Here is a 57671-nt window from a genome sequence, read left to right as displayed (position 1 = left end):
CCTCGGCGCTGGCATTCTTCACGAGAAGCTTGACGTCGATCGCGCCGGACAGGGCTGCGACCTTCTTCTGCTCGTCGGGAAGCTGCGCGAGCTGCGGATCGAGGTTGCCCATGGCGAGGTCGAGTTCGGACTGGTGGATTTCCAGATCGCCGACCTTGGCGACAACCTTGTCTTCCTGTGCAAAAGCCGGAAGCTGGAGGCCGAGCGTGGCCACAATCACCGCAGCCGCAATTTTATTATAGCGCAACATTTTGAACCTTTCGGGGACAATGCCGGCTCCAGACATGGTTTCCGGCTCTGAAAAAACTTCCAAACACCGGATTGTGGCCATTCTGTAACGGGCAGAACCGTTGACATCATTTGCCCCCCCTCTTATCTGTCACGCAACCTCGCGTCCAGATACGTTGAAGGGCGAAGTCCGTCATTTGTTGCTGAAATCGGCATGACGGAGAAAAGCGCCCGTGAAAACGGAATTTCAGAAAGGGCCAGTAAGATGGTCAGTCTCGGCGGAATAGCCCGCAAGTTGTTCGGTTCGGCAAATGAACGCCGCGTCCGCTCCTATAAAAGCAAGATCGCAGCCATCAATGCGCTGGAAGAGGCCACCAAGGCTTTGTCCAACGAAGCGCTTGCGGCAAAGACGGCGGAGTTCCGCCAGCAGCTTGCCGATGGCAAGACGCTGGACGATCTCCTGATCCCGGCTTTCGCCGTCGCCCGTGAGGCGTCACGCCGCGTTCTGCACATGCGCCCCTTCGACGTGCAGCTGACCGGCGCCATGATCCTGCATGGCGGCGCCATCGCCGAAATGAAGACCGGTGAAGGCAAGACGCTGGTGGCGACCCTTGCGGTCTACCTCAACGCGCTGGCCGGCAAGGGCGTGCATGTCGTTACCGTCAACGACTATCTCGCCAAGCGCGATGCCGCCACGATGAGCAGGCTCTATGGCTTCCTCGGGCTGACGACCGGCGTCATCGTGCACGGGCTGGATGACGACCAGCGCCGCGAGGCCTATGCCTGCGACATCACCTACGCGACGAATAACGAGCTCGGCTTCGATTATCTGCGCGACAACATGAAATACGACCGCGCCCAGATGGTGCAGCGTAGCCACAATTACGCGATCGTCGACGAAGTCGATTCGATCCTTGTCGATGAGGCGCGCACGCCGCTGATCATTTCCGGCCCGCTGGACGACCGCTCCGATCTCTACAACACCATCGACGCGTTCATTCCGCTTCTGTCGCCGGAAGATTACGAAATCGATGAAAAGCAGCGCTCGGCCAACTTCTCCGAAGACGGCACCGAGAAGCTCGAGAACCTGCTGCGGCAGGCGGGCCTCCTCAAGGGCGAATCACTTTACGACATCGAAAACGTCGCCATCGTTCACCACATCAACAATGCGCTGAAGGCCCACAAGCTTTTCACCCGCGACAAGGACTACATCGTCCGTAACGACGAAATCGTCATCATCGACGAATTCACCGGCCGCATGATGCCCGGCCGCCGTTATTCCGAAGGCCAGCACCAGGCGCTGGAAGCCAAGGAAAAGGTGCAGATCCAGCCGGAAAATCAGACGCTTTCTTCCGTCACCTTCCAGAATTATTTCCGCATGTACGCAAAGCTCGCCGGCATGACCGGTACGGCTTCGACGGAAGCGGAAGAGTTCGGCAACATCTACGGCCTCGACGTCATCGAAGTGCCGACCAACCTGCCGATCCAGCGTATCGACGAGGACGACGAAGTCTATCGTACCGGCGAGGAGAAGTTCCTGGCCATCATCACCGAAATCAAGGCGGCGCATGAGCGCGGCCAGCCGGTTCTGGTGGGCACGACCTCGATCGAAAAGTCGGAGCTTCTGGCCCATATGCTGCGCCAGTCAGGCTTCACCGATTTCCAGGTTCTGAACGCCCGTTACCACGAGCAGGAAGCCTATATCGTTTCGCAGGCCGGTGTTCCCGGCGCCGTCACCATCGCCACCAACATGGCCGGTCGCGGTACCGACATCCAGCTCGGCGGCAACGTCGACATGCGCCTCGAGCGCGAGCTGGAAGGCATGGAGCCCGGTCCGGAGCTTGATGCAAAGGAAGAGGCAATCCGCGCCGAAATCAAGGTGCTGAAGGAAAAGGCGCTCGCCGCCGGCGGTCTCTACGTCATCGCCACCGAGCGCCACGAAAGCCGCCGTATCGATAACCAGCTGCGCGGCCGTTCCGGCCGTCAGGGTGACCCGGGCCGCTCGAAATTCTATCTGTCGCTCCAGGACGACCTGATGCGCATCTTCGGCTCCGAGCGCATGGACTCGATGCTGCAGAAGCTCGGCCTGAAGGAAGGCGAGGCAATCGTCCATCCGTGGATCAACAAGGCACTGGAACGCGCCCAGAAGAAGGTCGAAGCCCGCAACTTCGAGACCCGCAAGAACCTTCTGAAATATGACGACGTGCTGAACGACCAGCGCAAGGTGATCTTCGAGCAGCGCCTTGAGCTGATGGAGGCCGACAATATCGGCGAAACCGCAGCTGACATGCGCAACGAAGTGATCGAAGCGCTCGTCACCAAGCATGTTCCGGAAAATGCCTATGCCGAACAGTGGGATATTGCCGGCCTGAAGGCTGGTATCGCCCAGTTCCTGAACCTCGACCTGCCGGTGGAGGAATGGGCCAAGGAAGAAGGCATCGCCGAGGACGACATTCTTCAGCGCGTTACCGAGGCCGCCGACAAATACGCTGCCGAGCGTGCGGAACGTTTTGGTCCTGAGATCATGACCTATGTGGAACGTTCGGTCATTCTCCAGACAATCGACCATCTGTGGCGCGAACATATCGTCAACCTCGACCACCTTCGCTCCGTCGTCGGTTTCCGCGGTTACGCCCAGCGTGATCCGTTGCAGGAATACAAGGCGGAAGCCTTCGAACTGTTCCAGTCGCTGCTTACCAATCTGCGCGAAGGCGTCACCGCCCAGCTGATGCGCGTGGAACTGGTGCAGCAGGAACCGCAGCAGCCGGAACTGCCGGAAATGACCGCCCATCATCTCGACCCCGTCACCGGCGAAGACGAGATGTCGTATAGCGCACCCGTCGCTTTGGTGCCGGCCGAAGAGCGCGATCCGAACAATCCCTCCAGCTGGGGCCGTATCGGGCGCAATGAAATGTGCCCCTGCGGCTCGGGCAAAAAATACAAGCACTGCCACGGCGTTTACGAACAGGCGTAAACCTGAGGCCCATTTTTGATAGCAATCGCCCGTAACCCCGTGTTGCGGGCGATTTTCTTTGCGCCCGTTCATTGCTGTTGACGGATATCAGCGATTTCCAATATGGGAGCCTGATCATCTTCCGGAAAACGCTTTCATAAGCGCATCCGGCTAGATGGAAGCGTCGGACGGGCTCACGATCTTTGTTTTTGCGCATTCTCCGGACGTAAAACCGCTAAACAATTTTGACGGAAATGCTCCATGGCCCCTCGCGATCTCGCCGCCTATATTTTTCTCGCGCTCGCATGGGGAATGTCTTTCCTGCTGCTACTGCATGTCGTCGCGGCCTTCGGCTGGATTGGTGCCGTCACGCTTCGTTCGCTTGTCACCGCCGTCACCCTCTTTCTCATCGCGCGGGCCGCGCGCCGCAAGCTGGCATTTTCCGCCAGCTGGCGTACTTTCACCGTCGTTGGAGCGACAACGGTTGCCGGACAGCTGATCGGCCTTTCCTACGCAACACCGCTGGTCGGCACCGCCATGGCCGCCATTCTGGTGGCGACAATTCCGCTTTTTTCCATGCTCATCTCGCAGATGTGGGGGCTTGAGCGGCTGACGCGGCAGGGTGTTGCCGGCCTCGTCATCGGCTTTGCCGGCATCGTCCTGCTCGTCGGTTTTCCCGCCGTTCCCGTCACAACCGGTTTCATCATCGGCTGCGCCGCCGCTGTCGCCGCCTGTATCTGCGCCGCCTATGGTAGCAACTATGCCAGCCACCACCTCAAAGGCGTTGGCTCCTGGGAAATCACCATCGGCTCCTTTCTGGCGGGCGGCCTGATGACCCTGCCGCTTCTTCTGGCCGTGCCATTGCCCGGAACGCCGGCTCTCATCGACTACGTTTACCTGCTGATACAGGCGGTGGTCATGAGCGGCCTCACTTACATCACCTATTTCCGGCTCGTCTCCACCATCGGTGCAACGAAGACGATCAGCGTTGAATTTGCCGTCACTGTCGTGGCGGTTCTTATCGGCGCTCTGGTGCTGGACGAACCCCTGTCACTTCCCCAGCTTTTGGGCGCGGGCATCATCATTTTGGGCTGCGCACTCGTGCTCGATCTTCTGCCCAAGAAAAAAGCGCCGCCCACGCCCTCCGGCGCATGAAGGGTTTATTAGCGTTTTCCACTAATAGTCGTGGCGGCTATCGCTGATCACGCGTGATCGCGTTTGCGACGCGAGGGGAAAATGCAAACGGGCAAGTCAGATTATGAGCATTATTGGGACCCGTTGCGGGCTCTCCTCATGCTGCTCGGCATTCCCTATCACGCCTCCCTGCTCTACAGCCACGCCCTGCCTTGGGATATCAAGGATTTTGAGACCAGCCCGGTCCTGACAGCACTTGGCGCGGCGCTCGTCACGTTCCGCATGCCGGCGTTTTTTCTGGTGGCCGGTTATTTTTCAGCCATGGTCGTCGGCAAGAAGGGCAAGATGCCTTGGTTGAGGCAGCGTTTTCTGCGCCTTGGCCTGCCCTTCATCGTGGCCTTGCTCCTGCTCGGGCCTCTGCAACTTTTCCTGCTGCAACTGGCCGGCGTCGCCAAGGGCGATATCCCCGCCGACCGGCTGATGCAGAGCCTGCCGGGTCTATTGCGTCCAAGCGAACAATGGATCATGCATCTGTGGTTCCTGCCCGCCCTCATTGCCTATTCCGTCCTGCTTGCAGGCCTGCTGTTCCTCGCAGAACGCCCACCATTGGCCTATGCCAGAGACTGGTTTGGCAGGGCGCGGGCACGTTATCCGGCCCTGTTTTTTGTCGCGCTCTGCGCCTTGCCTGTTGTGTGGGAACTGATGGTCTACGGCTCAGGCCTGCTTGCGGGCAAAACCGGAAATGGCCTGTTTATCCTCTACGAACGGGCCTCCGATCCCTATGCGCGCTATCTGCCGTTCTTTCTCATCGGGGCGCTGTTAAACCGTGACCGGGTGCTCTTTCACCGCTTTCGCCAGACGGGACCCCTTACAGGTATTATCACCTTCGGCGCTATAACAACCGCCGTGACGCTACGGCTGCAAAATCCCTTTTCCAGTTCGGCCATGCTCGTGCTGGTTTCGGCGATTGCGGCGGTGGCGGCAAGCCGCCTGCTGATCGACCTCGCCTGCCGCTATTTCGACAGGCCAAGCCGGATTGCCGGACGGATGACGGATGCCTCCTTCACCATCTACCTGTTTCATCACCCGCTGATTTACGCTTTCGGCACGCTTTTCATTCTGATCTCGCTGCCGCCCATCCTCGAATTCACGATCATCGTCGCGGCGACGACCTTTACGGCCTATCTGCTGCACCAGATGATACGCCGCAGTCCGCTTGCACTTTTTCTTCTCAACGGCACCCGCAAGCCGCGGGCGGCAAACGACATCGGGACAGGCGCCGCCACCTCCCAAACCCTTCGTTAAGGATAAGGCGGTTACAATCCGGCTGCCTATTTAACTGGAAATGATGGCGTGTGGATCATGGCTATCCTCAACACGGCGGAAAAAGCGTTACCCGCAGGCCTGCGCGCGAAGCTCTCGCCGCTGGGAGCGAAAATCGCCGTCCTCGTTTCCGCAAGGGATGATGTCTCCCGCGCCCAGCGCATGGCGTTGGTTGCCTTTGCGGTGCGCATCGTCAGCGCCGGCATCGCCTTCATCTCCCAGATCATCCTGGCGCGCCTCATGGGCGAGTTCGAATACGGCCTCTTCGCCTTTGTCTGGGTTCTGGTGATCCTGTTCGGCAATCTGTCCTGCCTCGGTTTCCACACCACTGTCATCCGCTTTTTACCCGGCTACCGGCTTGAGGACGCCCATGACAAGATCATGGGGCTGACATCGACGGCACGCATCTTTGCCATGCTGTCCGCCAGCACGCTGGCGCTTTGCGGCTTTGTTTTCCTGTATTTCTTCGGTGAGCGTATCGCCGCCTATTATCTCATTCCCGTTGCACTGGCGCTTTTCACCCTGCCGATGGTGGCGCTTGGTGATGTGCTGAACGGCACTGCGCGCGCCAATGGCTGGGCAATATCAGCCCTCAGCCCCACCTATATCGTTCGCCCGGTGCTGATATTGCTGTTCATGCTGGTGGCGATCGGGCTTGGCGCGGAAAAAACCGCGACAACGGCGATGCTCACCGCGCTTCTCGCCACCTATGTCACCACGCTGTTCCATTTCGCTTTCCTCAACCGACGGCTTAACCGGAATTTCCGCAGCGTCGCCCGGCGGATCCATTTCAGCCACTGGATGCGGTTTGCCTTTCCCGTGTTCCTGATTGACGGTATCGGCTTCCTGATGACCAATTCGGATGTGGTGATCGTCGGTCTCTATCTGCCACCGGATCAGGTCGGCATTTATTTTGCGGCGGCGAAAACCATCGTGTTGATGCAATTCGTATTTTTCTCCGTGCAGGCGGCCGCAGCCCCGCGTCTGGCCGCCCTGATTTCCGCCAATGACCGGCAAGAGCTGGCCGGTTTCGCCAGCCAGGCGGCGCGCTGGGCCTTCTGGCCGTCGCTTGCCGTCGGTTGCGTCGTGCTTCTGGCCGGCCCATTCCTGCTCTCTCTGTTCGGCCCCGGTTTCGTTCAGGGTTATCAGCTGATGTTCTTCCTCTTTGCCGGTTTTCTCGCCAAAGCACTGATCGGTCCGGGGGAAACGCTGCTCAACATGGCCGGCAAACAAAAATTGTGCGTGGCACTTTATATTATCATCTTCGGTTGTAATATTGCACTCAACATGTTGCTCATTCCGGTCTATGGTCTGGCAGGGGCTGCGGCAGCGGTTGCAATAGCCATGTGCATAGAAGCTGTGTTACTGCATGTAGCCATTCGCCGCACACTCGGGATCGTCCTTTTTGCCTTCAACGATCCCCGGGCGGGTCAAGACACTGGGAAGGCGGTGTAACGATAAGCATGTCCAGCGACCCAAAAAATCCGGATTTTCAGGACCCGCGCATCGCGGCGCTGATGGCGTCGGCGGAGCGTGACCGTCCCGTGGCGGACAGCAGCCGGCGCGTGGGACGCGACGGCCGTGAATTTTGCATTTATCCGGGCCAGCTCGGTTATGACATGCAGGAGGAACTCGACTTCCTGTCCAACCGCGTCATGGAGGCGAATGTCTTCTTCACCGGTCGGCTCCTTGCTCCCGCCATGCCGCGCATCGACGACAAGTCCGTGCGTTTCGCCCTCATCCGCGATGAGAACGGCGCCAGAAGCCGCATGCGCTTTCTGATGCCCTTTACCGTTGAAAAGCCGGGCTTTTCCATCGGGCCTTCCATTCTGCGCGGATGGGCCAATCCGTTCGGTCCGCTCGGCACGCCGCTGGTCGATACCGAGGGGGCTGCGGAAACGCTCGACAATCTTTTCGACGCGCTTTCCGACCGGGAAATGCGGCTGCCGAATGTGCTCGTGCTGCCGGATGTGCGGCTTGAAGGACCTTTCGCCCGCATGTTCAGGGCGATCGCGCTCAGCCGCAACCTGCCGGTGACGACGACGGGCAATTACCAGCGGCCGATGCTGGAAAGCCTCCTGGATGGCGAGGCCTATCTGCGCAATTCGCTTGCGCCGCACCATCAGCGGGAAATGCGCCGCCAATGGCGTCAGCTCGAAAAACTTGGGGCCATCTCCTACACCGTGACCCGCCAGCCGAAGGACATACGTTACCGGATGGAGGAATTCCTGGCGCTTGAGGCAAGCGGCTGGAAAGGCCGCAAGCGCACGGCGCTGGTGAACGACCGTTACCGTGCCGCCTTTGCCCGCGAGGCGATCACCAATCTGGCCGAAGCGGATGCCGTGCGTATCCACACCATCGATCTCAACGGCGCGGCGATCGCATCCATGATCGTTTTCTTGACGGCCGGCGAGGCCTATACGTGGAAGACAGCCTTTGACGAGAATTATGCGCAGTTTTCGCCCGGCAAATTGCTGGTGCAGAAACTGACCGACTGGCATTTGGACGATGCCAACATTCTACGCAGCGACAGCTGTGCGGTGCCCGATCATCCGATCATGAGCCGTTTCTGGCAGGAACGGCAGGAAATGGGCACATTGGTTGTCGGGCTGACACATAACAGCGACCGGGACGTACGGCAGGTTTCCACGCAGGTGGATATGTACCGTAACACCCGCAACCTCGCCCGCAGCCTGCGTCAGAAAATCCTCTCCTTCGGACGCAAGGGCAATTAATCGCGAAGGACGCCGAGGGCGTCCTTCGGATTACTGTCGTGGCAAGACCTGCGTCAGCGTGACGCCGTCCTGATCATCTTGCACAATTGCGTCAGCGCGGCATCATATCCGCCGCCCAGAATATCGGCGCAACGGCGGGCGAGCCTGATCTGCTCGGTTCGCGACATGTCATTATAGGCCTGAACGGCGTTGCGCATCGCGCCAGGTGACATCGTGCCCGGGTTGCCGGGATTGGACGGATTTCCCGGGCTTCCAGGATTTCCCGGATTTCCGGTGGAACCCGAACCGCCAATACCGACACCAACCCCAAGGCCAAGACCACTCGATCCGCCTACATTGGCCCCGACATTGGCATTGATGCCGTTGGAGCCGCCAACCGAAGCGTCTACACCGGCGCTGACGCCGCTGGAACCACCGACGGATGCGTTGACATCCGCATTGACCCCGTTGCTACCGCCGACAGACGCATTGACATCCGCGCCCAAACCGCCGCCGCTTCGACCGCCAACGTCGGCACTGGCATTGACACCATTGCTGCCGCCAACGGAAGCATCGACACCAAGCCCACCGCTGCCATTGCCGCCGACACTGGCATTCACCCCGTTTTCGCCGCCGATCCCGATATCCAGCGCATGTGCGTTGACGGGCAAGATAAGGCATGCAGACAGTAATAAATTGCGAGAAAGCGCCCTCATAATTTCCTCCCTATGAGTTCTGGCTATTCCCGCCCCGCGTGGAAATTCCACGCTGGCATCATAATTCAATTAGTAATTGCGTATATTCTAATTTGTTAGAGGTATCTAATATTACGTTAATGCTGCAACCGCAGGTGTATCAATACGGGACCCACGAACCCCTCCCTTCCTTCACTACCGGGCCAGAACAGGAAGGAAATAGCCGCCACAAACACGCGCAAATAAGAAGGATAAATCAGCTTTGGGGTTGCACGCATGGCCTTGGCCGTGATAGACGCCGTGGCATTACCACCGTTGCCCCAATGGCGGAATTGGTAGACGCGCCGCACTCAAAATGCGGTTCCGCAAGGAGTGCTGGTTCGATCCCGGCTTGGGGTACCATTTCCAAAATCGGCATTGATTTTATTCTTTTTTATCCGGGATTTCCCGATATCCCTTCGACCATGGCATGGCGGCCCGCATCCTCACGAAACTTTGCTTGTCCGCCCCGGGTTTATTAGCAGGCTTTCATTTGCCAGACGCTTCGGACTGAATTAGACGAATCCCGTAACACACCGTTGAGCGGCGACTTAATTTCGCCATCACGCCCGCCTTTTTGAAAGCCCGTCCGGGATATCTGCTTCTTCGCGAAGTTTGGGGAAAACATCATGGCCAATGCGACCACCGCCGACAACAGCCGCACGCTCGCCGCTCTCGGCGTCACGGCGGGAATGATCTTCACCGTCGGCTCCGCCCTCGGTTTCCAGCATATTGGCGGTTATACACCGTGCGCCTTGTGCCTGCTGCAGCGCGACCCCTATTATTACGCCATTCCGCTGGGCATATTGGCCGTTGCGACCAGCGTCTTCAAACTGCCGGTTCAGATCACGCGGCTGCTTCTTGCCTTGATCGGCGTGGCGATGCTGATCGGCACCGGGCTTGGTGTTTATCATGCCGGTGTGGAATGGGGTTTCTGGGAAGGCCCGATCACCTGCGCCACCGGCGCGCCGTCCATCACCACCAATGCCGGCGATCTTTTGGGCAACCTGAACGCCATCAAGGCGCCTTCCTGCAATGACGCCGCACTTCGGGTGCTCGGTCTTTCTTTCGCGGGCTGGAACGTCATCGCAAGCATTGCGCTTGCGGCCATCGCCTTTTTTGGCGCGAGTCGTAAAAGCCGGTAAGCGGAAAACCGCGTGCAGTCCTGATGATCAGGGCTGCAGCTCGGTATCCCAGTAAAGATAGTCCATCCAGCTTTCGTGCAGATAGTTGGGCGGGAACAACCGCCCATTATTGTGCAAATCCTGAACTGTCGGCTGGAAGGGCTTCTGCGCCGGGAACATGCCCGCCTGTTTGGGAAGCTTGCTGCCTTTTCTAAGATTACAGGGAGAGCACGCCGCCACGACATTGTGCCACGTGGTTTCACCGCCATGCGCGCGGGGGATCACGTGGTCGAAGGTCAATTCGTCCCGCGTGCCGCAATATTGGCATTCGAACTTGTCCCGAAGGAAAACGTTGAAGCGCGTGAAGGCGGGGTTGCGGGTGGGCTGCACATAGGTCTTGAGGCTGACGACGCTCGGCAGCCGCATGGAAAAGCTGGGGGACGATACCGCGTGATCATATTCCGCGATGATGTTCACACGGTCTAGAAAGACAGCCTTGATCGCGTCCTGCCAGGACCACAACGACAAGGGGTAATAACTCAGTGGCCTGTAGTCTGCGTTCAGAACGAGCGCCGGCAGGGCCTGTGGTGAAACTGCAATCGTCAAGGGCTTCTCCTGAGCGATTCGGCATCTGCACATGTATATTAGGTCCGTTGTTACAGGATTGTGAAGCCTATAAATGCAGCGGAGAAGAGCTTAATTTTTCAGCGGGAAAAAGGCTCTTTTATGTTCCTGAAGACCGGGCGACAGTCCGCCCGACGGCTTGCCGCCTGACAACCGCGTGAACAGCGATTCGCCGCTCCCGGTCACAAATCGGTCTCACGCTTGTTGCGCCATTGGTGATATGATTATCGCGATCGAGAAAGCGGCGCGCACATCCCGTTCGGACACCTATCGGTCGCTCCACCAGCAGGAGGAAAGCGCATGGTCTCGCGCAGGCATCATCCACCGGCAGCGTTGCGAACCGGACTGGCAACCGGCCTGTTTGTCCTTACGATCAGTCTGGCCGCATTGGCCCATGCGCAGCAATATCAGAATTTCGAAGTCACCCCGGATGGTCGCGGTGGTGCGCAGGGCACGATCGGCGGCCGCAATTTTGAAATCGAACGCAACTATGACCGGCCGCCGACAAACCGCCGCTCATCATCAGACGCGCGGCGCGACTATAGAAGCCCCGCGCCGCAACAAACATGCCTTACAGACACCGAGGGCAGAACCCGCTGCAATTGAACGCCACTGCGCCGATCTTCCGGTCGGCTTCCTCCACCGGCAACAAAATTCGATTTCACTAAAAAGCAATCTATCGACTTAAACGGCCTGCAAGAAAGGGCCGGTATGTTCAGGCACAGATAAAACAACTGTGCAGGGGCAGGGGCAGGGACATGGCGAAGAGAACAGGCCGTCTTGTAAAGACTTTGGCAGTCGCCGTCGGCATGGCGGCAAGCATCGCGACGGCGGCATCGGCCGTTCAGCTTGGTGGTCTCGCCAAGAACCCGGTTACAGCGCGGCCCGGCCAGTTCATGTCAACAAGCCGTCCCACCATCGCGCCCATCGCCTTTGCCAAATTCTGCGACAATGCCGCCGACCAGTGCGTCCGCATTGGCGATCGTGATACGATCGAGCTGACGAAACAGAAGCGCACGGAACTGCAGCGCATCAACTCCGAGATCAACACCGCGATCGTCTATGTCGGCGAGCTGGAGGGGCAAGATGAGTGGAAGCTCAATCCGGCAAGCGGCGACTGCGACGACTACGCCGTGACCAAGCGACAACGCCTGCTGCGGGCGGGCTGGCCATCGGGTGCGCTTCGCATCGCCACAGCCCGCACCCCGAACGGTATCGGCCATGCGGTTCTGGTCGTCAGCACGACCCAGGGTGATCTGGTGCTGGACAACCGCACCAATGTCGTCAAGCCGTGGAAAGCGGTGGATCTGAAATGGATCAAGATACAGTCGCACGAAAACCCGCGCGTCTGGCTGAAGCTCTAGAACGTCTTCAGCAAAACTGCGCGTCCCCTCGTTTCGCGAGACCAGACGCGCGCTCGACCGGCAATTTAAGGCGTCATATCTTTCGAATCTGAAAGAGGCTATGCTGTCCTCTCATATCGAAGCGTCCTCGACTGGAAAAACGCCACCGACACGGCGCTTCAGAGGACCATTTACAGAGACCTGAACCTCCTAACGGCCTAGCCTCAGGAGGCCGTACGGCCGCCACAGTCAACACGCTTGACCTTGTAGCGGAGAGACAGTATCGGCAGCTATGCCCAAGGTGCTCAACTGGATTCGCGGTCGTAAACAGCCAGCCCCCCGTGACGACCGGAGGCGCCGCAGGCTGGACCTTGGCGACAAGCCCGCCTCCTTTCCGATCTATGCCATTGGTGATGTGCACGGTTGTCTCAACCTGCTTTTACAGGCGGAACAGAAAATCCTTGCGGATCTGGCTCCTGACCCCTCTCCCGCTCTGGTCGTTCTCGTCGGGGACTATGTCGACCGCGGACAGAATTCCTGTGGTGTCATAGACCATCTTCTGCAGCCGCCGCCGGCGCCACTGCGCCGTATCGCGCTCTGTGGCAATCACGAGCAGCTGTTCAGCGACTTTCTCGAAAACCCGCAGGACAACATGCACTGGCTGGATTTCGGCGGCCGGCAGACACTGTTGTCCTATGGCGTCGATATCGATTATTTCATGCACAAGGGCCGCTTGCGGCTTCAGCCTTTCAGGGATGCATTGATCGGCGCGATTCCGCTGACCCACCGCCAGCTTTTATCCAGCCTGCCGGTCTATGCCCGCATCGGACCTTATATTTTCGTGCATGCCGGCTTCCGGCCGGGACTGCCACTGGATACGCAGACCGATGAGGACATGTTGTGGATCAGGGAGCCGTTCCTGTCGCAGGGAGCCGGTCTCGACCTCCTTGTCATTCATGGCCACACGCCTGCCCCGGAACCGCAGACCGGCCCGCAACGGATCGGTATCGACACCGGCGCCTTCACGACGGGCAAGCTAACGATCCTGAAGCTTTCAGATGCCGGCCCGCAATTGATTGTCTGACTCGGTCACCGGCAGACCATAAATCAACGGGCCTCAAAATCTCGATCTTCGGCCTTTCGAGCAATCAATCCCGTTTGAAGTCCAGAATATTGCCAAGCGCCGCCATTTGCTGGCGTTTCCATTCAACGGCGTCGCTGAACGCCCTGTCTCCCAGTTCCCATCGCTGCTGCTGGCTGGAGGCAAGCAACAGGACCGCATTGGCAAAACCCTGATGGTCATCATCATCGACGACGATCACGCCGTTGCGATAGTGCTCCGAAAGGCCCCTCGCGCCTGTTTGGGTGCTCACCGTTGGAACACCTGCCGCCAGAGCGTCGAGCAGTTTTATGTTGATGCCCGTGCCCAGCGTAATCGGATTGATCGACAGCGGCGCGCGCGAAAAAGCATCTTTCAGATTATCGACACGACCAAGCTTGAGAACGCCTTCCCTGTCTTCGATCCTGTTGCATATGCTGCCCGCCAAAACCAGCCGGATATCCGGCCGCGCAGCCCTGATCAAAGGCAAGACATTCTGAAGGAAGCCGTTGAGGGAAATGGCATTGGCATCATTGCCGGAACCGAGAAATAGAAAATCGTCCGACGTAAAGTCTTCCACTCGTTGATTGAGATCGAGAATATGGCTGACGGTCGTAACGGTCGGCCTTTCATTTCCGAGCAGCTGCCTGAATATCCGCTCTTCTTCTTCCTGGATGGAAAGAACGACATCGGCGCGACGAAAGGCCTTGCGTTCCGCCTTCGGCGGAACCGAGAACCAGTATCCATATTTGTTGGCGGTCTTAACGAACGCCCTGTGACGATCAGCAAAGGAGTCGTGCGTATCGAGAATGCGAAGCACATTCGCCGGCAGCCCCCTGAACGCCCGTGAATGAAATGCATATTCCACGATGACCGCATCGACCCCCAGCCGGCGCTGAACATCCCGTATCTGCCGGCCTATTTCCGGATAATAAAATTCATCGAGGTAATTGTAGAACCCTCTGTCGCGGCCAAGTACTCGGTAAATCTTCCGAACCGCCCGAAATACGGTCAATCCAACTTCGAAAGCCGGGTCCTCGGCAAACCGCTCATTCAGGCTGTCCCGCTTTCGGGACACAAAATGCAGATGGCCGGACCCGAATTCAACCTCATGAGCGGCGGGATCGAAATCGTCTATTATCGGAGTATCGATATAAACGAAATGCACGTCATGGCCGAGCGACCGCACCGCGCGGGTGAGTTGCAATATCCTGCTGCGATTGCCGGCATTTGCAGGTACAGCGGGAATGGCTGAGACGAAAGCGACCCTCATATCGATATCTCAAGGTCGACCGGAGAATACGTCAAACAGCTGGAAGTTCTTTTGCGAAAGCGCAAGAACTTCTGGCAGTTTCCTCTTCACCTTTTCACCGACGTCATCCACTCGGTCGACAAAATCGATCAAGGCGCGCTTGATGCCGTCTTCAGTGTAAAAGGCAGCCGGCGAAAGAAGATCGTCTACTGGCAGATCAAAATGCTGATACAGCCCCTCGAACTTTCCCTGATAAGCGATACATATGACAGGGACACCTTTGCCGAGTGCGGCAATTGCAAGATGCATGCGGCCACTGACGAGGCCGTCAAGTTGCCCCGCAACACCCTTCAGAAACGGCGCAGCCCATTCGCCATCCAGATATCGAACCCTGTCACCCAGTGCTGCGGGCATAAGCCCGGCAATGGCCTTCAGGCATACCTGATCGCCGAAGCCCTCGCGGTAATCATGCGGGATAAGCAGCCAGCATACCGGCCTTTCATCGGCAACAGATTGCAGGGCTTCCGCCCCGCGCCTGACGATTGTCTCAATCTGTAAGCGATCGGCATTTTTGAACAGCATGGGATGCAGATTGAAACCCATCACCCTGTATCCTTCGGCACGCTTTCGCGCGATCCATGAACTTGTGCTCTCATCAGGCTCGGATGGGACGAGGCTGAACGCGGAATCGGCAACGAGTGCCGCATTGGTCTTTGCAAAGGACTTCAGGCGATCAAGAGAAACGGCATCGCGCACATTGAGCGAAACTGCCGGGTGAAGAGAGCGATAAAACATGGCCAGAGCGGGATGCGGCTTGTCATTGAAACTGAAACCAAGGATCACGCTGCTGATCCCGGCGGCGGCAGCGAGGTCAGCGCTGGCAAGAAGTTTTGCACTCATCAGCGGTTGATAGTACCCGTCCATGACATCAGCGCCGATGACGACAACGCAATCATAGTTTCGTGCCGAGAACTGCTCCACCAAGGCCCCTATGAAATCGGCCCTGCCGAAGATATCGACAGGAGAAAAACCCCGCTGAAAAACGGGACCGATGAATTCGGATCCTTCGACAAGAATATCCACTTCCACATTCGGATTGCTTGAACGCGCTTGTTGCAGCGTGGCCGTGATCATCGCGTCATCACCAACCGAACCTAAAACGGTCACGGGGTCTCCGGTCACGATCAGAAGCCGTTTCGGCCGATCGCCGGCGTTGACAGGCCTTATCCGGCGCTTTTGTTCCTGCAGGTCGTTAAAGAATTGCCGAAGCGCAATATCCCTGTTGCGCCGCTCATTATACGCCACCAGCCTTTGACGCAGCGGGGTCGGCAGCAGTCTTTTTATCAGCTTGCGCATTTGCCTTCCTTTCGAGAGAAGATTTTGCCCGTGACAAGCCTGACGACACGCCTGGCCTCATTCCTTGCGGTCAGGGCCATGAGCAGAAGATATGCAAGGGCGAATATGGACCCGAGGAGCATTCCCGATATGAACTCCCCCGCCCCCAGAGCTTTGACTTCAGGGCGCATCCACTGCACCAGAAGAAAGCAGAAGGCGCAGGAGGCAAAGCTGGGCAGAAGCAGGAGAAATATCTTGAGAAGCCGAACCCCAAGCTCACGTGCGACATAAAAAAACGTGAACGGCGTGGAGGTCAGCTGCCCGAAAACATAAAGAATGACCATTGCCCCGATACTGTCCGCAGGGACCAACAGAATGAGGAGAATGGTCGAAATCGCCTTCACGCTTCCGGCAATCAACACCCTGTCCGGTCTTCCCCGCGCGGAGAGAAAAGGCCCGTTCTGAAACTGAACGCATTGCAATGCGCCGAGGAGAAGAAGCGGCTGCGCAACCTCGTCCGCCCCCTGCCAGCGGGCGCCAAACAATACGCTGCATATTTCCGGCGCCAATGCTGCCGAAAGCACGAAGATGGGAGTCGAAACAATCGCCGATATCGTGATCGACTGTTTATATAGTTCCGCCATGCGCTCTCGCTCATGCGATATGCGCGAAAGGACCGTCAACGAGACGTCATAAAGTGCCGCCTGAAGCAACTGCATCAGAAGCTGATAGAGGCGGCTGCCAACGGTATAGAGCCCGAAGAGAGCCACGCCGTAATGTCCGAGGATCATGACATCGATCAGACGGGTGGAGCCAAAGTCAACGATGCGCAGACCCAGAGCGGATGAACCGAACCGAAGCAGCTGGATAAATGTGTCGGGCTTCAGCGTCGTTCCTGGAAGCCAGTAGGGTTTTCGCCAGAGCCAGATCAACGTGACGATGGTTGCAACATAACCCTGAACGACGAGGCTCCAGACACCAAGCCCCGCGATCGCGAATATAATCGCTGCGCCGCCACCGAGAATGTTGGAAATGAAAGTCCTGATCGCCAGAGGCTTGAAGGCAAGCGCCCGCCGATAATTTAATTCCTGAAAGAGGGAAGCCGTGTTTAACGGCAGCAACAGGCAAACCGCAATGATGATCGGCGCGAGCCCCTCAACCTCGAACCAGCTTTCCAGCCTCGGAGACAGCAGCCAGACAGCAACCACAAACACCGTCGCGACGGCCACCGACACGTAAAATGGCAGGTTGATGTCACTCGGCTCAAGATTGCGCTTCTGCACGATGGCGTCGGCAAATCCGAATTCGGAGACCAGCTGAATCAACATCAGAACCAGCCCTGCCGCCGCAACCATGCCGTAATCGGTGGGACTAAGAAAACGGGCAAGAACAATGAAAAGAACCGAGGTAAAGAGCTTTCCACCCCAGTTCTGGACGATGGACCAAAAAATACCTCTGATAGCGGCGCTGCCTATGGAATTGGATTCCGACATCAGTTGACCACCAGTTTCAAAGCTGGCCGCGACCAAACGGCCTTCATCAGGATCAGAAAACGATCGGAGCTCCAGATGAGAAGACGGGCTTTACCCATACTGTCTTCCGCCACCGTTTTCCTCGAAGAGTATCTGGCGGCGGACAAATCCATTGCCCGCCTGTAATCCGCGTTCCCGGCAATTCACCAGAACCCCAGTGTTGAGGTTTCAGGCTCTCCTGAATTGCCGTTTCCAAGTGTCGATTGCCTCCACCGGCAACTTTATCGGCGGTGGCTCGCTGCCGGCAATCCAGTTCGACATGCTGTCGAAATCCTTGCGGTCCATGGTCGGCAGACCGGTATCCTTGGAAATTTCCGTAGCTCGATTATCGACTTTGACGATCAGGGCGCGGCGGAATTTCTGCATTGCGCGGATACCACCATGCAGGCGCGTCCCGACGAAATCCACATCCTCATTGTCAAGAAAGTGGTTATAGGCGGCGAGCGTCGGATCGATAAACTTCAGCCCGGAAATATTCATGGAAGCCAGATAGGCCGCATCTTCACGCTGCTGCGGCCAGAAATAGACGGTGTCGTAACGATCCTTCAGAATTTCAATCATCTTTTTGTCCTCCTCCTGGCGATTGAGGTAGAAGGTCAGCGTTGTAACAACGGAAGAGGCCTTGGCAGTGGGAATGGACTTGCAATGGTCCGGATCAAGCCCCCACATGGTCGGGCAAGAGGTGTTCAGAACCTTTTTGCCGAGGGACCTGAGTTTTTCGGCGGTGTAATTGTCGCGCACCGCATGCGTGAATTCATCCGACAGAATTTTTTTCAGAATCCAGCGCGAATAGGCGTTCGGCTGTTTCATGTAGTTCATCCAGCCGCAGCCGAGCAGAACAGTCTCCCGGAAGGCGAAGGCATCCCACGGCAGCAACTTCCACAACACGCGGGCCTCCATGTTCGATGCGAGAATATTGGTGCCGGCAACAAAGGCAGCTTCGCTCTTGCGCAGCAGCGACTTCGAGACGTTCGTCATATATTCATGGGTCGCCACATGATAGGGATAAGCTTGAGGAACAACCTCAAGCAGCACATCCTTGACGGCATCGAGAATGATCTGATCGCCGAGATTGTCCGAGGCTACGGTTGTATCGAGAATGGTAATCGTCTTCATTGGAACCTCGTCCTGAAATTAAGTCGTTCTGCAATTTCATTTTCGTGAAAAAAGCGCCCTGGCCTCTTTGAGCACCCCCCTTATGTCCCCGGGCATCGTGACAAAAAGCAGAGCCGGATAGATCACCGCCCCTGCCGAGACCAGCAGGCATAGTGTTACCGGTTTGGAGAAACGTTCGCCCATCATCCAGTAGAGACCGCTAACCAGAACAGCCATGGTGAAGGCCGCGATGAGCGGCAACATGCAGGTGCGAAGCGTACCGCCTATCGAAATGCCGGCGCTGTTTCGGACGCTGACCAAAGCGACCGGCCACGTCAGATAGGCCCTTACGACATGAGCAAGAGTAACCGGCAGCAAGCCGAAAGGCGCAGCGGCAAGACCGAGCCCACAGCCGATAACGACCTGCAGAAACGACAGATACAGGGTTTTACCGCCCTGCCGGATGGCGGTCAGAAGCGGCCAGACGAAGGAATTAGCGACAAACGGCAGAGCCGTCAGACATAATAATTGCGTGACCGGTGCGGCGGCGGCCCAGTTTTCGCCGAAGGTAACGGGAATAAGAACCGGCGCCGTGGCCGCAAGGCCAAGGAAACACGGGAAAGCAATGATGCCCGACAGCCGGATAAAGCCGAAATAGGCATTTTCGAGGGATTTGTTCTCGGCATTGATGCGTGCATAACTCGTCAACGCTACCGATGTCAGGGGAATGACGGCCAGCTGACTGACGAGATCAATGCACCGCCATGACAACCGGATATACCCCACGGCCGCGGTCGAGAGAAAAGTTGCGGCGATAAGCTCCTGCAGGCGGACATTGAGGCCCATCAGGAAGTTTGCCGCAAAGATGCGCGACCCGAAACTCCACTGATCCGCCACATAGGCTCTGACGAAACGCGGACGCGGAATCCAGCCGCAGGCAATCCAGTTCATACAAGTCGTCACAACACTGGCGATCAGCCTCTGCACGACCATTGCCCATACGCCCCAACCATTCAGGGCCAGAGCGATTGCGATCACACCGGCGAGAAAATTGGACAGGAGCGCACGCATGGCAAGCTTGCGAAACGCGAACTCACGCTGCAGGCGGGCTTCATGGATGGTGCCAGCGCCCATGATGAAGAGAACGGTGGAGAGCGCCATCAAGACCGGGCTGAGTTCCGCAATTCCGAACAGCCCCGCGAGAAACGGCGCCGCCAGCGAAAGCAAGGCGCACAACACGGCTCCCCACAAAAGTGAAAACCAGAAAGCCGTGTCCGCATAGTCTTCGTCCAGCTCCGGTCGCTGCAACACCGCCTCCGGCAATCCGCCGCGGGCGATGACGAGGATGATATCCACGAAAACCGTTGCGATGGCGACAAGTCCAAACTCGTCCGGCGTCAGCAGGCGCGCCAGAATGAGGAAGACGACGAAAGACAGAAAGACGTTGCCATAACCGCCGACCGCACTCCACAGGGCGCTCGTGACCGAGCGCCTTTCAAGACGGGGAGCGTTTTCGTCCAACTTCAACATCTGCAAAACCCGGAAACACGGGATGGCGCCCTGCCCGCGGCTGAAAGATCAGCGCGTGGCATCCGCACGCCCGTCATGCGGCTGCAGCCTTGCTTTTCGCCAGCACGTCTTCATAGAGCTTCACATAATTTTCGCCGACCCGCCGTGAGGTGGATTCCTCGACGATATTTCCGAAATCGGCCTCCGTCGGCAATTGCTCGCGCGAAAGCGTCAGCACCCGGCGAATGCGCGCGGCAAGGTCAGCGGCATTGCCCGGCTCGAACAGCCAGTCGTGATTGGTCTCGCCGATCAGCTCCGGGATACCGCCCGAAGCCGCGCCGATGACGGGAACGCCCATAGCATAGGCCTCATAAATCGTGCGCGGCGAAGGTTCGGCCCAGAAAGAGGGAACGATCAGAACATCAATCTCTTCGAAAAACTCCTTCGGCTTCGCCCAGCCGATGAATTCGATCGGCAGATCGCCCGCCTGCTTCGTAAAACGCTCAATGGAATCGTCCATCGCCTGGCCGGCGACCAGACAGCGCCAGTTGCCATGGCCGATTTCCCTGAAAGCGTCGACCATGTTGCCAACGCCTTTTTCGGTATTGATGCGACCGATATAGCCAAAGGTCAGCGGCTTGCCGCTCCGGTCGATCCGCCGGCGGGCGACCGGATCGCCCTCCGGAACCGTGCAGGAATAGAAGATGACGCGTCGCAGGCTTTCGGGAATATGGTGGAACAGTCCATGATTGACATGCGTCTTGAGGATTTCCGTCCCAACGCTCGCGACCGCGCCAATATAACGTTGCGTGAATTTCTTGGTGAAATTCACCACCTGACAGCCCAGATGGATATGCTCGCAGGGTTTCCCGCCCTTGAACATGGCGGCATTGCCGCACAGGAGATCATATTCGCAAATCGTATGGACGATCGGAATACCCCGCTTATGCGCCGCCCGCCACACCAGCGTGGTAACGTCCAGCAGCGAATGGGTGTTGAGAACATCCGGCCTGAAATCGTCAAGAACGGCTTCGAACTGCTTCTCAACGTTGAAATTCCACTGCTGCCTGATCTTCTGCATACGCCTTTGCTGCGGCGTGTGTTGAGGCCAGTCCTCAAGCCAGAAATCATTATTGTGGAACATGCGGTAAACGCTGACGCCGTTGCGCACCGTTTTGGGCTCCGCCTGCCGTTCAATGCAGGCGGCGCCGACGGTATGCCCCATGGAGACGAGTTCCTCGGCAAGGTGCTCGACCGACCGTTCGCATCCGCCGACAATATGCGGCGGGTAAAGACTGCTCAAATGGAGAATTCGCATGCGGATACGCTCTATTTTCCTTAATCGAAAATTTATGACTTCCGCTCTGGCCTTGCCACGCTCCCGAAGTGCCGGGAGCCAGTGAGACATTTGTAAAAAAAATACAAAAGCCGGAGCGGAACTAACATTTGAAAATATGAATAACCAAAAATTCACTTTCAAAAAGCACGGGAATTGACGGCATTTCAAGTGATTTCTTTTCGCGGTGCGACAAAAGTCATCCCGTGTTGCGAAAAGAGCCGGTCCCGTGCTACCTCATCTGAATACGAAATACCCGGACCAAAGCGGCAGTTTATGCTGTCTGGAACGGTGACTGCTTTATATTTTCTTATTTTGCAAACATGGATTTGATGGCGGCTGAAAAAACGCCGCGAAGCTTTCAGGACATTCTGACCGCAGCATATTGAGAGACGACGCCCGCATTTAATCGGCGCCCACCCAGCCATGCCTCACTTTGCACTGTCCGCCATGATTATCAGGAGACACAGATGAACGGAAAACAGCCGATCACCATGGGCCGCCTGACACGGCGCAGCCTGCTCTCGGCAACACCTTTCGCATTGGCCGCCGCCACCGGCTCCTATCCCGCATTCGCACAGACCCCGTCCGTTTTTTCCGCCGATACGGAAGCCTTTCTCGATAGTGTGGGCGTGTGCGGCCATTTCGCTCGCCCGACGGGCATCTATCCGGAAGCCTTCGAGCGCATCCTGCCTGAACTTGAGGCGCTGGGCGTGCGCCATCTGCGCGATGAGGGACTGATCACCGCAAGAGACAGCCGCAACAGCCCCGCCTTTCAGCGCCTGCGCCAGATCGTGGCGGCCGGCCTTCGCCTTACCATCATCTGTTATGATGATCTCAATCCCTATGTTTCCACGCCGCTCGACAGGATCGCTGATTTCCACGACTGGTGTGACGGCGGCATCGCCCTCTTCGAGGGCAGCAATGAACCGGTTTTGACAAAGGATCCCGCGAACGCGCCCGGCATTTCGGCCCGGCATCAAACGGCGCTGCACGAGATCATCCACTCGACGCCCGACCTCAGCGGCGTTCCGCTTGCGGCGCCAAGCTATGTCCTGACGAACAGGGAACTGGCGCTGGATCTGCAAGCGGTCAGCGACTACGGCAACATTCACCCCTATGCCGGAATGGAGCATCCCGAAACGACCGGGCCGGGGGCGCTTTCCAAATCTATTGCCGCCTCGGCGCATATCACGCCCGGCCGCCCGGTGCTCGCCACGGAAATCGGCTACCATACGTCATTGCAGCCGAAGACCTTCCATTTCCCCGTTACCGAGGGGATCAAGGCGCGCTACATGCCCCGCGCGCTTTTGTGGTGTTTCCTCAGCGGCATCCGCCGGGCCTATATTTATGAAATGGTGTCGAGCTTCGCGCAGGATGAGACAAACCCGGAATCATCCTTTGGCCTGCTGCGCCACGATCTGAGCCGAACGCCCGCTTATGAGGCCGTGCGCGCCCTTCTGTCGCTTTGCAAGGCGAAGCGGCAAACCAGCCCGGCGGGAAGGCGCCTCGATTTTCTCCGGAGCGATGCCGAAAGGGTGACGTTGCGGCTGGCAAGGCCCGACGGCGCGCTGCTTGTGCCGGTGTGGCTCGGCATCCGGGGCTGGCAATGGCCGGCCCGGATCGAAAATCCGCCCGTCGAACGACTCGCGGTCTTTTCGATAACCGGGCCTCATAATCAGGTCATCGCCCACCGCTTCAGCGACGACGGATCCGTGACCCAGCGGGTGATCACGCAGCAAGGCGGGCAATACCAGCTTTCCGTCAGCGACCAGCTCACCGTTCTGGAGGTTTTCTGAGGGCTGAGGGCGAAATTTCGCAGTCGCAAAATTTTATATATCGTGCCAACCTTATGCGTGATAGCCTGCTTTGATAAATGACTTTTTGTCCGCGCGAGCGGACACAAATAATACCAAATATATTTTTTCTTTTTTTACAGATGATGATGATGACGCAAAAATTTAAGAATGCGCCTGCTGTGGGGACGCAACGTCTCGATGTCGTTCAAATGATGCGTGCCGTGGCAGCCGCTATGGTTGTCGGCCTGCACGCAAATGTCAGCTGGGAATTTACACTCTTCCCGCTCCATGTGTTGAGACTTGGTGCTGGGGTGGACCTCTTTTTCGTTATCTCCGGCTTCGTCATCGTTTATGCTTCCAGACCGTATTTTGCGGCCGCGGGTGGAAGTGCGGCGTTTCTTTTGCGCCGACTTCTACGTATTGTTCCTCTATATTGGTTCGCGCTGACGCTGCGGCTTATCGTGTTGGCGGGAGGTGCTTTTCTTGGCGTAAAGACATTTCCGTCACTCCAGGCAATTCTGACTTCCTATTTTTTTATCCCTTATGACACCATTGGATATGGTGACGCCTATCCGTTTCCCATTCTCGACCTCGGCTGGACGCTGAACTACGAGATGTTTTTTTATATGGTCTTCGCAGCTTTCATCTTCCTGTCTCTGGAGCGCGCCGTCCTGGTGACATCGAGCATCCTGTTCGGCGCTATCCTGATCGGCCCAGCCCTGAACCTTCCCTTACCGTTCAGCTTCTGGTTCCAGCCGATCATTCTGGAGTTTGTCGCGGGAATGGTGCTCGCGACACTGTTTCTACGCGGAGTACGCATCCCCCCTATAGTCGGCGCCGCGATGGCTATTGGTGGCCTTGCAGTCTGGAAGCTCCTGGAAGTCGACATGTTCGGGCCCGCTTGCGGTCCCGGCTGCTATTCTTTTCCCCGACTACTCGTTTTTGGCGGCGGCGCGATTCTTCTGATGACGGCAGCAACCCTGACGCGGGGGATTGCCCTGCCCCGCTTCGCCCAGCCGCTTGCTGCGCTGGGGGATTCCTCCTATGCGCTCTACCTGTTGCACCCTTTTATTTTTCTCGGCTTCAAGGTTGTTCTGAGTGTTTTCACGCTTCCCCCGGGCTGGAACAACGTCGCCTATTTCGTCATCGTCGTCAGCACCATCGCCATAGCCCACGCGTTTCATATATTTGTCGAAACACCCGCAAACACATGGCTTCGTAACCGCGTGATAACACCCCGACGAAAAGTCGCAGCCTCCTGACACCAAGGGCGGTATCCGCAGCCAGGCCGTTAAGGATAGGGAGATGTTCATATCCCGAGCCTATTTTAACACTTGATCGTTTGCTTGGGCTGTGCGATTTAAAGGAAAATTTTAAGGTGTTGGATAACCATGTTCGGCATCAAATTACTTAAAGTCGTATTTTAAAAATTTGGAGAGTTGTGATGTCCCGCCCTCGTAATGGCTCGACGCTCACTGGTGCAGTGTTGATGGCCAGCATGGTTGCTTTTTCCGTATCGGCCAATGCCCAGAATGTTGAAACAGCACCGGCCGTAGCCCAGACGCCGACGACAGAGAGTGTCCCTGCTGCAGCCCCCGTAAAGGCCGCAGACGAAACCACCGCCGCATTTCTCGGTCGCGTTCAAGGCACCAATCCCGAGATGGTTACGCTTTCTGCCGCGGAACTGTTCAAGCAGTCTCCAACGCCTGGAACGATTGGTGATCTGATCGCCATCGCCTCCAGCACTGATGCCGCCGCTGCGGATTTGACCGGAAAAGTGATGGGCGGTTTCCCCGTCATCGCGGTTTCTACCAGCGCGGCGCAATTTTCCGAACAGCTCTCCGCACTGGTTCTAAGTGATTCCGGCCAGCTGCCCGCCATCGTCGCACTCGCTCAAAAAGTCGCGAACAAGGATTTCTCCGAAGTTGTCGGTGAAGGTCTGGCGCTTGCCTATTCCACGGCGATGCAGAGGGGCAACACGATACTCGCAGCCGCCATCCAGCTGCAGACCAAGGGCACAGGCGTGCCCTCCGATCTTCTGATTGCCTTTAGCGAAAATATCGAGGGAACGGCGGCCGGCCCGGCTGCGCCGGCAGCCGCTGCTGCTGCAGCTTCGCCGATTGGCGGCGCCGGCTCCACACCAGCCAGCGGCAACAGCGTCGGCGGCTCGGCGGCCACGGGCGCCGAGGCAGGCATAGCGCAGGCCGGCGGCGGAAGCGCACCCGTTGGCGGTGGCGGTACCGGTGGCACTGGTGGCGGTGGAACGTCGACCATCTTCAACATCACGGTTTCAACCGGAAGCACCACCACGCCAATCAGTACAAGTCCTGTCTGAAATTGGCTTTGCCATCCTCGTTACGGGGATGGCCTTCGCCTGTCCCACGATGCAACCGAGACTTGGCGGGCTTTATGCTCGCCGAAAAGAGCGAGGCTGACAGTTGTTGCAAAGGCACGATCCCCTGACGATGAGCGATTATGATAAAAACGCCTTTACGGCGGATTTTATCGATATCGAAGCGGTTCTGGCAGCGATCCGCCGGCAGTGGCGCATTGTCCTTGCGACCATCGCCATCGCCGGAACAATCGGCCTAGCTTATGCCGCAACGGCTGTTCCGATCTATTCGGCCAGCGCAACCCTGTTGATCGACCGCAACAATAGCCAGGTCGTCGAACAGCTTTCAACGATCGGTGGCGTCATAGAGGACGAGGCGTCGATCCTCAGCCAGGTCGAGGTCATACAATCGGAAACCATCGGGCTCGCCGTCGTCGACAGTCTCAATCTGACGGAAAACCAGGAATTCAGGGCGACACGCGCATCACTTCTGAGCTCGATGTTCGGCATGATCCGGTCGCTGGTCAATGTTTCGCAGTGGTTCTCGCCGGCAAAAGGAACGGTCATCGATGACGGAACGCTGAAGAGAGCGCTGTCGGACCAGTTGTTGCAGAGCCTTTCCGTCAAGCGCATCGGCCGTACCTACGCGCTGGAACTGACCTATAATTCAACATCGCCGGCTCTCGCCGCCCAGATCGTCAATGCCGTGGCGGCGGCCTATCTCGTAGATAAGCTGAATTCCAAATACGAGGCAACGAAGCGGGCCAGTGACTGGCTGTCCGATCGAATAGCCGAATTGCGTCAACGGGCGCTGGATACCGATCTGGCCGTGCAGAAATTTCGTGCCGAACACAATCTGATCGAGACGGGCAATAACGGCCTGCTTTCCGACCAGCAACTGGCGGAACTGAACAGTGCGCAAATTCTGGCCCAGTCAGACACGGCCAAAGCGCGCGCACGGTTCCAGCGTATCGAACACATTCTCGCCACCGACGATGTTGATGCCGTCGTCACCGATATTCTCGATAGTTCGGTCGCAAATGATCTGCGCAAGAAATACCTCGAATCCTCAAAAATTGAGGCTGAAATCTCTGGTCGGCTTGGCGAAAACCATGTTCAGGCGGTGCGTCTGCGCAATGAAATGCAGGAATACCGCCGACTGATGTTCCAGGAAGTCAGCCGGATCGCGCAAAGTTACAAAAGCGATCTCGAGGTCTCTGAGGCAAGGGAAAAAACCCTTGAGGCAAGCATTGCCAGAGCCACCAATGTCAGCAATTCGGCCAGCCAGACCCAGGTTCAGCTTCGCGAGTTGCAGCGCGAGGCTGAAACCTACAAGAACATGTATCAAACCTTCCTGCAGCGTTATCAGGAAGCGATGCAGCAGCAATCCTTCCCCGTGACGGAAGCACGCGTGATCTCCAAGGCAATGCCGCCTAAAATTCCGAGCAAGCCGAACAAGCCGATGCTCCTGGCGCTTTTCATGATCATGGGGGCAGCCGCTGGCGGCGGCATCGCCATGTTCCGCGAGTTCCGCGACCGCTTCTTCCGCACCGGGGAGCAGGTTCGCGATGTTCTCGGGCTGGAGTTTCTGGGCAATACGCCACTCATCCCGAACAAGCCGGGCGAGGAAGTCCTCTCCAAGGGTCGGGAGGACAGCCCCGCCGCCACCCACCCGTCCAATGTTGCCCGTTACGCTGTCGATCACCCGCTATCCTCCTTTGCCGAAACCCTGCGCAGCACACGGCTTGCGCTCGATCTGGGCATTCCCGCGAAAAGCGGCGCACGGGTGGTGGGCGTCGTATCGGCCCTGCCGAGCGAAGGAAAATCAACCATCTCCATCAATCTGGCACAGCTTCTGGCCGGACAGGGCGCGCGGGTTTTGCTGCTGGATGCGGATATCCGCAATCCGGGCGCCACACGCGCCTTGGGTCGCCATGCAGGTGAAGGCCTGCTCGAAGTCCTGCTGGAAGGTCGTAATGTGCGTGATGTGCTGCTGCGCGACGAAAAGACAGGGCTCGCTTTCCTGCCCACGGTCGTCAAGCAACGTGTGCCACACTCTTCCGAACTCCTGACCTCGGCGCAGATGCACAAATTGCTGGCTGAGGCGAGCGGCGCGTTCGATTATATAATCGTCGATCTGCCGCCGCTCGGTCCGGTGGTCGATGCACGGGCGATGGCCGGCCGGATTGACGGTTTCGTTTTCGTCACCGAATGGGGTAAAACCGCGCGCAGGGCAGTCCGCAACACCATCGAAAACGAAGTCCATATCCGCAAAAAATGCCTTGGCGTCATTCTCAACAAAGTGGATACGGAAAAGCTGAAGCTCTACCGGGCTTATGGCTCGAGCGAATATTATTATTCACGCTACACGCGCTATTACCATGACTGACAAGGACGGTATGACGCGCCTGCGTAAAGTCTTTGCGGTCGTGCCGGTCCTTATCATTTCCATATTCGTTCTGGCCGTCGCAGCCCAGGCATTTTCCGAAAGCCGGCGTTTTTCCGACATCGTTGCAATGGCGAGAATTGCCGACGACAAAAACGGCCTGGCACCCGATCTGCTTGCGAACACGGTAAGCCAGCTTCATCCGGTCGTGACGGAGAAAATCTGCCGTTCGGATATCGTCAAGGCCGGATTGCGACTGATTTTGGCTGATCTCGATGCAAGTGTCGCAAAGGTCACGCCAGAGGCCGCTGCGGCGCGTCTGGGCTTTGCCGAAACCTATATTCGTCATGCGCTCTCTTGTCTTCCCGCCAATGGCGATGTGTGGCTGCGTCTTGCCATGGTTCGCTCGCTGCGCAACGCCTCGCCCCTGGAGACAGCCGTGTTGATGAATTTTTCCCAGCTTTACGGGCCGGCTGACGCCAATCTGATACGCGGGCGCTTCGCCATGTGGCGGCAATTTCCAAAGGAGACCCTGCCGCAGGCCGAGGCGGCGCGAGACGCGGATACCGCGGTCGTCTGCGGCAAGGAAGGAGAAATCCTGCGCTGGACCCTGCGTGATGTCTGCCCACAGGAGCCTGCGGGCACCGTGAAACGCTCCATGCCGCTGCGGTGACGTGAAAACGCGATCGCGCTTTGACGTTCTGCACATCGCCACCACAAAGAATTCTTACAAAGACGAAAACTCATGACGCCCACCCTCACCCAATCGGAAGCGCTGTCCTCCTCACTCCCACGACCGGTCGTGTTTCGCGATTATTTCCGGGCGGTCGCCACGGTCGCATTCTGGGCAATTTTTCTGCTCGCGCTTCTCAATCGCGGCGCAACGGAAATAGAGAGCCGCATCGTTGTCACGCTTGCGATTTATCTTCTGCTGGTGCCGGCCATCATCGCCTTCGGGCCGCCCCGGGGCGGTGCCGGCAAGGCGCTCGTAGCGACCTGCTTTTTGCTGGGCGCGCTCATCGTTCAGATATTGCTGCAGGCATCATCCCTGCCAGGCCTTGCCTTGCCCAACCCGGCATGGTCCGCCGCCACCATGTTCACGCAGATCGCACCAGCCGCGACGATCTCGCTCACCCCGGCGGATGATCGCCTCGGCCTGCTCAGCGCCGCCCTGCCCTTCGGCGCCTTCATGGCCGGCCTTGTGATTTTCGATACTGACGAGCGCGCGGCAAAAACATTGCGATGGTTCGCAATAGGCGGCGGCTGGCTTGCGCTATGGTCGATCGTGCAGTTTCTGCTTTTTCCGGATATGCTCGGCTTCATTCAAAAACGCTACTATCTTGGCAGCCTGACCGGCCTTTTTGTTAATCGCAATACCGCCGCAACCCTGTTCGGTCTCATCCTGCTTGCGCTCTTCTCATTGTTTCACAAACGGCTGCAGGCTCCGGACTGGCACATGGTACGGGCACTCGTGGCAAATCGTCTGACGGTGCCGGCCGACCAGAAACGCCTCATCCGCAAGGCAGCCTTTGCCGGCGTACTCGCCGCCCTCTGCTTCATCGCATTGATGCTGACCGGATCGCGCGCCGGGATCATGTCCAGCTTCGTAGCGCTGCTTTTCCTTATCCTTCTGACTGTCTTCAACTCCCCTTCCAGAGCCAACAGCAGCGCGACTCCAAAGCGCCGACGGCGCGGGTTCAAGCGCCGGGCGGCAATCATGCTCGCCATGGTCGTCGGCCTGTTCTCGCTTTTTGCCAATCGGGTGGCGCTTCGCATGGAGACACGTCTGGAAGACGACATGCGCTTCTGCTACATGCCGGGCATCACCCGCGCCATCGCCGACGGCTGGCCCTGGGGATCGGGGCTTGCGAGCTTTGCGGAAACCTACGCGCCCTATCACGCGGCCCAATGCGGGGTGAACGCCGTCGTCACCCATGCCCACAATGTCTATGCCGAAGGCCTGCTGACGCTTGGCGCCGCATTCCCGTTTTACGCGGCCTTTTTCGCGCTTGCCCAATTGATCATTTTTATTATCGGGATGCGCAAACGCAAAAGCTATCGTTACGCTTCCCATCTCGGCCTTGCAGGTCTGCTGCTAATCGCACTGCATTCGACCCTTGATTTTTCATTGCAGATTCCCGGCTTCGCCATGGCTTATGCCATCTTCCTCGCCCCTATCGTCACACTTTGCCTCAATTCGCCGGGAACTGACCGGGATGGCCGACGACGGCAGCGGCAGGGTCCAACCGATCCTTCAACGCCCGCACGTGTGGGGCACGACGAAGCGGCACACTTGGTATTTCGAAGCCAAAGCGGCTGACCTGCGCGTTCACTTACTGGATGCCAAGTAACTGTAACGATTGTAGAACTGAAGACAGAGACGAGAATTTCAGCATGCGGATATTGCAGATAACCTCGCTATTTTCTCCGGACCGGGTGGGGGGCGCGGAAATTTTCGTGGAAGACCTCGCGCGCGGACTGGCGGACAAGGGACATACGGTTGTCGTAGCTGCCATTTCCCGGGAACAACAGGCCGTCGAGCGGCGTGATGGTTTTGCCATTCATCGCCTCGGGCACACCACGCCGTTTTTTATCGGAGACTGGGAACGGCAACCGGGATGGAAGCGAAAATATTACAAGATCGCCGTACAGCTCGATCCGCGCCTCGTGCGTCGGCTGGCACATGTCATCGATGATTTTCGCCCGGACGTCGTCAACACCCATTCGCTGTCGGAACTGACGCCGCTGATCTGGCCGATGATCCGGAGACGGGGCATTCCGCTCGTCCATTCCCTGCATGATTTCACCAGCATGTGCACAAATGGCTCCCTGTTTCACGACGGGCATATCTGCGATGGCAGCAGCAGGAAATGTCGCGCCTTTTCCTATCTGCACCGCCGTTGCCAATGCGCCGTCGATGCCGTCGCCGGCGTCGGTCACGACATTGTCGAGCGCCATGTACAGGCGGGCTTCTTCACCCATGTCCCGGCAGACCGCCGCGCCGTGATCTGGAACGCCATCCCACCGCCGGCCCAACAGAAAGCTCGCAGTCCCCGCCCGCCTGGACAACCGCTTGTTTTCGGTTATCTCGGCCGCATCGAAGCCCCCAAAGGTGCGGGCCTGCTGATCGAAGCCCTGCGGCTACTGCCGCCACAGGGTTGGCGACTGGTCATGGCCGGTCGCGCGCCGGGCGGCATCGGTCCCTATGAGCAAAAAACCATCGGTCTTCCCATTGAGTTTCCCGGCTATGTCGAAGCGGACAGTTTTTTTGCCGGCATAGATTGCCTGATCGTACCACCCTTGTGGCCAGAGGCTTTCGGGCGCACCGTTGCCGAAGCCATTCTGCGTGGCGTACCCGTCATCGGCGCCAACCTCGCAGGCGTTGCCGAACAGATCGGCCGGGACAGGCCGGAACGCCTGTTTGCGCCAGGCAACGCCAGCGAACTCGCCACACGCATGGTGGAAGCCATGCGCAACCCGACGATCCTTGCGGAGTCTCCCGAAACCAGGGAGAGAATTTCGCAAGGAGCAGCACCCGAGCGGGTGGTTGCGGCATATGAAACGCTTTATTCCGATCTGCGCGTCCGTACCGGTGGCTAAACACCGGTAGAGTGATAGCTTTTACCTATTCGGCGACAGGAACAGCACCCCATCCGAAAGGAATGCATGTTGTTAGCGCCGCGACATCTCATCAAAGAGCGTTGCATAGCTCTCCGCCGCGTTCCGCCATGAATATAGCGCGCGGTTTTCATAACCCGCCTCGCGAAGATTGCCCGCCAGAGTCGGCTCCCGAAAAAGTCGCTCGAGCGCCATGACAAGGCTGTCAGCATCGGCAGGATCGAAAGTGAGGGCTCCCTTACCGGCGATTTCAGGCGTGGCGGAGCGGTTGGAGCAGATGACCGGGCATCCCAGTTGCTGCGCCTCCAGCACCGGCAGGCAAAAACCTTCATAGGTCGAGGGCACACAAAGGCAGGCTGCGTGGCGGTAAAGCTCGGCCAGTTGCCGGTCATCTATGCCGGAAAGCCGGATCAGCCGTGCCTTCAACTCCGGATCATGCAGCACGCTGCCGATTTCCTCTGCATGGTCACGGCCGACATGAACGACATGCAGGGCCGGCATTGTCTTGCCCAACCGTGCAAACGCATGGCCCAGAAGAGTAAAATTCTTGTTGGACGTCGCGTTTCCGACCGCCAGTATATAAGGCCCCGACACTGGCCGCGCGCTGCCACCAGAAGCAGAATCGACCTTCAACGTGCTGTCGGAATGGATCGTCAGGCTTTTGCCGGCAGCGGCAGGATAAAAGTGGGAGAGGTCCCTTCGTGTCGCCTCGGATACACAGGTGATCCGATCTGAACCAGCCATCATCAAGCGAAAGATGAAATCGGTCGTCAAGGTTGCCCGCCAACCGATCTGTTCAGGAATGGTCTTGAAATAAAGATCGTGAACAAGGGTAACCCGCCGTTTGCCGCCGAGAGGACTTCCAAAGGGATCAGCATTGAATAGCACGTCAATATCGTGACGGCGGCACAGTGCGGGCAGCGTAGCTGCCTGGCGCAGCACATCAAGAACCATGATGCGCGGCCGCGGTGTCTCCAGCAGTTGCAAACGGCTGTCGCGCAGGTTTTCAGGCAGTTGCGCCCGCGTCCAGGGAGAGCGTAGGATATAGTCGTCCTGTGTCTGGTCTAGCAACCGTTCCAGCAGGCTGAATGTCACACGGGCAACACCGGACGGCTTGCCGCCATATTGGCTCGGCATGTTTACGAGAATGCGCATCCTGGCCTTTCCGCTTGTCCAAGCTGTCTTATCCGGATCGCTCACCCGCCCAGTCTCACACCACTTCCGACAGAAGTGCGGACACCGAACGGCAGGTTTCCTCCAGCGAAAAGCGACGGCTCACATCCTCCCGCCCCTTCTGCGCCAACCGTTCCGCCAGAGCTGGATGCGAAAGGATGCAGCCGAGTGCGGCGGCAAGCGCCGATGCGTCACCCGGTGGCACAAGAAGACCCGTTTCGCCATCCCGGATGATTTCGGTCACCCCGCCGCCGCGTGTGGCGACAACCGGCCGACCGCACATCATGGCTTCGACCACCACCCGGCCAAAAGGTTCAGCGACAATCGAAGTATGGGCAACGGCATCCATAGCCGCCATCAGTTCCGGCACATCCGAACGAAAGCCGAGGAAACGGACCCGGCCATCAAGGCCAAGGCGGGATGCCTGCTCGCGGATGCGCGTCTCATAGGCTTCCTGTCCAAAAAGCGCGCCGCCAACGATAATGGCCTGGACACCATCCATCGCCGCAATCGCCTCCAGAAAGACATGCTGGCCTTTCCATTCGCTCAGCCGGCCAAATAGGCCGACGATCGGCTGTGGACCAAGGCCGAGTTCCCCGCGCAGCCGTGCGGCTTTTTCGGGGTCATATGCCACCGCCATTGCAGGATCGAAGCCGTTATAAACGATACGGACCTTCTCCGCCTCGCCGCCGGCTTCAACGAAGGCCCGGCCGGTTTCCTCAGAATTGACGGCCACCAGCCTCGTAAAAAATCGGGCAAAGGCCAGCGAAGCACGGCGATTGGCGGAACTGAAGGCGGGATCCGTAACGATATCGTGCAAAATCCAGACGAGCGGACGGCGGCTGAGTTTCGCCGCAAGCGCGCAGACAAAAAGCGCCTTTTGCGAATTGGCGCAGATGACATCGTAATGCCTTGCCTCCCGGCTCAACTGCCAGGCAACGGCCGCCACGTCGGCCGCGCCGCGAAACATAGCGCCGAACGAGGAATCGCGGCGGATCGACAGCATTTTTTCTCCGGCCGACAGCAGGACCGGGGGCCTGCCTGCCGCTGCCAGATCCTCGGCAGCGCCACCGCCACTGAGAAAACAGGCACGCCAGGAATCTGGCCCAGCCTTGACCAGATCGGTAAGGAAAAGCTCGGCGCCACCCTTCTCTCCGGTGTGGCTGACAAAAAGCGCGGATGTCATGCTCTTACCTGCGGCGCGCAGATGCCCTGGAGCAGCCATGGCTCGCAATGACGGGCATGATCAGACACCCAGTAAAAAAGTTCGGCTGAGGCGGCAACGGCAGGGATATCTTCCCCCGTCGATCTGGTATAAGAATGGCAATGTTTACTTGCGACTAAAAGAAAAGACATTCAAACCTTTATGCGGATTTATATTTTAGCCCGCGCGAAATAAAAAATAATAGTCAATTTAAATATTTTAGAAGAAATCGAAGAAAATTTCATGACGTTTAATTTTACCGCTGTTCAGCGTTCAACTCCTGGCGCTTTTTCCCCGGATCTTATGGTGGGGTTATCCTAGCGCCAGACCAGGAGAACGAACGATGACACCGCTCAAACGCAAGATATGCATATATATGCCGGCAACGGAAGAGGTGTCGGCATGATCGGCGTGACGCTCGGTATTATTCCCGGCAACGGGGGAGCCGTGGTCCCCTCCCTAAACGCACTTTCACCTTTGCGCGCGCGCCTGACTGCTGGCCAGAACGCCACGATTTTCGTGAATGGTGACAGCACCGCCTATGCCGACGGGGGACCATTCCAGCAGTTCGCCTCCATGCTTGGCGATCTGCACAATGCGCAGGTCGTATTGTACCGCTGGGCCGAATGGCAGACAAATGCCGCGACCGGACCAAAGGCTTATGCCGATCCGATCACGCTGCGCACCGGCACGGGACCAACGCTCACAGTCTACCTCGCGGCACTGCCCGGCGGTATGGCAGGCTACATGCTTGCGGACCAGCGCGCGATTGCGCTGAGGATTCCACGCCCCGATCTGTGCATCCTGCATCATGGTCACAATATGCAAAGCTTCGAGACGCCGGGGCGTATCTTAAGTTCCGGACGGTCCGCACTGCTCGGGCCACTCAGCATGACCGAGTGGCAATGGCCCGGCACACCCCAACTCATCACCACCCAGAACCCCTGGCGCGACAGTACGGATTACGACAAGGTCTATCAGGCAATCCTCGATCTGGCTCGATCCCACCCGAATCTAACGCTGGTGGATACACATGCGGCATTTGTGGCAAAGGGCAAGGACGCTACACTTTACCGGGATAACATCCATCCGAACGATGCTGGCTCACAACTCATTGCCCGCACTCTGTTCGGTTCCTATCTGGCTTCGGCACCCGATAGCGGCTTTCAGACACCGTGCTGGCCGAAGCTTCCCGCTGCAAATCTCATCGCCAACGGCGATTTCACCGAATGGTCAGGCTCTGCCCCGGCGGGCTGGAACCTGAGCGCGCCCGGCACCGCCGTCAAAAGCACCGACACCACTTTTTTCCCATCCTTCGCTCACAGTCTCGCCTTGCGCGCCAATGGCAACCAGTCGGCCGCGCTGTTTCGTTATGTCCGGAACGCAGAGGCCGCGGCGATAATCGGCAAAACCATATCCTTCGCGATCCTCTATAAAAACAGCGCGGAGCAACGTCCGCCTTATATCACTCTGGTTACGAAAAGCGGCGGAGCGACAAGGACTATCAGTTGTTCAGCCCTGCAATTTTCGAATGCGAGCATTTCTATAAATAGCGGCTGGATGTGGGCGACAGCAAACGCAATCTCCATAGACCCCGACATCAGCCCGGATGGTTACTCATTTTATCTGAGGATAATGCCAGCCTTTGGCACCACTCCGCCCAGTTCCAACGAACCGCTCTACATTCAGAGAGTAATCGCCGTTGAAGGTGCCATGCCAAAAGGCAACCTGAGCGGCTGAAAGACCGTGAAAACTCTGTCTTGCACGACGAGGTCGTCAAGACCACTACCCGTCGCCATCATCGCGCTGCCTCGCAATGATGGTGCCCTACCAACAGGACCGTCTCAGGTCCGCCAGTGAAAGATACAGGCCGCGAATGACCAGACGTGCAAATATGGTGTCATCGCATCCGTCGCCATTGCCGGGTTTTATCACGGCAATGCCCTTTTATCCTTCAAGAACAATAAGGGTTCCCGGTCACTTCCTGTCAATTTTTGTTTTCTTCATTGGCTTCTTCATTCAATGCAATGTCCTGACCAGCAATCTGGGCCTGCGCTTCCTCAACATTACCGATATGCTGGTGCTGATGACCTTGCCCGTTATCGCCCTGCTTTACATTCGTTGCCTGACGCCTTCCATCCTTCTGTTTTACCTTGTCCCGCTCACTTTACTTTTCGTTCTCTCGGCTGGATTTGCCGATGATCGCGGCGAAGGAGAATTTTACACGACGGCGATGACCTATTTTTACGCCGTCTATTTTCTGTTTTTCGCCTATCTGCTGTTCAAGGAGAACCTTCTTGAGCTGTTTTGCTGGGGCATGTTTGCGGGCTTCGTTGCTGTGACGATCCTGCTGTTTCTGGACATTTTCATACATGACCAACTGGCCCCCATCGGACTGTCATTCAACTTCGATGAAGCCGCCGTACTGGAAGCCGCTGCAAAAGGTGAAATGAGTCCGCTGCTCTTGCGTGTCGAGAAGGCTGGCGGAATTTGGCCGGTAGGCAATACAGCCGGTCCGGCCTTTGCCCTTGCCGGCGCGGCAGCCGCATATCTTGCCGAACGCTACCGGCGTCCGGCTCTGTTCGCCGTGTTTCTGCTTGTCTATCTGGCAAGTTTCACGCTCACACTCAACCGGTCGGGCGTGTTTGCCGTTCTCGCCATCGGGCTCTATTTCTATATCAGAAACTTCTCGATCAAGATGCTGCTCAGCACCTATTTCGGCTTCGCTCTTTCCGCCCTTGTCCTCGCCTCGGTACTGCCATTGGGCGTCTTCGATTTCGCAGAACAGGCATTTTCGAAGCGTTTTGTGGAGGACAGCAACAGCAGCAACAATGTGCAGGAAAGGCTAGGGACGATCGTCGGCGGCTTTCAGGTGATGCTCAATCATCCTTTGGGCGTCGGCTTCACCGCACGGAGCCAGGAATTATCGGCAATATCGCATAGCGGCACACCGCATAACGGTTTTCTTGCCACCGCCTATGCATCTGGCATCGGCTTTTGTTTTCTCAGCGCCTTTGCGCTTGTTTATGCGATTTTCCGGAAGCGGAAAATCGGCTTTTTTACCTATTCGGCGATCGGGGTCATCATCGGTTATCAATTTGAAGAGTTGAATTTCAATCCCGTCTTCATGGCCCATATCGGCCTTGCTCTCGCATATGCTTTCATCGATCTGGACTTCAGGCTTTTTCTGAAAAATACAAAGCTGCGCATCGCCGGAATAGCCAATGAAGACAGCCGGGCGACAACACAGCCCACCTGAGGGCTGCACGAACCTTCAGGCAACCGCGATGATTTCAATTTCCTTCCCACCCAAACTGACCAGATCACCGGCCGCTTTCCCCATCAACGCCCGGGCTACAGGGGAAACATAAGACATAGATCCCGTGGCAGGATCGGCCTCGTCTTCACCGACAATCCGGAATTGTTGCGTCCGTCCATCATCGCGGCTGAAGGTTACCAGGCTGCCAAAGGCGACGACGCCATCCGCAGGTGGGTGCGGCATACGTTGGGCGGTGTGGACACGCTCGGCGAAATACCGGATATCGCGCAGGGGGCTGGCGGAAAGCCGCCTTCTTTCATTGACGTCCTCGATAATGTTGGCTGCATCGCAAGCTTCGCGCGCCAGCCGCAACTGCAGTTCCAGCGCTTTCAGTCCGGCCTCGGTCACCAGATTGGGGTGTGGCGAAATCACCCGATCGGGCAGAACCGTCTCGGCTGCTGTTTCGGCACTGTCTTCCTTTGTAAAGGCTACGCTCAATCCTGGCACTCCAATGTCGTTGAGACGCCGCCCGGGGCATCTCTCTCCAGTCCAGTTTTGCCATTGCTCCCCTTGATGGAGCAAGACCGCAATGCCCAGAAACCCGCATAGAGGGAACATACCCCTCATTTCTGGCTCTAACACGAGGCTTTTTGCCCTGCTAGGTTGTCTTACAGGAGGAGTGAGGACACCAACGCTAACGAACAGGAGACGGCAATGGCCCGGACAGTAGTGAATGCGCTTGGGGATACGCTCTATTATAGCGACAGTTCCACCGGATTTTTCTCCGCCACGGGGTCCGGCCCACTGCTCGCCGGCACCGGCGGTAATGATTCCATGTGGGGCGATAGTTCCGTCAATGTGACGATGGCGGGCGGCACGGGCGATGATATTTATTATCTCTATTCCAGCATCAACCGCGCCGTGGAAAATGCCGGGGAAGGCATCGATACGATCGATACCTGGATGAGCTACACCTTGCCCGACAATTTTGAGAATCTCAGGGTGACTGGTGATGGCCGTTACGCTTTCGGGAACTCGCTCGATAACATCATCACCGGTGGATCGGGCAGCCAGACGATCGATGGCGGAGCCGGCAATGATGTGCTGATCGGCGGCGGTGGGGCCGACACCTTCGTCTTCACCAGCGGCAACGGCACCGATCTCATCATGGATTTCAGTGCTAACGATACGATCCGGCTCAACGGTTACGGCATTACATCCTTCGATCAGCTTGTCAGCAATGCCACGCAGCAAGGCAGCGATCTGTGGCTGAATTTTTCGAACGGCGAAGCCGTGGTTCTTGCCGGAACGTCCATCGACGACCTTCAGACCGACCAGTTCGAACTCAGTCTCGACCGGTCATCCCTGACACAGACCTTTGCCGATGAATTCGATGCGCTGTCACTGCGTAGCGGCGATCAGGGAACCTGGGATGCCAAATATTGGTGGGCACCGGAGAAGGGAAGTTCGCTGACGACGAATGGCGAGGCGCAGTGGTATATCAACCCCGCCTATGCCGGCACCTCGGAGGTCAACCCGTTCAGCGTCGAAAACGGCGTACTGACCATCACCGCTGCGGAAACCGCACAATCGGTCGCCGATGAGGTCGAGGGTTACGATTATACTTCCGGCATGCTGAACACCTATTCCTCCTTCAGCCAGACCTATGGATATTTCGAAATCCGCGCCGATATGCCGACCGACCGGGGCGCCTGGCCGGCCTTCTGGCTTCTGCCGGAGGACGGATCATGGCCGCCGGAACTCGATGTCATTGAAATGCGCGGCCAAAATCCCAACACGCTCATCATGTCCACCCATTCCAACGCCACGGGTGAACAGACATCGGTCGTCAACAATGTCAGCGTGCCGAGCACGGAAGGGTTTCACACCTACGGCGTGTTGTGGGAAGCAGACCATATCACCTGGTATTTTGACGATGTCGCCGTGGCGCAGACGGATACGCCTGATGATATGCACGACCCCATGTATATGGTCGTCAATCTCGCCGTCGGCGGCATGGCGGGAACGCCCTCAGCCAATGATTTCAGCGACGGCTCGCAGATGATGATCGACTACATCAGGGCCTATTCGCTGTCCGACTGGGCCGCTTGATAAAAACGCCGGCAGCCGCGTCCAGAACTGCCGGCGTTACAGACATCAGCCTTTGCAGGCTGTGCCTTGTTCGAACGCCTTACTCAGCCGCAAGCTGTGTCCGTGCGGCATAAAGCGACATGAGGTGCCGCGCCGTTTCCAGACTTGCCGGCTGCTCGGCGCGGTAACGGCGGCTAATTTCCATCATCAGCACCGTATCCGGAAGGAAGGTCAGTTCCGAGAAGATGCTCTCCCACTCGATATCCCCCCAGCCGAGCGGCATATGCAGATCGCCGATACCAAGGGCGGTATTTTCCTGTGTGAAATAGGCCTCGTAGAAGCCTTGCGGCCGGCCGAAGGAATCGTGCACATGCAGATGGCCGGCAACGGGCGCCATGGCGCGAAGCTGTTCGCGGAAATCGAGACCACGATAGGTGGATTCGAGATAGGCATGGCTGAAATCGATCAGCGCCACGACATTGTCGTGACCGACCGCCTTCACGGTCGCAGCCACCTCGGCCGGCGTCTGGCGATACTGGCCGGGTTCGGTGGAGAAGATATTCTCAAGCGCGATACGCACACCATAGGGTTTGCAGAATTCCGCAAGCTCGAACAGCGCTTCGCGCTCACGGGCATCGGCATCGGCACGCTCGGCAATCTGGTCCGCACGCAGCGCGCCACTATGCTGGACGAGAATGCCCGCGCCGATGCGGTCGCAGAGGACAGCGAGCGCCTTGGCGGCATCAATCTGGTAACGGCAGGTCACCGGGTCCATGAAGTTGGACGACACCAGACCATGCACGGTGTAGCGGAAATCAAACTCTTTCGCGAGCGCCGCGAACCGGTCGGCGCGCTCCTCGATGATGCGGCCGCCGGCGATCATATCGAGGCTGGTCGCCGCGATTTCCACCGTGTCGCAGCCAATCTCGGCCAGTGCCCGCAGATCGCTTTCAAGAGTGGCCAGTTCGCCGTCGTCCGAGCCGGCGTTGAAACCGGTACCAATCAGATTTGTCATGTCGTCATCTCCAGGGAGTAAGTAAGGTTATGTTAGTTCAGGCAGCCGTGCGGCACGCCGCGCCGTATCGAACAGGTCCGGGCGATCGATATTGACGTAGTCTACTCCGGCCAATGCGATCTCATTATGAAGGTCGATGTCATCGCCGCCGTAATAGACCATGACTTCGAGACCGGCCTTGCGGCATGCCGCGACAAGTCCCGGCTTGCGCATCTGCGCCGGTGTGATCTCGATGATCGAGGCATGATGCACCGCCGCCGCCAGTGAGGGCGACTTGGCAATGTCAAGCGTCATCATCTTGCGAAACTCAGGCGCGGCGGCGGCCAGGCCCCGGCGCATCTCTTCGGAAAAGGAGAAGAAGAACGTATCGCGCACCATGCCGAGATCCCGCACCAGCGCAGTGACCTTGACCGGGTCGCAATATTTCAGCTCGACATAAACACCGCAGCGGCCACGCAAATGGCGCAGATAGGCATCGAGACGCGGCACCACCGCCCCCTTGAAGCTTTCTCCGAACCAGCCGCCGGCATCCAGCGCATCGATCTCGCTCGACAGGGCATGACCGATCGGTCCGGTGCCATTGGTGGTACGATCAAGCGTTTCGTCGTGAAAGACATAAAGCACGCCATCCGCACTCTCGCGCACGTCAAGCTCGATGTAATCAGCACCCTGCTGCAAGGCGAGATCAGCGGCGGCGAAGGTGTTTTCCGGTGCAAAGCGATTGGCGCCGCGGTGGGAGACTATTTTTGGCATGGAATGTCCTGTCAGTTCACGGGTTCCGGCTGACGCGCCGGAATGGTCGAGTGCTGTGAAAGATCGGCGTGCAGCCCGGCGATGCGATTGCCGGTGACGCCGAAAATCAGTGTCAGGCCGGATGTGCAGGCAAGGCCGACCCGTCCACCCGGTGCGTGTCTTATCGTCTCGCCATATTCCAGCGCGTGCACCATGCCTGCGGGCGTATCGACCGTGTAGAAAACCTCGCGCCCCATCGGCTCGACGGTAGCGATCTCGCCCTCCAGCCGTGCTTCGGCGGGTTTGACCAGCGCAATATCCTCAGGACGCAATCCCAAGGTGATCTCGCCATCGTAATGGGTATTGAGCTCAAGCCGCGCATCGCCGATCCGCAATCCTTCGCGCTCAGCCCGCCCCCTCAGTAGGTTCATTGGCGGCGTGCCGATGAACCCGGCGACGAACAGATTGTCCGGCCGGCGATAAAGATCGTCAGGTGTACCAATCTGGGCGATGGAGCCATTGTTCATGCAGATGATCCTGTCGGCCATGGTAATCGCTTCGATCTGGTCATGGGTGACGATCAACGTCGTGATCTTCAGCCGCTTCTGCAGACTTTTCAGTTCGGCTCGCATGGTGATGCGCAGCGTCGCATCGAGATTGGAGAGCGGCTCGTCCAGCAAAAGGATGTTCGGCTCCTTGACCAGCGCTCGGGCCAGCGCCACACGCTGCTGCTGGCCGCCGGAAAGCTGCGAAGGCCGCCGGTCAAGCAGTGCGCTGATCTGCACAAGGCTTGCCGCCTCTTCCACCCGCCGCGCCGCTTCCTCGCGCGGAACATTCTTGAAGCGCAGCGGAAAGGCGATGTTCTCCCGCACCGTCAGGTTGGGATAAAGCGCATAGGACTGGAAAACGATGCCGACATTGCGGTCACGCGCATCGATGCGGTTGACGTTGTGACCGTCAAAGGCAATCTCGCCGCCGGTCGGGGCATAAAGCCCGGCCAGCAGGAAAAGCGTGGTCGATTTTCCGCACCCGGACGGGCCGAGAACGGCGACAAATTCGCCGTCTTCGATAGCAAGCGTCATTGGTTGCAGCACGCGGGTGTCGCCCCAGCTTTTGGTGACGTTGTTAAGGGTGATCCTGGCCATGGCGATTATCCTTTGATCCCGCCGAAACTCATCTGGGTGATGTATTTCTGCGTGAAGATGTAGATGATCAGCACAGGCAGCAGATAAACGATGCCGACAGCGGCGATCATGCCGTAATTCACGCCCACGCTGTCCTGTGCCACGAAGAAGAGATAGAGGCTCATCGTCATCTGGCTTTTTTCGATGAGCAGGGTCTGGACGAAGACATACTCCTCCCAGCCACGCAGAAAGGTGAAGGTGGCAACCGCAATCAGCCCGCTTCTCACCTGTGGTAGAACCACCATGCGGAAGGCCTGAAAACGCGTCGCACCATCGGTGACGGCGCTCATTTCGATGTCCCAGGGAACATTGTCGAAGAAGCCCTTGAGAACGAAGATCGCAAAGGGCAATTCCAGCGCGCTCATGACCAGCACGACGCCGAAGAGATTATTGAGCAGGCCCATGTAATGCAGCTGCACGAAGATTGCGACGGTGAGCGCGAGTGCGGGAAAGGCATGCAGCAGCAGCAACCCGCGCAGCACGTTTTCACGCCCGGCAAAGGTGAAGCGCGACAACGCATAGGCGGCGGGCGTGGCAACCAGCGCGACAATCAGCGTCTGCGAAGCGGCAAACAGCAGCGAGCTGCGCATGGCGGTCCAGACGGACGGCATCAGCGCCATGCGCGTGGTGCCGGTTTTCTCGATATCACGGCTCCACAGGAAGCTGTAGTTCTCGATGGTCAGATGCGGCAGCACCAGCACGAAAACGAGCGCCGCCACCACGATGCCAAGCGCCAGCCAGAGCAGCAGGGGATTACGCAGGCGCTGGGAATAGAGTGCGACCGCAATCGCGCCGCCATAGGAAAAAGCGGCGATTGCACCACTGCGCCACAGCACGAGCCGGCTGAGATTGTCGTCGGAACTCGTCAGCGATTTCACCAGCAGCCACAGATAGGGCAGGAGAACGGGAACCGAAACCACCGTCAGGAACACGAGGATGACGGGAAGAAAACCGGCGCGGTGAGCGATGCTGCGCTTTTCAAGGCGCGTCCAGTCCGGCTTCCGATCAAGGGCACGCCTGTTATGGGCAGGTGCCTGGGTGTGGGCGAGCGTCATCACAGCACCTCGATTTTGGCAGGAGCAAAGGTCGAGCGCATATTGCTGAGGCGCCATTGCACCAGCGTCACGGCGACGCCGATGGCCATCAGGCCAAGCGCCAGCGCCGCACCATAGGCGTAAGCGCCGTTTTCAAACGCGCGGCGGTAGATATAAAGCGCATAGGTCGTGCTGTCGTAGACCGGGCCGCCACCGGTGATCAGCAGAATATATTCATAGGTCGTCATCAGCGACAGCGCCTGATAGAGCGTGATGAAGCGGATCGGTGCCGAGAGGGCCGGTGCGACGACATGGCGAAGCACGCCCCATTCGCTGGCGCCATCGACACGCGCCGCATTGGCCAGATGCGACGGTATGGAGCGGATGGAGGATGTGAGAATGACCATGGCGAAGGATGCGCCGACGACACCGTTCGCCACCACCACCAGCAACAGCGGAAAGTCGTTGCGCAGATTGAGAGCGGGTGCGCCGAGCGCGCCGAGAAACTGGTTGAGCAGGCCCGATGAGGTGGGATCGGCGATCCATATCCACAGCACGCCGTAAAGCACGGCCGGGCTCATGCGCGGCAAAAGCCACAGACCGCGAAAGAAATTGCCGATCCGGTCCGGGATCGCCGTCGTCGTCACGGCCAGCAGCGCGCCGAGGCCGATATTGAAGAAGAACAGCGTTGCGCCGACATAGATGAACGTCGTCAGAAGCACGATTGGCAGGCGCATGTCACGCTGCACCATGCGCTGGAAATTCTCGACCGTGAATTTGCCGACCTTCAGATTTGCGCCCATATCGGTAAAGGCGATCACCAGATTGACGACGATGGGCGCAAGAAAAAACACCCCGAGCAAAGCGAGAGCCGGTGCCAGATAAAAAATCGGCCGGGCTGGGCGACGCGCCCTGAGCTGGAATTGAGACATTACGATATACCGGTGGGAACGCAGGAAAGCCGCCCGGCAGAACCGGGCGGCGTGGTGTCAGGCAAACTCAGTTGCTTGCGGTTTCGCGGATTTCGACCTCTGCGCCGAATTGCAGTTCAAGTTCGTCGGCGATGAAATCAACCGCCTGAGCGGCCGTCATCTTACCGGTCTCAACCGCCTGCAGGCCGCTGAACAGCACCTTGTTATAGCTGCCGAACTTGGTGTGATTGGGCACGAACTTCGCGTCCTTCATCATCGGCGAGGCAGCGGAAAGGACCCAGTTGTCCCGGTATTTCGGCATGGCCGTCTGGGCGTTGCTGATAGCCGTGTGATAGGAGGTCACGGCGTGTTCGTTGTTGAAATAGGGCAATGTCGCGAGCGCCACGAGATCGGCGGCGATATCGGCATTCTTGCTCTTGGGATTGACGGTATAAAGCAGCGGATGCGACAGGTTGGCCGGTTTGCCGCCCTTTTCAGCTGCCGGCGCGGAAATCCAGCCGATCTTGTTGAAATATCCCTTGGCATCAGTCGGCCAGGTCGCGCCGTTCTTTTCACCCACCTGCCAGGCAACCGCCCATACACCCTGATGGAAGACGAAGGCCTTTTCCTGCTTGAAGGCGGTCTGGATGGCTTCCCAGCTCATGGCGGTATTGTCGACCGGGGTAACGCCCTGCTTGGCGTTGCGCTCGTACCAGCCCAGCGCCTTGGCCATCTCGGCCTTGGGGAAGACGAGCTTGCCGGTCTTTTCGTCCATGAACTTCACGCCATAGGACTGGAATACCATCAGATAATCGATGCCGACATTCGGGCGGTGCAGCATGCCATATTGCGCGGCCTTGCCGTCAACCACTTCCTTCGACAGCGCGGTCAGATCGTCGAGCGTAAACTCACCGGCATCGACCTTGGCCGGCAGAGCCTCGATGAAGGCTTCGTCCTTGCCGATCTTGCGCAGCATATCCTTGTTGTAGAAGAACATACGGATTTCCGCGTCCTGCGGAATGCCATAAATCTTGCCGTCGGTTGCTTTGGCCGAGTCCCACAGGACCGGCAGGATATCGCCGTAGACCCAGGGAGCGGCGGCAATCTTGTCTTCCATCGCCATCGCATAGCCATCCTGCGCGAACTGGCCGATCCATTCATGCGGCAGAATGTAGACATCCGGTCCCTGCCCTACCGAAAACGCCTTCAGCGTATCGAGTGCGAAGCCATCCCAGCCCTGCACGCTGCTGTTGTTGGTATCGATGACGATACGCTTGTCGACACCGGCGGCCTTGAACTGCGCGTTCATGACGCCGGCCGCCGCTTCGATGTTGGTGATGCGGGCAGGCGCATTCTTGTCGGCAAGCGTCCAGAGCTTGATGTTGATGTCTTCGGCAAAAGCAGCGGCCGGCAAAAGCGCGCCGAGGGCGACCGTCGCCGCCAAGGAGAGAGACTTGAACATGTGATCCATTCCCGTTGAAACTGATTATTTAATTAAGTTGCTTAATTTACAGCTTTATGACATTTCCGGTGACAAAGCTGGGAGAGCGAAACTTTGGCTGACAGACGAAACGGTGGGCTTGCGGGTATTGGCGCGACGCAGGGCGCGCTTCTGGGCTACATAAGGCGCAAGGGCTCGGCCTCACGGGTCGAACTTGCCGAGTATTGCAGCGTAACGCCGGCTGCCGTCAGCATGATGACACGCAATCTGCTGGAACGTGGCCTTATCGAGGAAGGCGCGCGCCGGCAGGAGGGTCGCGGTGCCCCCCATATCGACCTCATGCTCAGGAGAAATGTCGGTTACGCCCTGGGAGCACATGCCAATCGTTATTCGGTCACGCTGACGTTGTTGAATTTCAGCGGGGAAATCGTCGGCGAATTACGGATGCGCGGCGCCTATGACGCCTTTTCCGACGTCCAGCGGGCGCTTCAGGATGGATCCGAAGAGTTGCTGTCGAAAAACGCGGTCAACCGAGACGACCTGATCGGCGCGGCGATTGCCATGCCCACCCGCTTTCGCAAGGAGGCGATGTCTCTCGACCTTGCCGAAGAGGTGATTTCCTGGGCGGGCTCTGATCTTTCCACCATGCTGCGCGAAGCGCTGCGCTGCCCGGTGATCATCGAAAACGATGCCAATGCGGCCGCGATGGGCGAGCTGACGCTCGGCAACAAGGCGGCACACGAGAACTTCGCCTATCTCTATCTGTCTGAAGGCATCGGCGGCGGCATCATCATCAGGAACGAGCTTTATCGCGGTTATCTCGGCAATGCCGGCGAGATTGGCGCTCTGCGCGGACGTGGAGACTCCCGCCCTTCTTTCGAAGACCTGGCGGCCTGGTGTCTTGAGCATGTGGGCGAAAAACCCTCGGGGCGCGCGCCGGATGTCTGGACGGATTATCTGTTGCGCAATGCCGACGTGCTCGATGCATGGCTGGAGCGGGCCGGGCCGCAGGTTGCCCGCCTCGGCTTTGCCGTCAGCGCCGTGCTCGCACCCACCGCCATCTATGTCGGCGGCACCTTACCGCGAATAGTACGCGAGAAGCTGATGCAATGGCTGGATTATGAATGGTCGAACCCGTTTAACGGCTCGAAGGTCATACAGCCGCAGGTCCTGCTGCCGGAGGTCGTCGCGACGGACCCCGTGGCCTTCGGCGCAGCGGCAATGATCCTGCACGGCATCAGCGAACTTGGCTGATACCCCGCGCGTGAGCGGTTCAGCCGAGATTGTTCACCATGAAATAAATCAGCCAGCAATGTGCGATCGCCAAAACCGCCCAAGCCCATTTTGCGACCCTGATATCGGCATCAACGACCGTGTTGCTGATCTCGGCTCCACCCGGAACCTCTTCGCCGCGGCCATCCCGTGTCAGAGACGGGGATGACGCCTTGATATCCGGCTCGATGACGGCATAAAGCCTGTCGTTGCGCATCGATGCACGCGGCTCATCGTCGACGCTCTCCGCATGGGAAAGCGCGCCGTCGCCGGAAGCGTAATTCACCGCCAGAAGTTGCGATGACACCCGCCTGTTACGCATGTTACTTCGATTGGGCATCATAATTGTCCACATAATAAAAATAAAAATATCCACCAGTAGTACCGGATAAAGCCGTGGCTCTTCCGGGCATGTCAGCGATATGCGCAGTTCACGAGCGTCTACCGACCAGGTATTTCCCCCATACCTTTGCGTCCCCCTGAACGCAAAAGGCCCCGGTAATCACCGTGCCGGGCCTGCCGGCAAATCGCGCCTTGCTGCGTAGGGCTTGGCCTCCCGGTGGATCAGGAAGACGGATTTTTCGACCGGAAGCGGCTCGGCCGTCCGGTACCGCTGAAACCGTCTGGAATATTCGAACCGGATCAGCCTGCCTTCGAACTTCCCCGCCAGAACGCGATAGCCGTTGACGAATTCGTTCAGGATTTCCAGCTCTTCCCCCCACAGCCAGCCACCGTAAGAGGTGCCCTCGTTCGAACGCAGCACGATCTCGAAAAAATGCCCGCCCGCCACCACCGGCATGCGAAAAAGAATATCGAGATTATCCTCATCCTGATCGTCACACTTCTCAGCCGATAGCCTAGCATGGGCAACTTTCGCATGAACCAGCGCCGAGACCGGATAGAACGGACGTCCCTTGAACCACATGAACTCGCTGACCGCGTATCCGACATCGTCGGCACGCTGGTAAGGTTCAGTACGCGGCTCGAACGCCATGTAGCTTCCGTTGAACGCTATCAATTTCGAAATTTCCCGATGCCTGCCCGCTGCATGTCCGCTGTTTTCCGCCCGTCTTTCATGCTTCTGTCTGCGACAATAGGCAGGCCGCGTCACACCAGCGTCAAATGGAACGCTATGATGACTTTCAATTTCCCGGACACGTTGTTAGATGGTGATTCATGAGGGGACGAAAGTGGCTGGGAACGCTGAACTGATACCGATCAGGCTTTTTGGCACCCCGCGCTGTGACGCGGTGAGGGAGGCGTTTTTCCCGTCCAAGGGTTTTGCCCTCATCGCAGCCCTCATTCTTGCGCCCAACCAGTCGCTTTCCCGCCAGTCCGCCGCATCGCTCCTGTGGGAAAATGTCGAGCAAAAACGGGCACTCGGCAACTTGCGGCAGCTGATCCTGCGGCTTCAGAAGCTGCCCAATGAAGACGAGGCCATCCTTCTCACCGAAGGGAACGATCTGAAGGCCGGACAGCTGGCGCAGCGGACCGACCTTGCGATCTTTCTTGTCGGCGCCAGAGCCGAAGACCCGATGCGGCGGCTGCAGGCCCTGCTGGAATTCGGCGGCGATCTGCTGGATGGGCTGGATGCCGGGCAAGATCATCTCTACCTCTGGCTGTTGTCGGAACGCCGTCGTCTCAAGGACCTGTTCTTTTCGAGCTACACGCAGCTTCTGGAGGAGCTGACCCGCTTCGGCCGCGCCAGCTCCAACGATATCGCCAGACTTGCCGAATGCGCGCGCAATATCGAACCGGAACGCGAGGAAACCTACCGCGCCGCCATGGCGGCCTATGCGCGCATCGGCAATATCAGCGCCTGCGAAGGTATGTTCGGCCTGTTGCTGGAGCAGCTGCGTCAGGAGGAACGCTCGCCGGAAGCCGAGACCGTGGCGCTGAGACGCCGGATACAGAGCCTCGCCTCGACGATAGCCACCCCCGCCGAGCCGGACGACGCCAACCGGCGAAAAGCCACTGCGAAACCGCGCGTCGCCTTCGGCCTGCCGGCGCGGGTGGATGGGCTGCCGGCATCGCCGGTCATGCATGCCTTTATCGAGGATGTCGCCAACAGCCTGGTGCGCTATCGAACATTTACCGTCCTTTCACCGCACAGCACCTTTGCTCTTTCACGAGACCGGGCCGATGATGGTTACGCCATGCTGCGGGCCGACTACCGGATCATGTCGTCGGTTTTCGACGATACCGGCATGTCAGTGGCGCTGATCGAGGAAGCGACCGGCGAAATCGTCTGGTCGCTGGAAGTGGTCCTCTCCGAGCGGCACATCCACACCGCCTTTCGTCTGCTCTCCAAACAGGTGGCTGCGGCGCTTGCCCGCGAGATCGAGCGGCTGCAGGTGGAACCCGACCGGAACCACAGCGGCGAGGCCTACCGGCAATTGCTGGAGGGCCAGCAACTCCTGCGCGGCAAATGCGACCTGCCGCTTTTGCGCAGAGCCCGTTCGATGTTCCGCAGGGCCGTCGATCTCGACCACAGCATGGCCGTCGCCCGCGCCCGGGTGGCGCAGAGCCTGCAGCTGGAATGGCTGATGCTAGGCGGCAACGACCCTCACCTGCTGCACCGCGCCAAGGCGGAGGCCGACGCTTCCGTTGAGATCGACCCCGCCCTTGGCGTCGGCCACTGGATGTGCGCCGTGGTGGCGCTCTACCAGCGGGATTTCGACATATCCGCCGAAAAATTCTTCGAGGCGGAGGCGCTTGCGCCCAACTCCGCCGACCTCCTGCTCCAGCATGCGGATGCGCTTGCCCACTTTGGCGATGCCGAGACCGCCTGGGAGAAATTCCAGCAGGCGATCGATCTCAACCCGCTCGCACCCGATATCTACTGGTGGGCAGGCGCCAGCATCGCCTTCAAGCGCGAGGATTACGGCGCGGCGGTGGAATTATGCGCGCGAATGGAAAATGACGAGCCGGCCCTGCGGGTTCTGACCGCAAGCCACGCGCTGCATGGCGATTTGGCCGCTGCCCGGGAAACCGGCGGCAGGCTTCAGGAAAACTATCCGGGTATGTCGGCGAGGGAGATCAGCAGCCTTTCTCCAGACCGCGACCCGATAGCGAATGAGAAATTCTATCACGCACTTCGATTAGCTGGGATCAAATAGGAGATATTATGTCCTCGCATTTCTTCATTGTTGGAAAAAAGGGCTTCGGCGTTCTTTTCATTCGCACGACGCCGCTGAGGGTTGCGTCCGTGTCGCATGAGACGATCGCGGCCTATGAAGCCAGCCACCCCGGCGTGGACGGCTATGCACGCGTCGCGGCTGCAGCAAAGGCCATGCTCGTTCGCCAGGACGGCCAGCCCGAGGCTGAGCTGGACCAGGTCCAGATCCAGGGCATCGAAGCCCTCGTCGCCGGCGGCGCCGTGGTTTCCGAGGCAGATTTCGCCTTTATCGGTGAAGTGACCGACGCCGGCTGGGATTTCAACCGCATGGTGCAGGCACCGATCGGCGCGGCGCTGAAGGCTGTCGGTCCGGCGGGTTCGGTCACCGGCGAGCTGTTCGACGCCATCCTTGCCGACGACGCCAACTCTGCGCCCTGATCGCGGTTCCGCAGCCTTGACCGCTACCGGTGCTCCCATATCAGCGACAGCGGCTTCAAGGCATGCGGACGCATCGTTCTTCGATCCCGAACTGCTCCGGCAGTTCGGGATTACCCGCGTCGGTGACGTGACCGGTCTCGATATTATCGGCATACCCGTCTGGTTTGCGGTGCGCCCCAATTCGCGCGGACTTTCGGTTTCGCAAGGCAAGGGACTTGTTGCGGAACAGGCGCGGCTCTCGGCGATCATGGAAGCCATCGAAGGCGCGGTCGCTGAAGATACCCGCAAACATGTCTCGGCCTTCGGCTCCCTCGAGCAGATGCGGGCAAAGGGCGTTCCTCTCATTCCTTTCGAAACCGTCGGCCGCGTCGATCCGGACAGGCTCGATCCCCGGCGCGAACGCGGCTGGGTGAAGGGAATATCCGTTCGCCAGCAGCAGGAGGTATTTGCTCCGTACGAACTCATCGGCATGGATTTTCGCGCGGATTTCCCCTGGGATCGGCAGGCTTTCCTCATGAGTTCGCAGGGTCTCGCGGCGGGGTTTAACGACGACCATGCGGTTCTCCACGCCTTGCTCGAACTCGTCGAAAACGACGCCTGTTTTCTCGTCGATACTTTTGAAACCCGCACGATCGCGCCAGAGCCGGTCATGTTTCCGGCGGGTGTCGATACGTCGTTCGACAGCCTTGTTAAACGTCTTTCAGACATTGACCTGAAACCGTCCTTCTTCGACATGACGAACACACTCGGCGTGCCGGTGGTGATGGCAAGCCTTCCCCGCTCCGTTAACGCGCTGGACGGCCCCGCAACCCGTAATGCGGCGGGCGCGGCCTGCCGGACCGCAACCTATGACGCCGCCGTTGGGGCGCTGCTCGAAGCGATCCAGTCGCGACTGACGGATATCAGCGGCGCGCGGGATGATCTCTCCCCGCTGCGTTACCAGCGAGACATGTTGAGTGCGCCTGCATCAGCGCGGCAACCGGTGGAACGGACGCCGGTGCAGCTTGATCTTGTAACGGATGACAGATCTTTGCCGTCCTGGCGCCAGCTTGCCGAGCGCCTTTTCACTGCGGGGATTGAGGATATTTATGTCTTCGCACTGGAAACGGGTGTCCCGGGCCTCAATGTCGTGCGGGTTCTGGCAAGCGGCCTTACCCCGACCAGCGGCGGCCTGCAAAACATATCGCCGAGGACACTCGATCATTTTCTGAGCACCGGAGGTGTTCGATGAAAACCGTGGTTTTTGCCGGCCCCTCCATCCACGGCGTCCCTGGCGAAAAAATGTCAGGTCTCGATCTTCGCGGACCGGCCGCCTGCGGTGATATTTTCGATGCCGTGCAGCAGGGCGTCCGGACGGTCGGTCTCATCGACGGCCTTTATGGGGACTGCGCCGCCGTCTGGCACAAGGAAATCCTGCATGCCCTGTCATCCGGCGTCACTATTCTCGGTGCCGCCAGCATGGGAGCGCTCCGGGCGGCGGAATGTGCGGCCTTCGGCATGATCGGCATCGGTGAAATCTTCGAAGCCTATCGCGATGGACGACGGTTTTCCGACGCCGATGTGGCGGTCAGCCACGCGCCGGGTGAACTTGGCTATCGCCCACTGACAATCGCGCTGGTCGACGCCGAGGCAACGCTGGAAGCGTGCCGGGATAAAATCGCACCGGAAGAACACGATACTCTGCTGCACGCCGCCCGGCATCTGCATTTTACCCGCAGAACATGGCGTGCCATTGCCGCTGAAGCTGGCCTTGGTTCGGATGTGGCAAATCTTCTGGCCAAAGAGGCCGTTTCCGTAAAAAGAAACAACGCGGTCGAACTTCTGGAGGTGCTCAATGCCGGGGACCTGCCGTCCCCGCCATCGCCATCATGGAAATTCCAGAACACGGTGTTTTTTCAGCAATTAGCTGCACGGCGGATGACAGGAGAAAAGACGCCGTGACAATTTCCCGGTCTCCGTCTTTCGTGCCCGATTGTGGTGGACTGATTGACACGATCGCATTCGCGCTTCCGGCATCGTTTTTTACCGAGCACCGCGACAGAGATGGCATTTCGCCACTCCTTCCCATCGGAAACCTGCTTTCGGCCCTGCCCCGCGAAATGATCGCGGCCATCGTCGTCGACCGGGCCTGCCTTTCATCGGCGCAGAACTGGCTCGAAAGGCTGGCGCCCCCCTGCGCCGCCGAGTTGCTGCCGCTTGATGAAAACAGCAGCATTTCGCACCCGTGGATACAGGATATCGTCCATGTTCGGACCGATGGAAAAGGCACCGCGACCGAACTGGTTTCGGCAGCGGGAAACGCCAGCGCCAGAGCGCTTGCCAGGCGTTTCGGGCTCGTAACGGCCGTTTCCGGCGTCGTTTTGGATGGTGGCAACCAGCTGGTTGGCCCGGATTTTCGGCTGGTCGGATATTCGAGCCTCCAGGACAGTAGCGGGGCAGGTGTCGGGAGCAACGCCGTAGAATATTCGCAGCAATGGCAGAAGATTCAGGTTCTGGACGGCAGAACAGTCTACAGTTTTGGATACCGGCCGGAAGACCTTGGAGTTACGGAGGCCACGTTCGACCTTTCCCAGGCAAGATCAGCCCCCATGCCGATGGCCGCCCGGAAAATGCACCAATGCGGTTTCCACGTTGATCAGTTCGTTGCGGTGACCGGTTTGAGGCAGGAAAACCGTCCACTGCTTCTGGTAGCCGATCCGGTGGCGCATGCGGGATGCAGCAGCCGTGCGGCGACGGATCTGAAACGAAAACTCGACGCCTCGGTGCTTTCGCTGATCCGGGAGGGTTTCTCAGTAATACGAAATCCCATTCCCCTTTCACCGGCCATCGACAGCAACAAATGTATTCCGCGACTTTACAACAATGTCATTCTTGAAAATGTCGCACGATCAGGCCAAAAACAGCCATTCGTCTGGCTGCCGCATTTCGGCGACGAGGAGGCGCTTGAGGAGTTCGACGAAGACAACAGGCAAATCTGGGAAAGGCTCGGTTTTCATCCCATCGGCGTGGCCGGATGGAGCCATCTCGCAAGCCGCAACGGGGCGTTGCGTTGCGCCACAAAGGTTATAAGCCGGGCCTCGTGACGTGTTCTGTAACTGTAAAACTGCGTTATTTTGTCAATAAGAGTTCATATTACCCGTGGAAATTGTGTTGAATGTCTACCTTCAACAATATTAATTGATAATTATCCGATTTAAGACCCTCAACATGGAGGAATTTATTATGCAGCCCAAACTTCCCAGCCCGATCGACGTGCATGTCGGCACCCAGATCAGAATGCGGCGCAAGTCGCTCGGCATGAGCCAGAGCGCTCTGGCCGGCCGGCTCGGCATCACCTTTCAGCAGGTCCAGAAATACGAAAAAGGCGCCAATCGCGTTGGTGCATCGCGTTTACAGGCCATCGCATCGGTTCTCGGCGTCGATGTCAGCTCGCTTTTCGCCAATGCCACGCCCGATGTCGGAAACGACAATCCGGCCATCGGCTCGATAAACGCCATGCAGTCCTTCGTCGCTTCGAATGAAGGATTTTCGCTCAATCAGGCCTTTTCGCGAATCAAGAGTTCAAGCATCCGCAGAAGCATTGTCGCCCTCGTAACATCGCTCGCAGCGACCGAAACGGCGGAAAATACGGCCGCGCCGGAGAAAAAGAACGATGAGTAACGCAGGTGTGACGCTCGCGTGACGCTCGATATGGTCGAAAATGAATAACGCGGGATCAACGCGTTTTCATACTGTCGATTGTCGAGAGGGAAGCATGGCGGCGTCTACCACAGCAATACTTGAACAGGACAATTCAGACGAGATTCTGGCGCTTGGAAGGATGGTTTCATACCTTTGCCAACGCTCGAAATCCATGGAACTGGGCATGTCGACCTATTTCCTGGAAATGGCATTGTTGTCGCTGGCCCAGGATATCAATCAGCACGGCCTGCCGCATGCAGGCGCAGAGCTGAATTCCAGCGGTTTCGCATCGGCCGATCTGCATTGAGCAATTTCCTATTCGCAGCCGCATAGATGCCTAAGACGGAACGTTCCCGCACCGTCCTCCAGACGGGAACCTCCTGAAACAAGTTGGCGCATCTTGCATCTGCCTGCATTCGCATAACCCCTCCCACGGGATTTCATCGCAAATGATGATCGAGGCCCGGTTTTTCGCCGGGCCTCGCCTATTATCAGGGCAACGCAATCCGGGTTGATCCAGAGCTGCCGATCTTCAAGCCGCTGTTGCGCCAGAAGATCAACCATTTCACCTACTGCCGGTACATGCGGCGAATGGACTCAAGGCGCGACAGCGCCCGGCCCCGGCACCGCACCCGGCGGCACCTTGCCCAGAATGATCATTCCCAGAACCTCGTCTTTCGTGACATCCTCGGTCCGGGCATGGCCGACAACCTTGCCGTTCTTCATCACGAAGACCCGGTCGGCCAGATCGAAGACATCGTGAATATCGTGGCTGATGAGGAAGATGCCGATGCCCTGCCGTTTCAGTTCCTTGACGAGATCGCCAACCTGCGCCGTTTCCTGTGGCCCAAGTGCCGCCGTCGGTTCATCCATGATGAGGATGCGAGCGTCGAAGAGAATGGCGCGGGCGATGGCAACGGACTGCCGCTGACCGCCTGACAGCGCCTTGACCGGCTCTTTGAACCGCCGGAAATTGGGGTTGAGACGCCCCATCACTTCGCGGGCCGAGGCTTCCATGGCGACATCATCAAGCGTGCCCCATTTCGTCTTCAACTCGCGGCCGAGATAAAGATTGGCCGCCGCATCGACATTGTCAGCCACGGCAAGCGTCTGGTAGATGGTCTCGATACCGTATTTCTTGGCGTCGCGGGGGTTACGGATATCCGCATCCTCGCCGTTGATAAGGATATCGCCGTCATCGCGCCGGTATGCGCCAGACAGGATTTTGATGAGCGTCGATTTGCCCGCGCCATTATGGCCGAGAAGGGCAACCACCTCACCGGGGAAAAGATCGACAGAGGCGTTTTCCACCGCATGGATGCCGCCGAAGGAAATGGAAATATTGCGCATTTCCACGAGGGGCGTGACTTGGTCCGTCATAGGAGTTCTCCTCGGTTCTTACTTGGCGCGGGCGCGGTAAATGGTGTCGAGCCAGACGGCGACGACCAGAACCACACCGACCACGATGCGCTGGAATGGCGTATCAATACCTACCAGCACCATGCCGGATTGCAGCGATTGCATGACGAGCGCGCCGAGCATCGCGCCCGCGATGGTGCCGACACCGCCGGCAAGCGAGGTGCCGCCGATGACGGCCGCCGCGATGGTGTAAAGCTCATCCAGCTCGCCCTGCGCATTGGTGGCGGCGTTGAGGCGGGCGGTCGAAATCGCCGCAGCGATGGCGCATAGAACGCCCATCAGCGTGAAAATCTTCACCGTGACCCAGCGGGTCTTGATGCCGGCCAGTTCCGCCGCTTCCGGGTTGCCGCCGATGGCAAAAACGTAGCGTCCAAAGCGCAGCCGCGTGGCGATGAAGGTCATCACCGCGCCCACGGCGAGCGCCATCAGAACGGGAACGGCAATGCCGTGCGAGATGAACAGACCACCTTCAGGCCAGACGATCCCGTTTGCATCGGCATAGTTGCGGGCGATGTTGATCGGCCAGGGATAGCTGTTCACGACGGCAACGAAACCGACGACGATGAGGCAGCCGAGCGCCACCAGAAAATATTCCGCCCAGACCGGCCGCAGCGGAAAACCGAAACGGCGGCGCTGGTGGCGGGAATTCAGGATGGCCGCCACGATGGCGACACAGGCAACGACGGCGGCGATCCAGCTCCATGTCGCGCCGATCGAGCCATTGGTGCCGCCGCCCATCAGACGGAAGGTGGAATCCATCGGCGCAACGGTACGGCCACTGGTGATGAACCAGGTGCCACCGCGCCAGACGAGCAGGCCGCCGAGCGTGACGATGAAGGATGGCACGTTTAGGAAAGCGATGATCGAGCCCTGCAACATGCCGATGGCGCCGCCGACAAGAATGCCGGTGAGAAGCGTGACGATCCATGTCGCCCAATGTTCGAAACCGAGGATCTGCGGCAGGATTTCCGCCTGCATGACCCCCATGATCATGCCGGAAAAACCGAGGATCGACCCGACCGACAGATCGATATTGCGGGTGACGATGACCAGCACCATGCCGGTTGCCATGACAGCCACGGAAGCGGTCTGCACCGAAAGGTTCCAGAGGTTTCTGGGCGTCAGGAACAGGCCGCCGGACAGGATATGAAATCCGATCCAGATCAGAAGAAGCGCGCCGACCATGCCGAGCAGCCTGGTATCCAGCTCCGTGGCGCTGATGAAGCGCGTTATCGAGCCTGTCTTTTCCGCCTTGGGAGACGCTGTGGAATTGGATTGGGTCATATCGGCCATGAAATGCCGGTCCTCCTTACATCTGAAAGGCGCCACGCCACCAAGGTGGCGCAGCGCCCAAAGCTGGACCCTTGGGTCTTAGTCGCAGGCCTTGACGGTTCCGGCCTTCACACCCTGGCAGGCCGTTTCCTTCTTGATCCAACCGGCGTCGATGACAGTGCCGAGATTATCCTTGGTGATGGCGATCGGCTTGAGGAAGACCGACTGCATCGCTACCTTTTTCGGACCACCATCAAAGGAGGTGACACCCTTGATTTCCGTCATCTTCTTGCCCCCGGCCAGCTCCAGTGCGATGCCGGCCGCTTCCTTGCCGAGTTCACGGCTGTCCTTCCAGACCGACACCGTCTGCGTGCCAAGCGCGACGCGGTTAAGCGCAGCGAAGTCAGCATCCTGACCGGAAACGGGAACCGAACCGGCCATGCCCTGCGCAGCGAGCGCGGCAATGGCGCCACCGGCCGTGCCGTCATTCGAGGCAACGACCGCATCGACCTTGTTGTTGTTCTTGGTCAGGAACTGTTCCATGTTCTTCTGGGCATTTTCCGGCTTCCAGCCATCGGTATAGGCTTCGCCGACATTCTTGATCTTGCCGCCGTCGATGGCCGCCTTCAGCACTTCCTGCTGACCAGCGAAGAGGAAGTCCGCATTCGGATCGGAAGACGAACCCTTGATGAAGACGTAGTTACCTTCCGGCTTCACCTTGAACACTTCGGCAGCCTGAAGACGACCGACTTCCTTGTTGTCGAAGGTGATGTAGAAGGCGTTCTGATTTTCGATCAGGCGGTCGTAACCAACGACCGGAATGCCTTCGGCAACGGCCTTCTCCACCGCCGGGCCAATCGCGTCGCTATCCTGCGCCAGGATGATCAGCGCATTGGCGCCCTGCGAAATCAGCGATTCCACGTCGGTCAGCTGCTTTGCGGCGGAAGACTGCGCATC

At 58.3% G+C, this 57671-nt stretch carries 50 protein-coding genes and 1 tRNA gene (2 of these 51 running past the window's edge); 28 read left to right on the top strand and 23 right to left on the bottom strand.

Annotation, left to right across the window (positions count from 1 at the left end):
* Positions 1–250 carry the start of a peptidylprolyl isomerase gene (locus JZX89_RS05630; RefSeq protein ID WP_149899374.1) on the bottom strand. It extends 617 nt beyond the left edge of the window, so only the first 250 of its 867 coding nucleotides appear in the window; it begins with the start codon at positions 248–250; its stop codon lies off the left edge, out of view.
* Positions 251–493: 243 nt separating this feature from the next.
* Here JZX89_RS05630 and secA point away from each other — a divergent pair, with 243 nt between their 5' ends.
* The 5 genes from secA (at position 494) to JZX89_RS05605 (ending at position 8373) form a co-directional block, all read left to right on the top strand.
* Complete coding sequence (gene secA / locus JZX89_RS05625) at positions 494–3202, top strand: preprotein translocase subunit SecA (RefSeq protein ID WP_207133561.1); 2709 nt, start codon at positions 494–496, stop codon at positions 3200–3202.
* A 240-nt stretch (positions 3203–3442) separates the two neighbouring features.
* Entirely contained in the window at positions 3443–4336 is an 894-nt protein-coding gene (locus JZX89_RS05620) for a DMT family transporter (RefSeq protein ID WP_207133348.1), read from the top strand.
* 81 nt (positions 4337–4417) lie between these two features.
* Positions 4418–5620: a glucans biosynthesis protein MdoC gene (gene mdoC / locus JZX89_RS05615; protein WP_207133347.1), complete on the top strand. Its 1203-nt coding sequence runs from the start codon at positions 4418–4420 to the stop codon at positions 5618–5620.
* 57 nt (positions 5621–5677) lie between these two features.
* Positions 5678–7093 carry a Wzx-type polysaccharide biosynthesis protein UppV gene (uppV, locus tag JZX89_RS05610; RefSeq protein ID WP_207133346.1) on the top strand — a complete coding sequence of 472 codons (1416 nt, stop codon included), beginning with the start codon at positions 5678–5680 and terminating at the stop codon, positions 7091–7093.
* Positions 7094–7101: 8 nt separating this feature from the next.
* Positions 7102–8373 carry a GNAT family N-acetyltransferase gene (locus JZX89_RS05605; protein ID WP_149899378.1) on the top strand — a complete coding sequence of 424 codons (1272 nt, stop codon included), beginning with the start codon at positions 7102–7104 and terminating at the stop codon, positions 8371–8373.
* Positions 8374–8426: 53 nt separating this feature from the next.
* On the opposite strand, the gene uppQ is transcribed toward JZX89_RS05605, so the two are convergent.
* Entirely contained in the window at positions 8427–9068 is a 642-nt protein-coding gene (uppQ, locus tag JZX89_RS05600; protein ID WP_149899379.1) for a polysaccharide biosynthesis GNAT family N-acetyltransferase UppQ, read from the bottom strand.
* A 296-nt stretch (positions 9069–9364) separates the two neighbouring features.
* Between uppQ and JZX89_RS05595 the strand changes: the two genes are divergently transcribed.
* Both JZX89_RS05595 and JZX89_RS05590 read left to right on the top strand, forming a co-directional pair.
* A tRNA-Leu gene (locus tag JZX89_RS05595) sits at positions 9365–9449 on the top strand.
* A gap of 266 nt (positions 9450–9715) precedes the next feature.
* Positions 9716–10231 (top strand): disulfide bond formation protein B, encoded by a 516-nt coding sequence (locus JZX89_RS05590; RefSeq protein WP_207133345.1) that lies wholly within the window; start codon positions 9716–9718, stop codon positions 10229–10231.
* Between the two features lie 27 nt (positions 10232–10258).
* On the opposite strand, the gene JZX89_RS05585 is transcribed toward JZX89_RS05590, so the two are convergent.
* The gene (locus tag JZX89_RS05585) at positions 10259–10816 is read right to left on the bottom strand and encodes an HNH endonuclease (protein WP_080813864.1); all 558 of its coding nucleotides are present in this window, start codon (positions 10814–10816) and stop codon (positions 10259–10261) included.
* Positions 10817–11134: 318 nt separating this feature from the next.
* Here JZX89_RS05585 and JZX89_RS05580 point away from each other — a divergent pair, with 318 nt between their 5' ends.
* The 3 genes from JZX89_RS05580 to JZX89_RS05570 all read left to right on the top strand — a co-directional run bounded on the left by JZX89_RS05580 (position 11135) and on the right by JZX89_RS05570 (position 13261).
* Positions 11135–11440, top strand: a complete 306-nt coding sequence (locus JZX89_RS05580; protein WP_207133344.1) for a hypothetical protein — start codon at positions 11135–11137, stop codon at positions 11438–11440.
* A gap of 152 nt (positions 11441–11592) precedes the next feature.
* Positions 11593–12198: a transglutaminase-like cysteine peptidase gene (locus JZX89_RS05575; protein ID WP_207133343.1), complete on the top strand. Its 606-nt coding sequence runs from the start codon at positions 11593–11595 to the stop codon at positions 12196–12198.
* 271 nt (positions 12199–12469) lie between these two features.
* On the top strand, positions 12470–13261 hold the full coding sequence (locus JZX89_RS05570; protein ID WP_149899382.1) for a metallophosphoesterase family protein: 792 nt from the start codon (positions 12470–12472) through the stop codon (positions 13259–13261).
* A 64-nt stretch (positions 13262–13325) separates the two neighbouring features.
* Here JZX89_RS05570 and JZX89_RS05565 read toward each other — a convergent pair whose 3' ends face one another.
* The 6 genes from JZX89_RS05565 to JZX89_RS05540 form a co-directional block, all read right to left on the bottom strand.
* A complete protein-coding gene (locus JZX89_RS05565; protein ID WP_153514524.1) occupies positions 13326–14549 on the bottom strand; it encodes a glycosyltransferase family 4 protein in 1224 nt (407 codons plus the stop codon).
* 9 nt (positions 14550–14558) lie between these two features.
* Positions 14559–15884, bottom strand: coding sequence for a polysaccharide pyruvyl transferase family protein (locus JZX89_RS05560; protein WP_207133342.1), 1326 nt, complete (start codon positions 15882–15884; stop codon positions 14559–14561).
* Positions 15872–17356, bottom strand: a complete 1485-nt coding sequence (locus JZX89_RS05555) for a lipopolysaccharide biosynthesis protein (protein ID WP_153514522.1) — start codon at positions 17354–17356, stop codon at positions 15872–15874. The genes JZX89_RS05560 and JZX89_RS05555 overlap by 13 nt, the downstream gene beginning before the upstream one ends.
* Positions 17357–17563: 207 nt before the next feature.
* Positions 17564–18511: a polysaccharide pyruvyl transferase family protein gene (locus JZX89_RS05550; protein WP_153514521.1), complete on the bottom strand. Its 948-nt coding sequence runs from the start codon at positions 18509–18511 to the stop codon at positions 17564–17566.
* Positions 18512–18547: 36 nt separating this feature from the next.
* On the bottom strand, positions 18548–20020 hold the full coding sequence (locus tag JZX89_RS05545) for a lipopolysaccharide biosynthesis protein (RefSeq protein WP_153514520.1): 1473 nt from the start codon (positions 20018–20020) through the stop codon (positions 18548–18550).
* A 73-nt stretch (positions 20021–20093) separates the two neighbouring features.
* Positions 20094–21317: a glycosyltransferase family 4 protein gene (locus JZX89_RS05540; RefSeq protein WP_207133341.1), complete on the bottom strand. Its 1224-nt coding sequence runs from the start codon at positions 21315–21317 to the stop codon at positions 20094–20096.
* Positions 21318–21805: 488 nt separating this feature from the next.
* Between JZX89_RS05540 and JZX89_RS05535 the strand changes: the two genes are divergently transcribed.
* The 7 genes from JZX89_RS05535 to JZX89_RS05505 all read left to right on the top strand — a co-directional run bounded on the left by JZX89_RS05535 (position 21806) and on the right by JZX89_RS05505 (position 31452).
* The gene (locus JZX89_RS05535; protein WP_207133340.1) at positions 21806–23134 is read left to right on the top strand and encodes a hypothetical protein; all 1329 of its coding nucleotides are present in this window, start codon (positions 21806–21808) and stop codon (positions 23132–23134) included.
* A gap of 149 nt (positions 23135–23283) precedes the next feature.
* Positions 23284–24396 (top strand): acyltransferase family protein, encoded by a 1113-nt coding sequence (locus tag JZX89_RS05530; RefSeq protein WP_305820670.1) that lies wholly within the window; start codon positions 23284–23286, stop codon positions 24394–24396.
* Between the two features lie 182 nt (positions 24397–24578).
* Positions 24579–25469 (top strand): hypothetical protein, encoded by an 891-nt coding sequence (locus tag JZX89_RS05525; protein WP_153514516.1) that lies wholly within the window; start codon positions 24579–24581, stop codon positions 25467–25469.
* A 130-nt stretch (positions 25470–25599) separates the two neighbouring features.
* Positions 25600–27855, top strand: coding sequence for a polysaccharide biosynthesis tyrosine autokinase (locus JZX89_RS05520; RefSeq protein ID WP_174373770.1), 2256 nt, complete (start codon positions 25600–25602; stop codon positions 27853–27855).
* Positions 27856–27865: 10 nt separating this feature from the next.
* The gene (locus tag JZX89_RS05515; RefSeq protein ID WP_207133552.1) at positions 27866–28525 is read left to right on the top strand and encodes a hypothetical protein; all 660 of its coding nucleotides are present in this window, start codon (positions 27866–27868) and stop codon (positions 28523–28525) included.
* Positions 28526–28597: 72 nt separating this feature from the next.
* A complete protein-coding gene (locus JZX89_RS05510) occupies positions 28598–30172 on the top strand; it encodes an O-antigen ligase family protein (RefSeq protein WP_207133339.1) in 1575 nt (524 codons plus the stop codon).
* Positions 30173–30246: 74 nt separating this feature from the next.
* Complete coding sequence (locus tag JZX89_RS05505) at positions 30247–31452, top strand: glycosyltransferase family 4 protein (RefSeq protein ID WP_207133338.1); 1206 nt, start codon at positions 30247–30249, stop codon at positions 31450–31452.
* Positions 31453–31524: 72 nt separating this feature from the next.
* On the opposite strand, the gene JZX89_RS05500 is transcribed toward JZX89_RS05505, so the two are convergent.
* Together JZX89_RS05500 and JZX89_RS05495 are read right to left on the bottom strand one after the other, a co-directional pair.
* Entirely contained in the window at positions 31525–32625 is a 1101-nt protein-coding gene (locus tag JZX89_RS05500; protein WP_207133337.1) for a glycosyltransferase family 4 protein, read from the bottom strand.
* A 55-nt stretch (positions 32626–32680) separates the two neighbouring features.
* On the bottom strand, positions 32681–33829 hold the full coding sequence (locus JZX89_RS05495; RefSeq protein ID WP_207133336.1) for a glycosyltransferase family 4 protein: 1149 nt from the start codon (positions 33827–33829) through the stop codon (positions 32681–32683).
* A 420-nt stretch (positions 33830–34249) separates the two neighbouring features.
* Between JZX89_RS05495 and JZX89_RS05490 the strand changes: the two genes are divergently transcribed.
* Together JZX89_RS05490 and JZX89_RS05485 are read left to right on the top strand one after the other, a co-directional pair.
* Positions 34250–35587, top strand: coding sequence for an SGNH/GDSL hydrolase family protein (locus JZX89_RS05490; protein WP_207133335.1), 1338 nt, complete (start codon positions 34250–34252; stop codon positions 35585–35587).
* Between the two features lie 136 nt (positions 35588–35723).
* Entirely contained in the window at positions 35724–37106 is a 1383-nt protein-coding gene (locus JZX89_RS05485) for an O-antigen ligase family protein (RefSeq protein WP_207133334.1), read from the top strand.
* 15 nt (positions 37107–37121) lie between these two features.
* On the opposite strand, the gene greA is transcribed toward JZX89_RS05485, so the two are convergent.
* The gene (greA, locus tag JZX89_RS05480; RefSeq protein WP_207133333.1) at positions 37122–37604 is read right to left on the bottom strand and encodes a transcription elongation factor GreA; all 483 of its coding nucleotides are present in this window, start codon (positions 37602–37604) and stop codon (positions 37122–37124) included.
* A gap of 216 nt (positions 37605–37820) precedes the next feature.
* Here greA and eglC point away from each other — a divergent pair, with 216 nt between their 5' ends.
* Positions 37821–39218, top strand: coding sequence for an endo-1,3-1,4-beta-glycanase EglC (eglC, locus tag JZX89_RS05475; RefSeq protein WP_207133332.1), 1398 nt, complete (start codon positions 37821–37823; stop codon positions 39216–39218).
* Positions 39219–39297: 79 nt separating this feature from the next.
* Here eglC and JZX89_RS05470 read toward each other — a convergent pair whose 3' ends face one another.
* The 6 genes from JZX89_RS05470 to JZX89_RS05445 form a co-directional block, all read right to left on the bottom strand.
* Positions 39298–40212 carry a TIM barrel protein gene (locus JZX89_RS05470; RefSeq protein WP_207133331.1) on the bottom strand — a complete coding sequence of 305 codons (915 nt, stop codon included), beginning with the start codon at positions 40210–40212 and terminating at the stop codon, positions 39298–39300.
* 27 nt (positions 40213–40239) lie between these two features.
* A complete protein-coding gene (ugpQ, locus tag JZX89_RS05465) occupies positions 40240–40965 on the bottom strand; it encodes a glycerophosphodiester phosphodiesterase (RefSeq protein WP_207133330.1) in 726 nt (241 codons plus the stop codon).
* A gap of 11 nt (positions 40966–40976) precedes the next feature.
* Positions 40977–42089 (bottom strand): ABC transporter ATP-binding protein, encoded by a 1113-nt coding sequence (locus JZX89_RS05460; protein WP_207133329.1) that lies wholly within the window; start codon positions 42087–42089, stop codon positions 40977–40979.
* A 5-nt stretch (positions 42090–42094) separates the two neighbouring features.
* Positions 42095–43183 (bottom strand): carbohydrate ABC transporter permease, encoded by a 1089-nt coding sequence (locus tag JZX89_RS05455; RefSeq protein WP_207133328.1) that lies wholly within the window; start codon positions 43181–43183, stop codon positions 42095–42097.
* Positions 43183–44094, bottom strand: coding sequence for a carbohydrate ABC transporter permease (locus JZX89_RS05450; RefSeq protein WP_207133327.1), 912 nt, complete (start codon positions 44092–44094; stop codon positions 43183–43185). The genes JZX89_RS05455 and JZX89_RS05450 overlap by 1 nt, the downstream gene beginning before the upstream one ends.
* Positions 44095–44161: 67 nt before the next feature.
* Positions 44162–45535, bottom strand: a complete 1374-nt coding sequence (locus JZX89_RS05445; RefSeq protein WP_207133326.1) for an ABC transporter substrate-binding protein — start codon at positions 45533–45535, stop codon at positions 44162–44164.
* Between the two features lie 93 nt (positions 45536–45628).
* Between JZX89_RS05445 and JZX89_RS05440 the strand changes: the two genes are divergently transcribed.
* Complete coding sequence (locus JZX89_RS05440; protein ID WP_207133325.1) at positions 45629–46768, top strand: ROK family transcriptional regulator; 1140 nt, start codon at positions 45629–45631, stop codon at positions 46766–46768.
* A 19-nt stretch (positions 46769–46787) separates the two neighbouring features.
* On the opposite strand, the gene JZX89_RS05435 is transcribed toward JZX89_RS05440, so the two are convergent.
* Positions 46788–47108, bottom strand: a complete 321-nt coding sequence (locus tag JZX89_RS05435) for a hypothetical protein (RefSeq protein WP_246746664.1) — start codon at positions 47106–47108, stop codon at positions 46788–46790.
* 180 nt (positions 47109–47288) lie between these two features.
* Positions 47289–47780 (bottom strand): hypothetical protein, encoded by a 492-nt coding sequence (locus JZX89_RS05430; protein WP_207133550.1) that lies wholly within the window; start codon positions 47778–47780, stop codon positions 47289–47291.
* 172 nt (positions 47781–47952) lie between these two features.
* Here JZX89_RS05430 and JZX89_RS05425 point away from each other — a divergent pair, with 172 nt between their 5' ends.
* The 7 genes from JZX89_RS05425 to JZX89_RS05395 all read left to right on the top strand — a co-directional run bounded on the left by JZX89_RS05425 (position 47953) and on the right by JZX89_RS05395 (position 54330).
* The gene (locus tag JZX89_RS05425) at positions 47953–49905 is read left to right on the top strand and encodes a BTAD domain-containing putative transcriptional regulator (RefSeq protein WP_207133324.1); all 1953 of its coding nucleotides are present in this window, start codon (positions 47953–47955) and stop codon (positions 49903–49905) included.
* Positions 49906–49913: 8 nt separating this feature from the next.
* Complete coding sequence (locus tag JZX89_RS05420) at positions 49914–50342, top strand: hypothetical protein (RefSeq protein ID WP_046799798.1); 429 nt, start codon at positions 49914–49916, stop codon at positions 50340–50342.
* 37 nt (positions 50343–50379) lie between these two features.
* Positions 50380–51573, top strand: a complete 1194-nt coding sequence (locus JZX89_RS05415) for a YcaO-like family protein (protein WP_207133548.1) — start codon at positions 50380–50382, stop codon at positions 51571–51573.
* Positions 51570–52283 (top strand): TfuA-like protein, encoded by a 714-nt coding sequence (locus JZX89_RS05410; protein ID WP_207133323.1) that lies wholly within the window; start codon positions 51570–51572, stop codon positions 52281–52283. Before JZX89_RS05415 ends, JZX89_RS05410 begins: the two co-directional genes overlap by 4 nt.
* Positions 52280–53425, top strand: a complete 1146-nt coding sequence (locus JZX89_RS05405; protein ID WP_207133322.1) for a hypothetical protein — start codon at positions 52280–52282, stop codon at positions 53423–53425. The genes JZX89_RS05410 and JZX89_RS05405 overlap by 4 nt, the downstream gene beginning before the upstream one ends.
* A gap of 139 nt (positions 53426–53564) precedes the next feature.
* Positions 53565–54002, top strand: a complete 438-nt coding sequence (locus JZX89_RS05400; RefSeq protein ID WP_149899410.1) for a helix-turn-helix domain-containing protein — start codon at positions 53565–53567, stop codon at positions 54000–54002.
* Positions 54003–54096: 94 nt separating this feature from the next.
* On the top strand, positions 54097–54330 hold the full coding sequence (locus JZX89_RS05395; protein WP_174373788.1) for a hypothetical protein: 234 nt from the start codon (positions 54097–54099) through the stop codon (positions 54328–54330).
* 290 nt (positions 54331–54620) lie between these two features.
* Here JZX89_RS05395 and JZX89_RS05390 read toward each other — a convergent pair whose 3' ends face one another.
* From JZX89_RS05390 to xylF, 3 genes are all read right to left on the bottom strand, one after another.
* Complete coding sequence (locus JZX89_RS05390) at positions 54621–55403, bottom strand: ATP-binding cassette domain-containing protein (protein ID WP_207133321.1); 783 nt, start codon at positions 55401–55403, stop codon at positions 54621–54623.
* Positions 55404–55421: 18 nt separating this feature from the next.
* The gene (locus JZX89_RS05385; protein ID WP_174373789.1) at positions 55422–56735 is read right to left on the bottom strand and encodes a sugar ABC transporter permease; all 1314 of its coding nucleotides are present in this window, start codon (positions 56733–56735) and stop codon (positions 55422–55424) included.
* A 78-nt stretch (positions 56736–56813) separates the two neighbouring features.
* Positions 56814–57671, bottom strand: the 3' portion of a protein-coding gene (xylF, locus tag JZX89_RS05380) for a D-xylose ABC transporter substrate-binding protein (RefSeq protein WP_149899414.1). The gene runs 183 nt beyond the window's last position; 858 of the gene's 1041 nt are visible here — the last part of the coding sequence; the start codon falls outside the window, past its right edge; it ends in the stop codon at positions 56814–56816.

The organism is Agrobacterium burrii, assembly GCF_017313405.1.
Lineage (GTDB): Bacteria > Pseudomonadota > Alphaproteobacteria > Rhizobiales > Rhizobiaceae > Agrobacterium > Agrobacterium burrii.
Note: the sequence above shows the minus strand (reverse complement) of the source record. Positions and strands in the feature narration are given on the sequence as shown.

What these genes read in the sequence shown, in the direction of transcription:
- JZX89_RS05620 (WP_207133348.1), top strand. Translation starts at nt 3,443, where the DNA reads ATGGCCCCTCGCGATCTCGCCGCCTATATTTTTCTCGCGCTCGCATGG.
- JZX89_RS05605 (WP_149899378.1), top strand. Translation starts at nt 7,102, where the DNA reads ATGTCCAGCGACCCAAAAAATCCGGATTTTCAGGACCCGCGCATCGCG.
- JZX89_RS05525 (WP_153514516.1), top strand. Translation starts at nt 24,579, where the DNA reads ATGTCCCGCCCTCGTAATGGCTCGACGCTCACTGGTGCAGTGTTGATG.
- JZX89_RS05450 (WP_207133327.1), bottom strand. Translation starts at nt 44,094, where the DNA reads ATGTCTCAATTCCAGCTCAGGGCGCGTCGCCCAGCCCGGCCGATTTTT.
- JZX89_RS05430 (WP_207133550.1), bottom strand. Translation starts at nt 47,780, where the DNA reads ATGGCGTTCGAGCCGCGTACTGAACCTTACCAGCGTGCCGACGATGTC.
- JZX89_RS05385 (WP_174373789.1), bottom strand. Translation starts at nt 56,735, where the DNA reads ATGGCCGATATGACCCAATCCAATTCCACAGCGTCTCCCAAGGCGGAA.
- JZX89_RS05445 (WP_207133326.1), bottom strand. Translation starts at nt 45,535, where the DNA reads ATGTTCAAGTCTCTCTCCTTGGCGGCGACGGTCGCCCTCGGCGCGCTT.
- JZX89_RS05560 (WP_207133342.1), bottom strand. Translation starts at nt 15,884, where the DNA reads ATGCGCAAGCTGATAAAAAGACTGCTGCCGACCCCGCTGCGTCAAAGG.
- JZX89_RS05390 (WP_207133321.1), bottom strand. Translation starts at nt 55,403, where the DNA reads ATGACGGACCAAGTCACGCCCCTCGTGGAAATGCGCAATATTTCCATT.
- JZX89_RS05460 (WP_207133329.1), bottom strand. Translation starts at nt 42,089, where the DNA reads ATGGCCAGGATCACCCTTAACAACGTCACCAAAAGCTGGGGCGACACC.
- JZX89_RS05490 (WP_207133335.1), top strand. Translation starts at nt 34,250, where the DNA reads ATGATCGGCGTGACGCTCGGTATTATTCCCGGCAACGGGGGAGCCGTG.
- JZX89_RS05590 (WP_207133345.1), top strand. Translation starts at nt 9,716, where the DNA reads ATGGCCAATGCGACCACCGCCGACAACAGCCGCACGCTCGCCGCTCTC.
- JZX89_RS05510 (WP_207133339.1), top strand. Translation starts at nt 28,598, where the DNA reads ATGACGCCCACCCTCACCCAATCGGAAGCGCTGTCCTCCTCACTCCCA.
- JZX89_RS05435 (WP_246746664.1), bottom strand. Translation starts at nt 47,108, where the DNA reads ATGCGTAACAGGCGGGTGTCATCGCAACTTCTGGCGGTGAATTACGCT.
- secA (WP_207133561.1), top strand. Translation starts at nt 494, where the DNA reads ATGGTCAGTCTCGGCGGAATAGCCCGCAAGTTGTTCGGTTCGGCAAAT.
- JZX89_RS05535 (WP_207133340.1), top strand. Translation starts at nt 21,806, where the DNA reads ATGAACGGAAAACAGCCGATCACCATGGGCCGCCTGACACGGCGCAGC.
- JZX89_RS05425 (WP_207133324.1), top strand. Translation starts at nt 47,953, where the DNA reads ATGGTGATTCATGAGGGGACGAAAGTGGCTGGGAACGCTGAACTGATA.
- uppQ (WP_149899379.1), bottom strand. Translation starts at nt 9,068, where the DNA reads ATGAGGGCGCTTTCTCGCAATTTATTACTGTCTGCATGCCTTATCTTG.
- JZX89_RS05500 (WP_207133337.1), bottom strand. Translation starts at nt 32,625, where the DNA reads ATGCGCATTCTCGTAAACATGCCGAGCCAATATGGCGGCAAGCCGTCC.
- JZX89_RS05515 (WP_207133552.1), top strand. Translation starts at nt 27,866, where the DNA reads ATGACGCGCCTGCGTAAAGTCTTTGCGGTCGTGCCGGTCCTTATCATT.
- JZX89_RS05395 (WP_174373788.1), top strand. Translation starts at nt 54,097, where the DNA reads ATGGCGGCGTCTACCACAGCAATACTTGAACAGGACAATTCAGACGAG.
- ugpQ (WP_207133330.1), bottom strand. Translation starts at nt 40,965, where the DNA reads ATGCCAAAAATAGTCTCCCACCGCGGCGCCAATCGCTTTGCACCGGAA.
- JZX89_RS05400 (WP_149899410.1), top strand. Translation starts at nt 53,565, where the DNA reads ATGCAGCCCAAACTTCCCAGCCCGATCGACGTGCATGTCGGCACCCAG.
- JZX89_RS05520 (WP_174373770.1), top strand. Translation starts at nt 25,600, where the DNA reads ATGAGCGATTATGATAAAAACGCCTTTACGGCGGATTTTATCGATATC.
- JZX89_RS05470 (WP_207133331.1), bottom strand. Translation starts at nt 40,212, where the DNA reads ATGACAAATCTGATTGGTACCGGTTTCAACGCCGGCTCGGACGACGGC.
- JZX89_RS05455 (WP_207133328.1), bottom strand. Translation starts at nt 43,183, where the DNA reads ATGACGCTCGCCCACACCCAGGCACCTGCCCATAACAGGCGTGCCCTT.
- eglC (WP_207133332.1), top strand. Translation starts at nt 37,821, where the DNA reads ATGGCCCGGACAGTAGTGAATGCGCTTGGGGATACGCTCTATTATAGC.
- mdoC (WP_207133347.1), top strand. Translation starts at nt 4,418, where the DNA reads ATGCAAACGGGCAAGTCAGATTATGAGCATTATTGGGACCCGTTGCGG.
- JZX89_RS05555 (WP_153514522.1), bottom strand. Translation starts at nt 17,356, where the DNA reads ATGTCGGAATCCAATTCCATAGGCAGCGCCGCTATCAGAGGTATTTTT.
- JZX89_RS05410 (WP_207133323.1), top strand. Translation starts at nt 51,570, where the DNA reads ATGAAAACCGTGGTTTTTGCCGGCCCCTCCATCCACGGCGTCCCTGGC.
- JZX89_RS05565 (WP_153514524.1), bottom strand. Translation starts at nt 14,549, where the DNA reads ATGAGGGTCGCTTTCGTCTCAGCCATTCCCGCTGTACCTGCAAATGCC.
- JZX89_RS05495 (WP_207133336.1), bottom strand. Translation starts at nt 33,829, where the DNA reads ATGACATCCGCGCTTTTTGTCAGCCACACCGGAGAGAAGGGTGGCGCC.
- JZX89_RS05540 (WP_207133341.1), bottom strand. Translation starts at nt 21,317, where the DNA reads ATGCGAATTCTCCATTTGAGCAGTCTTTACCCGCCGCATATTGTCGGC.
- uppV (WP_207133346.1), top strand. Translation starts at nt 5,678, where the DNA reads ATGGCTATCCTCAACACGGCGGAAAAAGCGTTACCCGCAGGCCTGCGC.
- JZX89_RS05580 (WP_207133344.1), top strand. Translation starts at nt 11,135, where the DNA reads ATGGTCTCGCGCAGGCATCATCCACCGGCAGCGTTGCGAACCGGACTG.
- JZX89_RS05575 (WP_207133343.1), top strand. Translation starts at nt 11,593, where the DNA reads ATGGCGAAGAGAACAGGCCGTCTTGTAAAGACTTTGGCAGTCGCCGTC.
- JZX89_RS05550 (WP_153514521.1), bottom strand. Translation starts at nt 18,511, where the DNA reads ATGAAGACGATTACCATTCTCGATACAACCGTAGCCTCGGACAATCTC.
- JZX89_RS05545 (WP_153514520.1), bottom strand. Translation starts at nt 20,020, where the DNA reads ATGTTGAAGTTGGACGAAAACGCTCCCCGTCTTGAAAGGCGCTCGGTC.
- JZX89_RS05420 (WP_046799798.1), top strand. Translation starts at nt 49,914, where the DNA reads ATGTCCTCGCATTTCTTCATTGTTGGAAAAAAGGGCTTCGGCGTTCTT.
- JZX89_RS05570 (WP_149899382.1), top strand. Translation starts at nt 12,470, where the DNA reads ATGCCCAAGGTGCTCAACTGGATTCGCGGTCGTAAACAGCCAGCCCCC.
- JZX89_RS05505 (WP_207133338.1), top strand. Translation starts at nt 30,247, where the DNA reads ATGCGGATATTGCAGATAACCTCGCTATTTTCTCCGGACCGGGTGGGG.
- JZX89_RS05530 (WP_305820670.1), top strand. Translation starts at nt 23,284, where the DNA reads ATGACGCAAAAATTTAAGAATGCGCCTGCTGTGGGGACGCAACGTCTC.
- JZX89_RS05485 (WP_207133334.1), top strand. Translation starts at nt 35,724, where the DNA reads ATGACCAGACGTGCAAATATGGTGTCATCGCATCCGTCGCCATTGCCG.